Source organism: Nostoc sp. (assembly GCF_036919595.1).
In the GTDB taxonomy this organism is placed as follows: domain Bacteria; phylum Cyanobacteriota; class Cyanobacteriia; order Cyanobacteriales; family Nostocaceae; genus Nostoc.
In genome coordinates, this window is the sequence record NZ_JBALCO010000016.1 from 1 (window position 1) to 57,671 (window position 57,671).

At 42.5% G+C, this 57,671-nt stretch carries 39 protein-coding genes, 3 tRNA genes and 4 pseudogenes (1 of these 46 running past the window's edge); 23 read left to right on the plus strand and 23 right to left on the minus strand.

Going from position 1 to position 57,671, the window contains the following annotated elements:
* Positions 1-103 precede the first annotated feature (103 nt).
* Together V7K21_RS02145 and V7K21_RS02150 are read left to right on the plus strand one after the other, a co-directional pair.
* Positions 104-307 (plus strand): annotated as a pseudogene (locus V7K21_RS02145) (DUF433 domain-containing protein); the annotation flags it as partial.
* A 61-nt stretch (positions 308-368) separates the two neighbouring features.
* Positions 369-647 carry a DUF5615 family PIN-like protein gene (locus tag V7K21_RS02150; RefSeq protein WP_335171254.1) on the plus strand — a complete coding sequence of 93 codons (279 nt, stop codon included), beginning with the start codon at positions 369-371 and terminating at the stop codon, positions 645-647.
* 62 nt (positions 648-709) lie between these two features.
* Here V7K21_RS02150 and V7K21_RS02155 read toward each other — a convergent pair whose 3' ends face one another.
* Positions 710-2,599: a S9 family peptidase gene (locus tag V7K21_RS02155; RefSeq protein WP_335171181.1), complete on the minus strand. Its 1,890-nt coding sequence runs from the start codon at positions 2,597-2,599 to the stop codon at positions 710-712.
* Between the two features lie 264 nt (positions 2,600-2,863).
* Between V7K21_RS02155 and V7K21_RS02160 the strand changes: the two genes are divergently transcribed.
* Positions 2,864-3,043 carry a hypothetical protein gene (locus tag V7K21_RS02160; protein WP_335171182.1) on the plus strand — a complete coding sequence of 60 codons (180 nt, stop codon included), beginning with the start codon at positions 2,864-2,866 and terminating at the stop codon, positions 3,041-3,043.
* Between the two features lie 121 nt (positions 3,044-3,164).
* Here the strand turns inward: V7K21_RS02160 and V7K21_RS02165 are convergent, their stop codons facing one another.
* On the minus strand, positions 3,165-4,610 hold the full coding sequence (locus tag V7K21_RS02165) for a RecQ family ATP-dependent DNA helicase (RefSeq protein ID WP_335171184.1): 1,446 nt from the start codon (positions 4,608-4,610) through the stop codon (positions 3,165-3,167).
* 163 nt (positions 4,611-4,773) lie between these two features.
* Here V7K21_RS02165 and V7K21_RS02170 point away from each other — a divergent pair, with 163 nt between their 5' ends.
* Together V7K21_RS02170 and V7K21_RS02175 are read left to right on the plus strand one after the other, a co-directional pair.
* Positions 4,774-5,037 (plus strand): hypothetical protein, encoded by a 264-nt coding sequence (locus V7K21_RS02170; RefSeq protein WP_335171185.1) that lies wholly within the window; start codon positions 4,774-4,776, stop codon positions 5,035-5,037.
* Between the two features lie 23 nt (positions 5,038-5,060).
* On the plus strand, positions 5,061-5,207 hold the full coding sequence (locus V7K21_RS02175) for a hypothetical protein (protein ID WP_335171186.1): 147 nt from the start codon (positions 5,061-5,063) through the stop codon (positions 5,205-5,207).
* A gap of 108 nt (positions 5,208-5,315) precedes the next feature.
* Here the strand turns inward: V7K21_RS02175 and V7K21_RS02180 are convergent.
* The 3 genes and pseudogenes from V7K21_RS02180 to V7K21_RS02190 all read right to left on the minus strand — a co-directional run bounded on the left by V7K21_RS02180 (position 5,316) and on the right by V7K21_RS02190 (position 8,405).
* Positions 5,316-6,002 (minus strand): annotated as a pseudogene (locus V7K21_RS02180) (SnoaL-like polyketide cyclase).
* Between the two features lie 181 nt (positions 6,003-6,183).
* Complete coding sequence (locus tag V7K21_RS02185) at positions 6,184-7,788, minus strand: 2-isopropylmalate synthase (protein WP_335171187.1); 1,605 nt, start codon at positions 7,786-7,788, stop codon at positions 6,184-6,186.
* A gap of 95 nt (positions 7,789-7,883) precedes the next feature.
* Positions 7,884-8,405: a LabA-like NYN domain-containing protein gene (locus tag V7K21_RS02190; protein ID WP_273766051.1), complete on the minus strand. Its 522-nt coding sequence runs from the start codon at positions 8,403-8,405 to the stop codon at positions 7,884-7,886.
* 735 nt (positions 8,406-9,140) lie between these two features.
* On the opposite strand from V7K21_RS02190, the gene V7K21_RS02195 reads away from it, so the two are divergent.
* Positions 9,141-11,483: a CHASE2 domain-containing protein gene (locus V7K21_RS02195; protein WP_335171188.1), complete on the plus strand. Its 2,343-nt coding sequence runs from the start codon at positions 9,141-9,143 to the stop codon at positions 11,481-11,483.
* A gap of 720 nt (positions 11,484-12,203) precedes the next feature.
* Here V7K21_RS02195 and V7K21_RS02200 read toward each other — a convergent pair.
* Together V7K21_RS02200 and gorA are read right to left on the minus strand one after the other, a co-directional pair.
* Entirely contained in the window at positions 12,204-12,392 is a 189-nt protein-coding gene (locus V7K21_RS02200) for a hypothetical protein (RefSeq protein WP_335171189.1), read from the minus strand.
* 26 nt (positions 12,393-12,418) lie between these two features.
* Positions 12,419-13,765, minus strand: coding sequence for a glutathione-disulfide reductase (gene gorA, locus V7K21_RS02205; protein WP_335171190.1), 1,347 nt, complete (start codon positions 13,763-13,765; stop codon positions 12,419-12,421).
* A gap of 242 nt (positions 13,766-14,007) precedes the next feature.
* Between gorA and V7K21_RS02210 the strand changes: the two genes are divergently transcribed.
* Entirely contained in the window at positions 14,008-14,175 is a 168-nt protein-coding gene (locus V7K21_RS02210; protein WP_335171191.1) for a hypothetical protein, read from the plus strand.
* 195 nt (positions 14,176-14,370) lie between these two features.
* On the opposite strand, the gene V7K21_RS02215 is transcribed toward V7K21_RS02210, so the two are convergent.
* The 4 genes from V7K21_RS02215 to V7K21_RS02230 form a co-directional block, all read right to left on the minus strand.
* The gene (locus V7K21_RS02215) at positions 14,371-15,972 is read right to left on the minus strand and encodes a TROVE domain-containing protein (protein ID WP_335171192.1); all 1,602 of its coding nucleotides are present in this window, start codon (positions 15,970-15,972) and stop codon (positions 14,371-14,373) included.
* 37 nt (positions 15,973-16,009) lie between these two features.
* Positions 16,010-16,135: transfer RNA gene (locus V7K21_RS02220), tRNA-OTHER, on the minus strand.
* Between the two features lie 53 nt (positions 16,136-16,188).
* Positions 16,189-16,315: transfer RNA gene (locus tag V7K21_RS02225), tRNA-OTHER, on the minus strand.
* A gap of 44 nt (positions 16,316-16,359) precedes the next feature.
* Positions 16,360-16,486: transfer RNA gene (locus V7K21_RS02230), tRNA-OTHER, on the minus strand.
* 595 nt (positions 16,487-17,081) lie between these two features.
* On the opposite strand from V7K21_RS02230, the gene V7K21_RS02235 reads away from it, so the two are divergent.
* A complete protein-coding gene (locus tag V7K21_RS02235) occupies positions 17,082-17,834 on the plus strand; it encodes a hypothetical protein (protein WP_335171193.1) in 753 nt (250 codons plus the stop codon).
* A 24-nt stretch (positions 17,835-17,858) separates the two neighbouring features.
* On the opposite strand, the gene V7K21_RS02240 is transcribed toward V7K21_RS02235, so the two are convergent.
* Positions 17,859-19,001, minus strand: a complete 1,143-nt coding sequence (locus tag V7K21_RS02240; RefSeq protein WP_335171194.1) for a quinone-dependent dihydroorotate dehydrogenase — start codon at positions 18,999-19,001, stop codon at positions 17,859-17,861.
* Between the two features lie 414 nt (positions 19,002-19,415).
* Between V7K21_RS02240 and V7K21_RS02245 the strand changes: the two genes are divergently transcribed.
* The 6 genes from V7K21_RS02245 to V7K21_RS02270 all read left to right on the plus strand — a co-directional run bounded on the left by V7K21_RS02245 (position 19,416) and on the right by V7K21_RS02270 (position 30,941).
* Positions 19,416-22,334 (plus strand): sensor histidine kinase, encoded by a 2,919-nt coding sequence (locus V7K21_RS02245; RefSeq protein ID WP_335171195.1) that lies wholly within the window; start codon positions 19,416-19,418, stop codon positions 22,332-22,334.
* 959 nt (positions 22,335-23,293) lie between these two features.
* Positions 23,294-25,087, plus strand: a complete 1,794-nt coding sequence (locus tag V7K21_RS02250; protein ID WP_335171196.1) for a vWA domain-containing protein — start codon at positions 23,294-23,296, stop codon at positions 25,085-25,087.
* A 20-nt stretch (positions 25,088-25,107) separates the two neighbouring features.
* Positions 25,108-27,168 (plus strand): tubulin-like doman-containing protein, encoded by a 2,061-nt coding sequence (locus V7K21_RS02255; RefSeq protein ID WP_335171197.1) that lies wholly within the window; start codon positions 25,108-25,110, stop codon positions 27,166-27,168.
* Positions 27,169-27,270: 102 nt separating this feature from the next.
* The gene (locus V7K21_RS02260) at positions 27,271-27,855 is read left to right on the plus strand and encodes a hypothetical protein (protein WP_335171198.1); all 585 of its coding nucleotides are present in this window, start codon (positions 27,271-27,273) and stop codon (positions 27,853-27,855) included.
* 30 nt (positions 27,856-27,885) lie between these two features.
* Positions 27,886-28,695, plus strand: coding sequence for a hypothetical protein (locus V7K21_RS02265; protein WP_335171199.1), 810 nt, complete (start codon positions 27,886-27,888; stop codon positions 28,693-28,695).
* An 11-nt stretch (positions 28,696-28,706) separates the two neighbouring features.
* Positions 28,707-30,941, plus strand: a complete 2,235-nt coding sequence (locus V7K21_RS02270) for a hypothetical protein (RefSeq protein WP_335171200.1) — start codon at positions 28,707-28,709, stop codon at positions 30,939-30,941.
* A gap of 388 nt (positions 30,942-31,329) precedes the next feature.
* Here the strand turns inward: V7K21_RS02270 and V7K21_RS02275 are convergent, their stop codons facing one another.
* Genes V7K21_RS02275 through V7K21_RS02285 form a run of 3 tightly spaced genes read right to left on the minus strand, consistent with a single transcriptional unit; the run spans position 31,330 to position 35,552 of the window.
* Positions 31,330-32,847 carry a nickel/cobalt transporter gene (locus V7K21_RS02275; RefSeq protein ID WP_335171201.1) on the minus strand — a complete coding sequence of 506 codons (1,518 nt, stop codon included), beginning with the start codon at positions 32,845-32,847 and terminating at the stop codon, positions 31,330-31,332.
* Positions 32,848-32,865: 18 nt separating this feature from the next.
* Positions 32,866-34,266, minus strand: a complete 1,401-nt coding sequence (locus tag V7K21_RS02280) for a tetratricopeptide repeat protein (RefSeq protein WP_335171202.1) — start codon at positions 34,264-34,266, stop codon at positions 32,866-32,868.
* A 5-nt stretch (positions 34,267-34,271) separates the two neighbouring features.
* Positions 34,272-35,552, minus strand: a complete 1,281-nt coding sequence (locus tag V7K21_RS02285; protein ID WP_335171203.1) for a DUF4331 domain-containing protein — start codon at positions 35,550-35,552, stop codon at positions 34,272-34,274.
* An 825-nt stretch (positions 35,553-36,377) separates the two neighbouring features.
* Between V7K21_RS02285 and V7K21_RS02290 the strand changes: the two genes are divergently transcribed.
* Together V7K21_RS02290 and V7K21_RS02295 are read left to right on the plus strand one after the other, a co-directional pair.
* Positions 36,378-36,572 (plus strand): DUF2256 domain-containing protein, encoded by a 195-nt coding sequence (locus tag V7K21_RS02290; protein WP_335171204.1) that lies wholly within the window; start codon positions 36,378-36,380, stop codon positions 36,570-36,572.
* Positions 36,572-37,525, plus strand: a complete 954-nt coding sequence (locus V7K21_RS02295; RefSeq protein WP_335171205.1) for an isoaspartyl peptidase/L-asparaginase — start codon at positions 36,572-36,574, stop codon at positions 37,523-37,525. Before V7K21_RS02290 ends, V7K21_RS02295 begins: the two co-directional genes overlap by 1 nt.
* Here V7K21_RS02295 and V7K21_RS02300 read toward each other — a convergent pair.
* The 5 genes and pseudogenes from V7K21_RS02300 to V7K21_RS02320 form a co-directional block, all read right to left on the minus strand.
* Positions 37,516-37,942: pseudogene (locus V7K21_RS02300) on the minus strand (DUF29 family protein). The gene V7K21_RS02295 and the pseudogene V7K21_RS02300 sit on opposite strands and share 10 nt — an antisense overlap.
* Positions 37,932-38,053 (minus strand): annotated as a pseudogene (locus V7K21_RS02305) (DUF29 family protein); the annotation flags it as partial. The pseudogenes V7K21_RS02305 and V7K21_RS02300, both read right to left, overlap by 11 nt.
* Positions 38,054-38,164: 111 nt before the next feature.
* On the minus strand, positions 38,165-39,544 hold the full coding sequence (glmU, locus tag V7K21_RS02310; RefSeq protein ID WP_335171207.1) for a bifunctional UDP-N-acetylglucosamine diphosphorylase/glucosamine-1-phosphate N-acetyltransferase GlmU: 1,380 nt from the start codon (positions 39,542-39,544) through the stop codon (positions 38,165-38,167).
* A gap of 199 nt (positions 39,545-39,743) precedes the next feature.
* A complete protein-coding gene (locus tag V7K21_RS02315; RefSeq protein ID WP_442948842.1) occupies positions 39,744-40,823 on the minus strand; it encodes a response regulator in 1,080 nt (359 codons plus the stop codon).
* Positions 40,824-41,191: 368 nt separating this feature from the next.
* The gene (locus V7K21_RS02320; protein ID WP_335171208.1) at positions 41,192-42,160 is read right to left on the minus strand and encodes a tRNA (5-methylaminomethyl-2-thiouridine)(34)-methyltransferase MnmD; all 969 of its coding nucleotides are present in this window, start codon (positions 42,158-42,160) and stop codon (positions 41,192-41,194) included.
* A 103-nt stretch (positions 42,161-42,263) separates the two neighbouring features.
* Here V7K21_RS02320 and V7K21_RS02325 point away from each other — a divergent pair, with 103 nt between their 5' ends.
* Positions 42,264-43,085, plus strand: coding sequence for a sulfurtransferase (locus tag V7K21_RS02325; RefSeq protein ID WP_335171209.1), 822 nt, complete (start codon positions 42,264-42,266; stop codon positions 43,083-43,085).
* Between the two features lie 296 nt (positions 43,086-43,381).
* Here V7K21_RS02325 and V7K21_RS02330 read toward each other — a convergent pair whose 3' ends face one another.
* Entirely contained in the window at positions 43,382-44,683 is a 1,302-nt protein-coding gene (locus V7K21_RS02330; RefSeq protein WP_335171210.1) for a hypothetical protein, read from the minus strand.
* A 734-nt stretch (positions 44,684-45,417) separates the two neighbouring features.
* Between V7K21_RS02330 and V7K21_RS02335 the strand changes: the two genes are divergently transcribed.
* The 4 genes from V7K21_RS02335 to V7K21_RS02350 all read left to right on the plus strand — a co-directional run bounded on the left by V7K21_RS02335 (position 45,418) and on the right by V7K21_RS02350 (position 50,509).
* The gene (locus tag V7K21_RS02335; protein ID WP_335171211.1) at positions 45,418-46,746 is read left to right on the plus strand and encodes a FecR family protein; all 1,329 of its coding nucleotides are present in this window, start codon (positions 45,418-45,420) and stop codon (positions 46,744-46,746) included.
* Positions 46,747-47,070: 324 nt separating this feature from the next.
* On the plus strand, positions 47,071-48,447 hold the full coding sequence (gene gor / locus V7K21_RS02340) for a glutathione-disulfide reductase (RefSeq protein WP_335171212.1): 1,377 nt from the start codon (positions 47,071-47,073) through the stop codon (positions 48,445-48,447).
* Positions 48,448-48,551: 104 nt separating this feature from the next.
* Complete coding sequence (locus V7K21_RS02345) at positions 48,552-49,187, plus strand: YqiA/YcfP family alpha/beta fold hydrolase (protein ID WP_335171213.1); 636 nt, start codon at positions 48,552-48,554, stop codon at positions 49,185-49,187.
* A 176-nt stretch (positions 49,188-49,363) separates the two neighbouring features.
* Positions 49,364-50,509, plus strand: a complete 1,146-nt coding sequence (locus V7K21_RS02350) for a histidinol-phosphate transaminase (RefSeq protein ID WP_335171214.1) — start codon at positions 49,364-49,366, stop codon at positions 50,507-50,509.
* 8 nt (positions 50,510-50,517) lie between these two features.
* Here the strand turns inward: V7K21_RS02350 and V7K21_RS02355 are convergent, their stop codons facing one another.
* Complete coding sequence (locus V7K21_RS02355) at positions 50,518-51,072, minus strand: hypothetical protein (protein ID WP_335171215.1); 555 nt, start codon at positions 51,070-51,072, stop codon at positions 50,518-50,520.
* A 620-nt stretch (positions 51,073-51,692) separates the two neighbouring features.
* Positions 51,693-52,325, minus strand: a complete 633-nt coding sequence (locus V7K21_RS02360; RefSeq protein ID WP_335171216.1) for a GNAT family N-acetyltransferase — start codon at positions 52,323-52,325, stop codon at positions 51,693-51,695.
* A gap of 1,033 nt (positions 52,326-53,358) precedes the next feature.
* Here V7K21_RS02360 and V7K21_RS02365 point away from each other — a divergent pair.
* Positions 53,359-56,967, plus strand: a complete 3,609-nt coding sequence (locus tag V7K21_RS02365; protein WP_335171217.1) for a response regulator — start codon at positions 53,359-53,361, stop codon at positions 56,965-56,967.
* A gap of 68 nt (positions 56,968-57,035) precedes the next feature.
* On the plus strand, positions 57,036-57,671 hold the 5' portion of the coding sequence (locus tag V7K21_RS02370) for a hypothetical protein (protein WP_335171218.1). The gene runs 624 nt beyond the window's last position; only the first 636 of its 1,260 coding nucleotides appear in the window; the start codon lies at positions 57,036-57,038; its stop codon lies beyond the right edge, outside the window.

The following is a 57,671-nucleotide window of genomic DNA, read 5'->3' on the forward strand; positions in this document are numbered from 1 at the left end:
AGCACTCGATTGCAATTACTTTACCGTATTTGCTGTGCTGTTTCTTAAATCCTTTACTAGTAAGCCTTTCAAGACTTAACGGGAAAAGTCAGGTACATCTGTTCGTACCATTGTCGGTTTGTGGCGGTTGGGGATTATGCCAGAAGAAATTATGAACCATTTGCCACATCTGACGCTCGCACAAGTGTTTGATGCCTTGAGTTTTTATCTCGATCATCAGGCGGAGATTCATGAATACATCGAGCAAAACCGAGTACCCGATGAATTAATACATCCATCTGTAAAAGCTATATTGGGAACACCGTGACAGTTTTTGCTGCACTTTACAGCGATGAGGATATGTCAGCGTTGGTTGCTAGACTGTTGCGATCGCGTGGTCTGGATATCAAACTGTTTCGGAACAAGCAACACTCGGTAAAACTGACCGTGAACAACTTGAATTTGCAACTTCTGTAGGCAGATGTATTTTGACACATAATCGTGTCGAACTTGAGCGGTTGCATCTCCAGTATATAGATGAGAATAAAGAACATTTTGGAATTATTGTTGTGCCTCAGAAAAACGCTTATGAAGTCGCGCAACGGATTGGCATTCTGGTAAGCACACTAACAGCTGATGAAATTAGGAATCAGTTGTTGTATGCATGAATTGTTTCAAATTATAAATATTAAGGTGGTCGGTGAATGACACTAACCACCGTTTTGAAACTTTATTTAACTATTCCTGAATGACCGGGAATATCTGCCAAAGGTTCAAATCTACCACTTAAGTATTTGGCGAGAAACTCTTCTGCGATCGCAAAAAAGTGCAAGCGATTTTCTGGTCTAGCAAAACCATGTCCTTCATCCGTGTAAAGTGCATATTGCACTGGTAAACCAGCTTGTTGCATTGCGTTGACAATTTGATCGCTTTCTGATTGTTTAACGCGTGGATCGTTTGCACCTTGACCAATGAGTAAAGGTTTTTGAATTCGGTCAGCGAAAAATAAAGGCGATCGCGATTTGAGAAACTCCTCTTCTGTCTCCAAGTTGCCAACGCGATGATAAAGCATTGCCTTAATCGGTTCCCAATAGGGCGGTATAGTTTCTATCAGCGTAATTAGGTTACTCGGCCCCACAATATCCACACCAGCAGCAAAGATTTCGGGTGTAAAAGTCAACCCCACTAGGGTGGCGTAACCTCCATAAGAACCGCCCATAATCGCAATCTTTTGCGGATCAGAAATGCCTTGTTCCACTAGCCAGTTCACGCTGTCAATTAAGTCATCGTGCATTGTACCAGCCCATTCCCGATTACCAGCATTCAAAAACGCTTTGCCGTAACCCGTGGAACCGCGAAAGTTCACTTGCAGAACAGCATAACCCCGGTTAGCTAGCCATTGCGCTGTGGGAGAGAAACCCCAAACATCCCGCGCCCAAGGGCCGCCGTGAACCAGCAGTACTGTTGGTAGATTTTGGGTAGGTATTCCCACAGGAGTTGTCAGGTAACTGTGGATAGTCAAGCCATCCCGCGCTTCATAAGAAATCGGTTGCATTGAAGCTAACTGCAACGTTTCGAGTTTGGGTTGGTTGCTAAAGAGGAAAGTGCTAGTTTTGGACTCTCGGTTGTAGGCATAGTAATAAACTGGCCCATTGTCAGTTCTATAAGCTACTAACCAGGTTTTATCTTCCAAGTCGCGGCTAATTATAGAGAATTCTCCAGGACGCACCTTGGCGATTTCCTCAAAATCAGCGGCGATACTGCGATCAATTACCTGCCATTCCTGTTTATCTTTGTAGAAAGAAACTGCTTGGATAACTCGCGTCAGGGGCTGAATGATTATCCCCACAACATCATACTGCTGGTCTTCAGCAATGACGGTTTCTTGACGGGTGTCTAAATCAACAGATAGCAGCCGTTTGGCGTTAGCATCATGATTCCCTTGAATATAAAGGGTTTTACCATCAGCCGAGAAGCTAACAGAATTCCCTTCCTCTTCTGGCCCCCAGTGGCGGAGAATTTCCCACTGTTTATCTGGCGTTTTCTGCAATAAGAGGTCATAACCACCATCGGGTGTGCTAGCTGTTGCTGCACGGACTTGGAAATCGGCATCAGATGTCCAACTGATAATGTTACCGGGGTTGTCAGTGTCGAACTCCACAGCACCATTTTTTAGGTTGATGCGGTAAACATCAAACTTTTGAGGATTGTTCAAGTTCAACGCTACCAGCACTTCATCTGGAAATTTCGGTTCCAGTTCTACAAGTTCCGCTTTTACACCCTGGAATGGCGTTAAGTCACGCACAATTTTGGAGTGAATATTAACCAAGTGGAGGTGAAAGTTTTCATCACCATTTGAGTCCTGCATATAAATCAACTGGTCGGCGTTATAAGTCCAGAAGAAAATGCGGATACCGCGCTTTTTGTCGGCAGTTAGTATCTGGTCGTCTTCTTGTCCCACAGTTCGCAACCAAACTTGCAAGACATTCTTCTCGTCAGGGGCAATATATGCCAAGTACTTGCCATCAGGCGAGAGTTGTGGGCTGGTTTTTTCGGGATTCCCAAACAGAATTTCGCGTGGAATCAGCGGTGGTAGGGAGGGCGCTTGAGCAGATGACATATTTTCATCCTCTACTTAACCTCTTTATTGTTGCTTGGTTATGAAAATGACAATTCATCCTATTGGATGAACCTAGCTGGAGAATAGATAGGGGAGCAGGGGAAAGAAAAAAGCTTTATATTAGGAACTTCCCGCAATAAAATTACCTATCTTTTCCTTTGCGTCCTTAGCGTCCTTGGCGGTTCGTTAAAAAAATTTAGGTATTCTAGCGGGAACGCACGACAGGGAACCAGCGAGAAGGGAGTAATACTCGCCGACGAGTCTTTGATACTCGCCGATGAGTCTTTGATACTCGTGAATGAGTCTTTGATACTCGTGAACGAGTCTTTGATACTCGCGGACGAGTCTTTGATACTCGCCGATGAGCCTTTTATACTCGCCGACGAGCCTTTGATACTCGTGAACGGAGTTATTGTATGGAATATTCTATTTCCTACACTCTGAGGTGTTCTACTAATTTGTCAAGTTTGATTTGATAGCTTCGTAGTTGGCGCTTTAGCGAAGACAGCGCCAACTACAAACAATCGTTAACCCAAGCGGATTGGGGACTAATCCTTGGCGTGACTTATTGACGGCAATTATCGCAATGTCCGCAACGCAAGTTAGCAGCTTCTTTGTCAAAACCAAAGGCATTTAACAAAAACTGCCAACGACACTGCTTTGTAGTCAAATATTGATGCATTTGTTTGGCGGGGTGTAATTGCGTCAGTGGCTGATTTCCCGCTTTTTGCCCAATGGTGTAATGGAAAGGATCAAGCCAGTTTAACTGACCATTGCTATGGAGTAAAGCTAAGGCGATCGCACCTTCAGGAAATTGTCGTGTTACTGCATTCACTTCTCCCTGTTTTGGTAATTTTTTCACAAGTTGCTGCGCTATTTGCTGTTGCGATCGCATTTGTTCTTGAAAAAATTCCTGTCTTTGCTTATCCTCTGGATCTAACCACCCTGTAGGTTCACTCACTAATGTCAACGCCTCTGCCGGTTTCCCATCCCTTCCAGCCCGGCCAATTTCTTGCACATATTCAGATAGCAGATGTGGCGCGTGAAAATGGGCTACCCAACGAACATCAGATTTATTTATCCCCATACCAAATGCACAGGTACATACAACAAAGGGAATTTTGCCACTTAACCAGCTTGCTTCTACTGCACGGCGTTCTGCTGCACCCAATCCTGCGTGATAACTAGCTGTGACATAACCCATGTCTGCTAACCATTGGGCTAAATCCTCGCTATCTTTCCTAGTGCGAACATAAACTAATCCAGATTGTTGCGGTCTATTTTGAATAAACTTTAATAATTGTTGTTTCCTACCTCGTGGTGTCCAAGCAATGCGGACACTGAGATGCAAATTAGAACGGTAGGGATTCAAGCGAAAAATCTCTGGTTGCTGTAATTGTAAAACTGTTTGAATAATCTTTTGGGCTGAGGGGTCAGCAGTAGCGGTAAAAGCAGCAATGCTAATTTTTGTTCCTGGTGGTTTTGATTTTAGTAATGCAGGACGCACAGCCCCTAATCTGCGATAAGCTGGGCGAAAAGTATCACCCCATTGCACTAAACAATGGGCTTCATCCAAAATTAAGCCATTAATTTGCAATTGTGGTTGACATAATCTTTCCCAGACTGGCGCACTTAACAAAGTTTCCGGCGATAAATAAAGTAATCTTAGCTGTTGACGTTCTAAAGCTTGCAAAGTTGCACGGCGTTGAGATAAAGATAATTCACTATGTAAAAGCGCTGCTTTCTGACGGCTTTGTCGTAGTTCCTGTACTTGATTTTCCATCAACGCCACCAAGGGCGAAACTACCAAGGTTAATCCTGTTTGTAGCAGTGCAGGAAGTTGAAAACAAATCGACTTACCTCCACCTGTAGGCATAATAATCAGTGCATCTTTTTGTGCTAATAAACTGCTGACAATTTCTCCCTGTGGTGGACGAAAATCTTCATAACCCCAAATTTTTTTAAAAGCTGCGCGAACTTCTTGCCAAGATTTTGTTGTCGGCTGATTCATAATCAATAGTAGATGCACCCATATACTTGAACACTGAATATAGCCTTTATTATCTAGCTAAAGGTTCAGTAATTTCATCATCTTAGGTTGCAACGCACTGACTGCAAGAATGAATTATAATTAACTCCTACGCATTAATATATTAAATAAAAGATTCAAGCCAATGAACGAAGAATTAAAACATAAATTTTACATCAACACCGATAAATCTAAATTAGATGTTCAAATGATTCATGATTTTTTAGAAAGTTCCTCTTGGGCTGAAAACATCCTATTAGCGACTGTGGAAAAGGCAATAAATAATTCTTTATGTTTTGGACTTTATGAAGCTGATCAACAAGTTGGCTTTGCGAGAGTCTTCACTGATTCTATAACTTCTACGTTATTAAAAGATGTTTTTTGGAGCCTTTTTGAGGACAGGGTTTAGGAAAATGGTTTGTAGAATATATTTTGGAATATCCAGAACTGCAAGGCGTTCAAAGGTGGATGTTAGGCACAAAAGATGCTCATGGACTTTATCGGCGTTATGGTTTTAAAAATTTGACAGAGCCAGAAAAAATCATGATGCGTCTAAATACTAATGCTGATCAAGCATAAGTAATGTCTAAGGCAAAGCTTATCTATAAACCAGTTTTACTCGATAAGCGCTCCTATTTGTTTACTAAAAGCGCTGATCGAGCGAACTATTTGACTACCAGAAAAACATTAGTGACTGTTTTGATTTTGGGAATGGAAGGGACAACCACCTGCGGTTAATTTCTGAAGAAAGGCACTCCTATCAAAGTAATGCTCTAAAGATTCAATCTTTAAATCTTCAGTGACGCGAGCAATACTAACTCCCACCACTTCTACTATTTCTCCTGTAGGTGCATAGTCTTTATAGGAACCATTAAATGTTCCCCAATGTCGCCACTTAAAAGTAACATTAGGCGGGCCCGAAAGTACTTCTGTTAATTCCCAAAGAAAGCCATTACGAAAAGTGTTATGAAAAACTTGAACTGAAGATTCAAAGGTTTCTGATTTTGAGTTGTACTGCTCACTTTCACCCAAAAATAAGTTATAAGTACCTTGAACTGCAACATCTTCAGCAGTGTATTTTTCTTCACCATTGCTACTCATCCTAAACTTATCAGTAACAATCGAAAGCCACTATTGAGGATTAGATTTATTAGAAGCTTCCATCTCAAAAGTGCTGACTAAATTTTAGGCGATCGCTTCCAAAGAACCTTCTGGATGCAGAAATTTACTCTCTTGGTGAAGAAATTCATTGGTGTAAGAATAATCTGGGCGTTTTCCTTCTCGCCACTGTACTTCTTCATCATGAGCAATGACTATATCTCTATCTTGTACCCAAAGCGGTAATTCTGGAGTTTTTTCGCTACTCCTACAAATTGACTAACTACAAACATCATTTCTCAGAATAAAGTTTTATGGATATAAGGTAAATCAAAAAATCTAAAAAAGTAAACAATATTTATAATGAACTCGATAGACTTGACTTTTTGCAAAAATCCGAATATGAGCAAAAAGAACCACAGATAAACATCAATGTTTATCTGTGTTTCGATTGTTTTTACACTTTCTGTGCAGTTACTTCCTGTTTCTTTTCTTGAGTTTGCAATGCAGAATACAGCCTGTTCAGCGCATTTACATAAGCTTGTGCAGATGCCACGATAATATCTGTGTTCGCTGCATGACCAGAAAACACTCTAGATTCATAACGTAAACGAATTGTCACTTCTCCAATGGCATCAATACCAGCTGTTACTGACTGCACAGAAAACTCAATCAACTCGTTGGGCACATTCACCACCCGGTTAATGGCTTTGTAAACTGCATCCACTGGGCCAGTTCCGATCGCAGCATCGGTTAATTCTTCACCTTCTGGGGTGCGAAGGGTGACTGTAGCAGTGGGTTTGGCATTGCTACCACAGGAAACTTGCACCAACTCTACCCGGAACAAATCAGGTGCTTGTTGGATTTCATCGTTAACGATCGCTTCTAAATCCCAATCAGAAATTTCTTTCTTTTTATCTGCTACCTCTTTGAATCTGACGAATGCTTTATTTAACTCAGTATCCGACAGTTCAAAGCCTAATTCTTTCAACCGAGTGCGGAAAGCATTTCTCCCTGAATGTTTGCCCAAAACTATTTGATTGTCTGTTAAGCCAATCAATTGGGCATCCATAATTTCATAGGTGAGTTTGTTTTTTAATACACCATCTTGGTGAATTCCAGACTCATGAGCAAAGGCATTCGCCCCAACGATCGCTTTATTTGGTTGTACTAACATTCCCGTCAAATTGGAAACTAAGCGTGAGGTTTTGTAAATTTGCTTAGTGTCGATATTTGTCAGGGATTCTTGAGAATCTTCTGCTCTGCCAAGATAGGGATTAAAATATTGCCGCCGCACATGCAGCGCCATTACCAATTCTTCTAGTGATGCATTTCCGGCGCGTTCACCAATCCCATTAATCGTACATTCTAATTGCCGTGCGCCATTTTTAACGGCTTCTAAGAAGTTAGCAACTGCCAAGCCTAAATCATTATGACCGTGAACGGAAATAATCGCTTGATCGATGTTGGGAACATTTTCGATAATGCCCTTAATTATGGCTCCAAATTCGCTAGGTGTGGTGTAACCCACAGTATCGGGAATGTTAACTGTTGTTGCACCAGCTGCGATCGCTCGCTCTAACACTTGGTAAAGAAATTCTGGATCGGTACGAGCCGCATCCATTGGTGAAAATTCTATATCTGTCATGAAGGATTTGGCGTATGCTACCATTTCCTCGGCGATCGCTAGCACTTCTGCCCGTGACTTCCGCAACTGATACTCTAAATGAATATCAGAAGTCGAAATAAATGTGTGAATTCTGGGGTTAACTGCTGGTTTTAACGCTTCTGCGGCTGCTTCAATATCTGCTTTAATCGCTCTTGCCAAACTGCAAATTACTGGGCCATTTTCTGTCCCCACAATTTGGGAAATTTTCTTAACTGCTTCAAAATCTCCAGGACTAGCAAAGGCAAAGCCTGCCTCAATTATATCCACGCCCAGACGCGCTAATTGCTTGGCAATAACTAGTTTTTCGTCTATATTCAGAGTCGCTCCGGGACATTGCTCTCCATCTCGTAGTGTAGTATCAAAAATGATGATTCGATCAATTTTGTTTGTCATTTGCCGTTTGTTGTTTAATTGTTACTTGTAGCTCAAAATATCTTCAACCTTAGTTTTTCTTTTACTCTTACTTTTGTAAATAATTGCTAAGACTACTAACCTTCGGTTTTTTCTATTTGATCTCTGATATCATTTAAATCTATATATCTATCAGTAGCATTGCGTAGCTCTCTAGCTATCATTCCTTCTGTTGATACTACCGTAATATGTGTATTTTTTGAGCGTAATAATTCGATTGCTCTTTCAAAATCTCCATCGCCACTGAATAATACTACTCGGTCATACTGGTCTACTGTATTAAACATATCTACAACAATTTCAATATCTAAATTCGCTTTTTGCGAGTACCGACCAGAAGTATCATCATAGTATTCTTTAAGAATTTTAGTTCGGACTGTATATCCCAAACTAATTAGAGCATCTCTAAAACCTCGCTGATCTTGTGGGTCTTTTAAACCAGTGTACCAGAATGCATTAATTAAGGTTGTTTCTGATTGCTCATGTTTTAAGTATTCTAAGACTCGCCGCGGGTCAAAAAACCAGCCATTTTTTTGTTGAGCATAGAACATATTGTTTCCGTCTACAAAAATAGACAGACGATTCATTGGAGAACCCATACAAATTTACACCTAATAATATAAATGAATTTAGATGGAACAATAGATTATAGCAATTTTCAAATAGCAAGTTTGCTAATATCTATAAAGTAGCTCTTCATCTATAGGTTTTATCCTACCTCTTTCAAGGCATAAAAACGGATGCAACATTGGAGTTGAGATCCTAGGTGCTAAACCTTATTCACCTCCGGCACTGCAAGAGCCACCCTGTGATCAAAATCTACCAATAAAATTGAACCAGTAACAGGATTTATCGCTGTATAACATTAAAGTTTACTCCTAAAGAGGGATAGCATAGGCTTAGGGTAGGATATAAATTAATGCCTATCTATAAGTTTTGCTGTCAGTATCAGGACACGCTTTGTGGGAAGTACCAATATTGCGCCAAAGACAGAAGACCGACTTGGGACAGCTTCTGGTCAAACACCCAGTTAAGAGCGTAGTTGTTGGTTAGGCGAGGGTAAAATCTTGCCGCAATCAAGTGCAGAGGCGAAGTATATCCGGGTCTGATCTGTGAGACAATTACCACTTGTAACTTACTCAACAGGAAAAGAATAACTTAAACTACCTGAGTATGAATCTCTTGGGGGCCAGTGCCAATAAAAGTTTGTTGATGAATAGAAGATACTTTACAAATGTATAAAATTGTCATTTAAGTCTTATTTCAATGTGCTTGTACTAAAACGTGGTCTGAATAAATAAAAGTGTTGGACTTAAATCAATCAGTAACACGATATGGCAGAAGAACCTACATCTACCTTAACTAAAAACCATGTCTCTGCTGCCAATAGACACTTAAGTAAACCGACAAAAGTAACCTCAACAGCATCGGCTCGCCAATCTAGATGGATGGTTCGCTTAGGTCATCTCCTTGCTGGTGCTTGGGCAATCAGTGCAGGAGTGCTGAGTGCTTCTGCTGGTAACTTGGTTCAAGTGATGGAAAATAAGGCGCTTTCTGGCTTTTTTCAACTGCGTGGGTCGATTGTGCCTCCAGAAGACATCGTAATTTTAGCAATAGACGATCAGTCAATATCAGTTCCCGAACAGTACTATAAAACAAATCCGAAACAGTATGCCTACCTAGAAACACTGAAATCTTATCCTTATAAACGTGCTGCATATGCTCAGGTAATCACAAAGTTAATCAAAGCTGGTGTCCGCTCTGTAGCGGTGGATGTCCTTTTTGACACGCAAAGCAGTTATGGAGTTACTGACGATCGCCAACTCCAGGCAGTATTACAAAAATATGGCAGCAAAGTTACCTTAGCAGCCGCCTACGAAAATTCCCAGACGCACCAAGGGTCTTTTATACAACTCATAGACCCACAACAGATGTTTCGTAAAGGGTCAGTATCCATTGGCTCAGTAAATTTCCCCGTAGGGGTAGATGGTAAAGTTGATCGATTGGCGAGTGAGTTTTCTAAGTTGCTAACTGAAGATAATTTGATCGAGAAGCTACCTTCTTTTGATGAAGCAGCGCTTAAGGCAGCACAAGTAAATTATCCTCAACCAAAGGGCGATCGCATTTATTTTTGGGGGCCTGCGGGTACATTTGAGCAAATACCCTTTTGGCATGTACTCGACCCAGAAAACTGGAACACCTATTTACAACAGGGAAAGGTCTTCAAAGACAAAATAGTGCTGATTGGTGCGACAGATAAGTTAAACAATGATTATTATCCAGTCGCTGCTAGCAACAGCACTCAACCCATGTCGGGCGTAGAAATTCATGCCAATGCGATCGCAACTTTGATGCAAGGTAAAGCGATCGCCCCAGGAATTAACAGTGCACCATTGCGAGGTTTGTTTGTGCTAATTCTAGTTGGCAGTACAGCCTTGATGATTAGCAGACGCAAACGTAGTATTAATAGATTTCTATATAGCCTTGCCCTTTCTGGCACTTGGGTAGGAATTAGTTATGGGTTATTTGTCTATAGTGAGTTAATTTTCCCTACTACTTTACCAATGATCGCGATCGCGATGACTGGACTTTCCTATCTCACAACCTCATTGGTCAGGGAAAGCATCAGAAAACGCCAATTATTAGATATATTTCAGAAGTATAAAACTTCTCCCGTTGTCCAAGAGATTATTAGCCAACAAAATGACTTACAAGACCTAATCCAGCAACGAGATTTAGCCTTATCAGGGAAAGTCCTGGCTCAACGCTACAAAATTGTCAAAGTTCTCGGTTCCGGTGGATTCAGCGAAACCTACATTGCCGTAGATACCCAACGTCCTGGTAATCCGCGATGTGTTGTCAAGCAACTAAAACCAGCCAGCACCAAACCAGAAGCCTTGCAACTTGCCAGACGTTTATTTAACTCAGAGGCGCAAACACTAGAAAAATTGGGAACGCACAGTCAAATCCCTCAACTATTAGCGTATTTTGAAGAAGATGAAGAATTTTATTTAGTGCAAGAACAGATAATTGGTCATCCTTTAAATCAGGAATTGCCACTAAGTAGAGCAATTGAAGAAGTTGCAGTTATCAAAATTGTCAGGGACTTATTGCAAACATTAATATTTGTCCATAAAAACAACGTGATTCACCGGGATATTAAACCCAGCAATATCATCCGGCGACATTCAGATGGTAAACTAGTACTGATTGACTTTGGAGCTGTCAAAGAAGTCAGCACAAAACAGCTTGATCATCAAGAGCAAATCCCCTTCACCATTGGCATTGGTACTCAGGGTTACGCACCAAGCGAGCAATGTTTTGGGCGACCACACTACAGTAGTGATATCTATGCAGTCGGCATGGTTGGAATTAAAGCCTTGACTGGTATAGCACCCCGTGAGCTTTCTCGAGATCCTGATGGAGAGATAAAATGGAGCGATCGCACCCAGGTGAGCCACTCCCTAGCTCAGATTCTTAGTAAAATGGTGCTGGATGACTTTAAACAGCGATATCAGTCTGCATCAGAGGCTCTTGAGGATCTTGAAGCTTTTGACGATATTGTAAACTTCCAAACTAGATACCCCATGGTACAGAATGACTCATTAATGAATACTTTAGATGACTTAGCCGCTCCCACAAAATCTTGCTCAGAATCATCCTCAGAAACTACTTGAGAAAGACGCGGGCCGTTTCGGATAAGCTGGGGAGGCAGGGGAGGAAAAAGAAAGAGTTATTCGGCAATAATTCTTTCTCCCCCTCGTCGTGTCTTCTTCATATCATGTCCGGGTAATTCGTTATGATTCCATAGTCATTGCACCCCACCCCTTAATCTCCTTTCCGATGCTTTGCTACGGTGTACATACAACTATGACCAGCATAGGTTTCAACTCTTTTAATAGTTTCGTAGGGTGCGCTATAGCCCTCTTCTGTCACTTTCCCGGAGGGCGATCGCTAGAAGCCTCATGAGGCAACCAATACAAGCTATACTATTAGAAAAAAATTGGTCTTGTATTTGTTATTATAAAAGAATCGCGCGTAGGCGTAGCCCGTCGTAGACATCGCCTGCTATACAAAAGCTCTAGAATTCAGAAATGGCAAAAGTTTCCGGAGAGTGACAGAAGAGGGATAGACACGCCGAAATAACAAATGAGTCCGCCGAAATAATATAGCCGTTCTCGCTTGCGTCAAATACAAGCGTTAGTAGGGGCACAGCATTGCTGTGCCCCTACCGTTTATCATGGTGTACTGCATTAAAACAAGAAGCGCTATAAATGCGTACGCCGAAATAATAAATGCGTACGCCATGATTGCAAGAATTTAGCTTTGTCACGCTAGCGTAACGCACCCTTCTCAAGACAGGAGACGCTACGCGAACGGGTAACGCTCCTGCGTCGCTAATCCTGCGCTAACACCAGTCGCCTGCGGAGGGAAACCCTCCCGTAGCGCTGCTTCACTGCAAATCTTTGGTAGATGAAGTTTTTTCGACTTGTGTGTACACCGTAGCCGACGCTTTGGGAGGGAAGACAAAGCGTAGCTTTGGCGGGGTGGGGTGATTCGGGTTTAATAAGCAATCTAGCTGACATGATATCACTCAGTTCTGCACATGATTTCAATTTAATAACAAAAATTCTTCTCCTGTCGTAGGATGAATGCCTATAGTTTCATCTAAATCTTCCTTAGTAATGCCCTTGCCAATTGCCACACCCAGACTTTGAATGATATCTGCTGCGTGTTCACCCACCATGTGAGCGCCCAAAACTTGCCCAGAATCACCATTTAACACTAACTTCATAGTGGTTGGCTCATCCTGTTCGATTAGCTGATACAACAGTGGTTGGAACTGGGTGCAGTAGCATTGTACAGATTCACCAAATTTTTCCCGTGCTTTCGCTTCTGTCATTCCTACACTAGCCGCTTCTGGTCGGCAAAAAACAGCAGTGGGCATATAATCATAATTCAGTTTTCGTGGCTTGTTCCCAAAAACTGTATCGGCAAAGGCAATACCTTCTGCCTTGGCCACTGGAGACAATTGCAGGCGGCTGGTGCAGTCACCTACAGCAAAAATGTTTTCTTGGCTGGTGCGGCTGTATTCATCTACTTTAATTGCACCATCTTCACCAAGTTCAACATGGGCATTTTCCAAACCAAGATTCTTGGTATTTGGAGCGTAACCTGTGGCTACTAAGATGGTATCTGCTATAATTATCTCTCGGTTCTCACCAGTAATAGTTAACAACAAACCTTCTTCTGAGAATTTGATTTCCTGACTGGTGCTGTTGGTGAACAACTTAATTCCCCGTTTGCTCAAACCTTGTTGTACCGCAGAGCGAATGTCATTATCAAACCCTGATAAAATTATTTCGTGTTTTTCAATTAGCGTCACCTCGCAGCCAAAAGCGTGCATCATGCTGGAAAATTCTACGCCAATGTAGCCGCCGCCAATGACTGCTAAACGTTTCGGCAGATAAGGCAACTGAAACATCTCGCGGGATGTGATGCCGTATTCTATACCTGGGATTTGGGGCTTGAGGGGTTGTCCTCCCACAGCAATTAAAATTTTGTCTGCTGTAACTTTGTGTCCATCGATATTGATAGTATGGGTATCGATGAAAGTGGCATACTCAGAAATTAGTTCAATTCCAGCTTTGTGCAATTGCTGAAAATAGGATTGGTTAATCTTGTCAATATGCTGGTGTACTGACTTAATAAATAATGTCCAGTCAAAGTATCTTTGACAGTCACTCCACCCATAACTCTGCGCTATTTGATTTTGCAGGGCGAAGTCAGCAGCGTAAACAATCAGTTTTTTGGGAACGCAACCGCGATTTACACAGGTTCCACCGATGGCTTCTTGTTCAGCAACAGCTACACGGACTCCGTAACTAGCTGCTTTTTTAGCTGCTGCCAATCCTCCAGGCCCAGCACCAATGACAAACAGGTCGTAATCAAATGTCATAAAAATCTGTTCCTTTTTCACTTTTTGGAAAGCAGAGCTATTTCATCCCTTATAGTTACTCAGACAAAACTTCATCTACTGTCTTTAGGTGGAGAAATTGGGATGAAACTAGGCTGATATCTAGCAGATTGCCGCCTTAATAGCAATTACATCCAAAAGGAACAGCGATCGCTCGATTATTGCTAAGTTATATTAAATTATGTTGCAAAAGAAGCATTTTGTCTATTATGTAAAAGGTAGAAATGCGATCACTTAATTTTGGTAGGTATGCGATCGCACTTTTGGGCAGCAACTGCACTGAAGAAAAAATTCAGCCGATTAAGCCATTGATGCCAGACATGAATTCGCACATCGAAGACACCCTACTTTTACCCATCGCTGAAATAGAAAAACGACCATTCAAAAATTAAATCGCCTTCTTCTTTGCGTCAGGTAAAAATCAAAAACAAAGGCGGGTGCGGGGATTGAACCCGCTAATCCCCACAATGGTGGAGACGTAACCGATAACCCTAAATTCTTCGGCCCCGAAAGGCAAGTTGCGAATAAGGGTAACCCGCCATGAAGTCTGAAGGATAAAGTGTTCATCCATTACCCTTCAGCAATATCTACAACTCATCCGTAGCCAGCATCTGGATGATCCGAGGCGTACCCGGATCGAACCCTGCCAAATCCCAAGACAGCGAATCTTCAGGATCTACCAAGGTAATCTGGTAAGGTGTCAAGGTGACATACACTGCCTTGACGTTGGGATTTACCTTTTTCCGGTATTCCTTCAACGCTTGACTTGGATGCTTATTTCCCGCCCAGCTTTCTGAGTCAGTCCAAAAGCAGACAACATCTGCCTTGAATTTATTCTTAATCATCCAGTCGTAAGCTACAGATGCATCAGTTCCACCGAAGTTTTGGTTGCTAGCTTTGCGAACCGCAGAACTAAAACTATCTTTGGCGGTGACACCTAATTCACGGAATTCCGTAGCAAAGCCGCGAATCATGTAGTTTTTCTCTGCTTTTGCTGTTACCAATGCCATTGTAGTGGCAATTTCACAACAACTTAGTCCTATATCTGCAATCAAGCTACCCATAGAACCAGAAACGTCTACGGCGTGCATGAACACTTTACCTGTGGGTTGCACAACATCAAAAGACAGTTCAACCGCCTTTTCTAAAATGTCCACAATCCGAGGAACTGGGTTCCAAGTTTTCTTACTGCGTCCTAATGTTCCACCAGATTGATAAGTTTTGAGTGCTTTCAAAACATCAATCGGATGGATGCGACCTTTACGCAGATGTTCTCTGCGATTAAGAACTGTTTCCACTTGCAGTAAATTGGCGCTTTCATCAGCTCGCAATACACCCAGTTCAGTTAAAGAACCCAAGTTACGCAGCATTGCACCTATTGGCATTTCTTGAAATAGCAGCTGCCAAGCAAGCTTGTCCATTTTGCCCACAGGTGCAGCCATTTCGTGGGTTAAGCGTCCTTGGGAAATAGCTTCATGGGTTTGGGTAGGATTCCGCTTCAGCCACTCATACCACCAAATCTGCGCCAACGCCTCCGAGGGGATGTCTGCTGGCAATTCTTCCCAGCCTCTAACTACCCACTCAAATAGTTGACGGTGATTTTCTGTAGGCGGTTTGACATGAAACAACCGTAACGCATCTCGGTGGGAGAAGCCTTGACGCTGTTGATATTTCAACAGTTGATAAGCCAAACCCTTAACATCTTCCCGTGAGAGCCAAGTTTTACCAGCTTCCCGCACCACCTTGCCAAATCCCCGCAGAGATTTGGTGTAGTTCAACCATTCGTAGAAGTGGCTACCAGTGCGGACAACTTGCGGGAAGATTTCACCAAAAGCCTGTTTTGCTTGTGGTGCTTCACCCATTGACAGCAGTACCAAAGCTAAGATAGGCGCACTGTTATTGATGGCGCGTCCATCGCTAGCATACAGAATTTCTTCTGCCGCACGGCTGGGATTTTCAGCAACAGCTTGTCTGACAACTGTCACAAAATCCTCAGTTAATTCCTGTTTACCAGCGTAGTAAGTGCTTTTTGCTGTGCCAACCAACAGACAACGGCGCAGCATCTTCCAAATACCAGCATCAAACATCCAACCCCCGGAACGTCCCTGAACCATTTCTGCTTCTCGTCCGGGGATAGGTTGATTTTGGGGTGTAGTTGTCTTCTTTTTAGTGAAAAAATTGTAATTCATCGCTTCATCTCCCGGCCCTTGCGGGCAAAAATGAAAGGTGGCAGAGCAGGATTTGAACCCGCGACATCCGGCTTAAGGGGCGATAACCCTAATTCGTCGGCCTTTTCAGGCAAGGTGTGAACAAGGATGTTTTTCGGCGCTCTACCAACTGAGCTACCTGCCACATGAAAATTTTGGATTTTGGATTTTGGATTTTAAATTTAATCCAAAATTATTTGGTGTAGCGGAGCGGGATTTGAACCCGCGACCTCTCGAACCCGATTCGATAACCCTAATTCGTCGGCCTTTGCAGGCAAGGGGTGAACAAGGATGTTTAGCGCTCTACCTCTGAGCTACCCGCCACATGAAAATTTTGAATTTAAATTCAATCCAATATCTAAAATTAATTGGTGTAGTGGAGCGGGAATCGAACCCGCGACCTCCCGCTTGGCAGGCGATAACCCTCAATTCGTCGGCCTTTTCAGGCAAGGGGTGAATAAGGTTTAGGCGCTCTAACCACTGAGCTACCCACCACATGAAAAATTTTAGATTTTAAATTTTAGATTTTAGATTCAATTCCATTATCTAAAATTAGTTTGGTGTAGCGGAACAGGATTTTTTCCTGCACCTCTAGAAGTTTGATCAAGGGTGTTTTAGTTATATACGATAACCCTCGATATGTCGGCCTTTGCGGGCAAGGTGGGCGCTCTGTCATTTGAGCTATCCGCTACTAGTGAAAGCTAACTTCCTAATGAAAGTTGACTTGTATTATTAATGTAGTATATATGTTATTTGTTGTCAAGGGGCTGGCAAGCTAATTTAGAATTATTGTGGAAACAAAAGTTTGAGTGGTACAAGCAAGCGAGCTGCTACTCAAAATTTCGGGGGAATATTATCCACACTGGATTGCGATCGCTCTCCTCAAAACTTTCTTATTTTCTCTGGAAAAAACTTTTGCCTGATCGCAAACCAATATTAAATAAATTGTAGGATTAGAAGGTTATAACACCCACTAAATAAAGGTTTAGCTGGCATATTTGCCACAACTTGGCCAAAATATACAAAAAAGTGTCCCAATTTTTGCCAAGATAATAATATTATTTCCCAAAATTCACTTGGCAAAAATCGGCATGAGTGAAAAACCCATAGAAGATAACGGCAAGGCTTTTCTCGTTCTACTTTTGCCCATCTCGTTTTTGATTGTTTTCCTGGTTGCTACTTGGAGAATTTTACTGGCGGTAATTTTCCTGGTAATTGGCTTCAAGCTTTGGCAGGAATATCAATGGCAACAGTGGACTGTACGAGTTAACCCAATTTTTCATCAATTGGTTCGTGAAAATCAGGGCAGACTTACGCCAATGGACTTGGCAATCAGGGGCAATTTTCCTGGAGCAACGGCAAAACGCTACTTGGATGATAAAGCCTCGGAATTTGGTGCCAGTATACTCAACTCTGACGAAGCGGGGCAGTCTTATTACTTTATAACTGCCAGCATTCTCGGCAATATTCTTGATAGTAGTGAGCCTGTCAAAGAACTTCCTACTCAACCAGTTACTAAAACTGCGCGTTCGTCGCAGACGTTGGCGCAGCCATCGCTCCTAGCACCACCACTACCAACCCCACAGGAGGAAGAACTAGAAACCGAATCACTCCCTCAGCCAAACCCTGAGTCAGCTAAACGATCGCTGGAGAAACAGTTAATTTTTGGTTCTCTGATCCAATCTGAACTCGCCAAACGGCTAAATGTCTATTCCAGCACGGTTTATAAACGGCGAAATGATCCAGAGTTTCCAGAGTGGAGTCGCAGCAAAGACCCTGATGGTATTGCCTGGTCATACTCGGAAAAAACTAAGGAGTTTTTCCCAGTGGAGGAAGAAGGATAACAATTCAAAAATCAAAAATATTAATTACTTTTGATTTTTGAATTCTAAACCCACAGCTTCGTTGATGGAATTTAATCCGCTCTGTTCTAGTAGGACAAGCAAACCTAAAAGAATCCGACGTATCATCAGTGGGCCTTCGTAAATCCAGCCTGTATAAACCTGGATCAAGCTAGCACCAGCAGTAATTTTTTCCCAAGCATCTTCCGGGGAAAAAATGCCACCAACGCCAATAATTGGGATTTGTCCTTGGGTTTGCTGCCAAATAAAACGAATTACCTCAGTGGAGCGATCGCGCAATGGTTCACCGCTAATTCCGCCAGCTTCTGACTGGGGTGATTTGCCAGTTTGGTCAATTATCTGAGTTTTCAGTCCATCACGGCGAATGGTGGTGTTAGTGGCAATAATTCCCGCCAGTTGGTAGGTTTTAGCCAAAGAAATAATGTCAGCGATCGCAACCCAATCCAAATCTGGCGCTATCTTGACAAAAATTGGTTTTTGTGAATTATTTTCTTGTTGTAATAATTCCAAGATGGTACTGAGCATAGAAGCATCTTGGAGCGATCGCAACCCTGGTGTATTCGGGGAAGAGACATTAACAACAAAATAGTCTCCCAAATCCTTGAGTAAGCGAAAACTATCGAGATAATCCTGTGCGGCGGCTTCCAAGGGAGTTACCTTAGATTTACCCAAATTGATCCCTATGGGTATTAACTCGACGTTATCCCGCTTTTCTTGTCCCAAACGTGCCGCCATTGCTGCTGCACCGCGATTATTAAAGCCCATGCGATTGAGAGCAGCTTTGTCCAACGGCAAGCGAAACAAACGGGGACGCGGATTTCCTAACTGTGCGTGAAAAGTTACAGTTCCTAGTTCTGCAAAGCCAAAACCCAGGTTAGACCAAATGCCAGCAGCTACTCCATCCTTGTCAAAGCCAGCTGCTAACCCTAGAGGATTTGGAAAGTTTAGCCCAAACAAATTTTGTTCTAGGCGTGAATCGTACAGACATAAGGAGTGCTTTAAGCGTTGGTTTACCCAACTAGCTCTTTGGTGAACGCCTGTTTGGGATAGCCAATTAAAACTGCGAATCGTCTGCTGGTGTAACCACTCTGAATCGGTTTTTAGCAGATTGAACAAAAGCGGACGAATGGCAAGTTGATAAATATCCATTTCAATTCTTAATACTACTCGAATTCGGTAGACTGCCGCGCTTCCTCTCTAGCTTGTCGGAGTTCTTCTTTAGCTTGCCGCACTTGTTCAGCATGCCGGCTTTGTTCGGCAGAATTTCTCATTTCTTGAGCAAGCTGTCGCTGCTCCTCTTATGAAAACCTGAAATTTTCAGCAGAATCGCGCTGCTTTTCTTGTGATAGTCTGCTGAAGAAAGCAGACTCTCGCTTTTCCTCTAAAATTTGTCTCTGCTCCTCTCGATCATTAGACGAAGTTACGCCCATTTCCCTAGCACTTCCTGATCTAACTTCAACGAACCTGTTACTTAGAACTTTCAGCAAACACCTGTGGCAATATTACTCAGGGTGCTTTTGTGGGCATCTTATATATTACAAGTTATGTAAACCAATAAATCAGATGGGGCAGCCGCAAAAACCTATAGCCGCCGAACAGCAGATCCTCTCCTTGGGACGCGTCCTCCAGAGCCTTAGGGAAGAAGAAGATGTTGACGTTCTGATTGAAACTACTATTTCTTATCTTAAGGAACAGTTTGACTACAGACTGATTTGGATTGCTCTTTATGATCGCCTGAATCACATTTTATTCGGCAAAGGGGGCATCACACCTGATCGTGACACGAGCTTTTTACGACAAAGGGTTGTTCTCAGTTCCGGGGATTTATTAGAGCAAGTGGTGATTGAACAGCATCCCTTGGGCATAGCCGATTTGCAAACTGAAATCCGCGCCGCCGATTGGCGAAAAGTTGCAGAAAAATTCCACATCCAGGGAACCATTATTCTACCTATTCGCCATAAAGACCGCTGCTTGGGTTTGCTGTTACTGGGTTCAGAACGCTGGGGCTACCTACTTACAGGGGAAGCAAAAGCACGTTTGATGATGGTTTTAGGTGAATTGGGGGCAGTGCTTTATCAAAATGAGATGGATTTGCAGTACAAGCAAACCAAGAGAACCGACGAGCCATTATTAGAATTGCTAGAAAATTTACGCACCCTGACTAACCTTAATCAAAAACTTGAAGCAGCGGTGCAAGCAACTCATAAATTTGTCTCCCCCAGTCGGACAAATGTTTACTGGTTTGAGCGGGAAGGGCGCTACTTTTGGTGTCGGATGAGCAATCAGCTGGTCAAAATAGATCGCAATTCCAGCAATCAGCAAGCAGCAGGAATTACTGTACAGGAGTTGAGCGATTTTTATTATGCTTTGGCAGTTAACCAAATTGTCTCGATTGGTGATGCCCGTAGTTCCTTGAAAAGCCATTTTACGGCAAAATTGCTGCAACGCTTGAAGGTGCGATCGCTCTTGGCAGCTCCGATAATTTGGCAAAAGAACTTGCTCGGTTTTCTGGCGGTGGAAAGCAATGAACCTCGAATCTGGACGGAGACAGACAAAAATTTCGTCCAAGGTGTTGCTGGTTTAATTTCCTTGGTTGCACCCGCTGAAAGCATGGAAAGCACCGTTAAACAGATTCAAGAGGATGCTCAACTGACTAGTCAAGTTGCCCAAGGTATTTATAGTCAACATGACCTTCAGGAAACTTTACACAGCTGTGCTAAGAGAGTTTTAGCTCGATTAGCAGCCACCCGCTTTTTATTGTTGCAGTATGACACTGAGCAGAATAATTATCAATTTATTTACCAAAGTCAGCCCTATAATCGCCGACCATTGACATTTACGCTTCATCCTCTCAAAGAATTAGATGGGCAGCTTTTGCAACGTTCAACTCAAGCGGTGGAAATTGAGAACTTAGATGAAGATTTACGCTTTTTTAACTGGCGTCCCCCTTTACTAGAAAATGGTGTGCGATCGCTACTTGTTTGTAAATGCACTCACGAGCATATACCAGCAGCACTTTTGGTCATTACTCACGAAACCCATCGTTATTGGACAACTCTGGAAAAGGAATTACTGTGGGCCGTCAGTCAACAGATTGGTGTCATTCTTCGTCAGTGGCAATTACACAACCGCACCACTCAGCAGCAAAAAACTTCCCAGGCATTTGAGGAATGCTTACGCATCCTGACACAATCCCAGAACAGCAAAATCGAGGTCAAAAAAAAGCATTTAGAACGGATAGCACTCGAACAAATAGCATCAATTTTGGGCTGTCCCTTAGCGGTACTGCTATCCTGGTCACCTGGTGAAAGTTGGGCAAAAATTATCCCTGGAGTGATTGAGAATAGTAAATTTGGGATTTTTTCTGAAGCATCTATTCCTATCCAGGCTGAAGCCTTAATTCAGTGGGCCCTTGGTACGGAGAGTTACCTGATTTTGAAGGTAGATGATTTACCCCCAGAAACTCGAAAATGGTTGAATGCTCCAGAGAAAGGTCAAATTTTGGTGATGGCATTACGTACCAATGCTGATTATGAAACCACAGCTGTAGTCTTGTTGGCAGACTATCAGGAGTGTCGCTGGTCAGAACAAAACCTCAGTGCGACAATAACTCTGATTTCTCAATTAGCCTGGTGGCGTCGTGAAAAGCAAATTACCCAACTTCTAGAATCCACAACAGAGGAATTACGACAACTCAACTGGTACAAACATCGTCGTTCAGAGGAAATCCAAAGAATAACAGCGCACTCCCTTAGACAAATACATGATTTGGGCATTCCTGCTAATGAACTTACTCAGATGCGCTACCAGCTATTGCTGCGGCAGTTAGACCACACAGCCACCTCCATGAGTGGAATGCTAAAACTTGAACACTGGCAATTAAACATAAGTTGGGAAACTATACCCATAGCCAGTTTAATGAAGCGATCGCTCGAACGCATCGAAAATTTAGTCAAACAACAAAAGCTGTGGATTGGTGTACATGGTTTGGGACAACAGATTGAGGAACAATCGCCAAAGAACTCTTCATTAGCCAAAGACGTTCCTACTTCAAATACTCAATCTGCAATGGCGATCGCTGGTGATATTGTCAAAATTGAATTAGTTATCCATGAATTATTGGTTACTGCCTGTAACCGTTCTCAAATCGGCGGCAGAATTGACATTTGGTGTCGCCGTTTAGATGCATCTAAAACCGTAGATCCAAATTATTCTTCTGCAAGTACAGAGGCTGAACATCAGACATCTCTAGAACTGTCGATTACATATAACGGTGCGATCGAACCAGAGCTACTAATAGAGCTACATAATACACCCAAAGATGTGCTTGCTGCCTCTAACCTTGACCAACCACCAGGTTTACATCTGCTAATCTGTCAAAACCTCATGCAGAGGTTGGGAGGACAATTGAATTTTTATCAATTACCAGATAATCGAGTAGTTAGCCGCTTGCTATTGCCGTTAGTCGGTCATGATTCTTAGTAGCATTTTTCAAAACAAGTGTCTGAAAATGAGCTTGAGTTAAGCATTTCTTCCTTCTCTTCCTTTGCATCCTTCTCTACGAGACGCTGCGCGTACCCCTACGGGGGAGCAAGCTACACATAGTGTCTCGTAGAGAAGGCGGTAGCCTGTGGCAAGCCCTCCAAGTGACGCTCGTACCTCACTCTAAGCGAACGCAAGAGCGTCTCTAAGAGTTGCCATGCCGCAGGCTTTACGCTTTGGCGTCTCCCTTTGGGAGAAGACTGCGCTGCTTCACCGCTTTGCATCTACGTTAAAAAAATTGACTTTGACAAAGAGTTAAGCCTTAACTTAAGCGGATTAACTTGTTAACTACAACCATTAACAATTTAGCTTTGTCACTGTCAAGGCTAATTAAACGGAAATATAAAATTATCTGGGCAATTATCTCAATTAATTTGTATATATTCACTGACTTCAGCAAGAGGTCAGCTTTGAGTTTTTAATAACTTGAATATCCCCAAAAAACGTGACATTTTTTTTGAAAATAGGTAACATATAACTTGATAAAACACTGATCAGGATTATTACTTTTGAATGTAATATAAATTCACACTTTAAATCAAAAAAAATAATTACCCAGCCCAAAATCAGCAAAATTGTCTACAAAATCGGGCTATTAATGGGATTTACACAAGAAGAATTAGTAATTTATCTTTAGCGTTGCTTTCCCAACAGCGAACCGTTGGGAAAATAAGGACAGTAATCTCTTAAGGATTGTTGTGCGGGAGATTTAAATTTTAGGATAAAAACTTGGTAAAAAGGTCAAAATATATTGAAAATTAGAAACTTAAATCTAAACCATTCATATATTGCTGTGAGAAAGACCAATATAAAATTTATCTGCCTGGAGAAATCTATCAATGAGTTTTAGATACTTCAAGTATTGGTTAAGATTTAGTTCAATCCAAAGCATTATTGTTTTGGCTATAATATCAATTTATAACTTGTGTGGTGCATCTGCTCAGACTATTTATAAAGGGGGAATTGACTGGATTTTAGTAGTAGATACTTCTGCTTCCATGCGTGGTGTAGGTGGAACCAAAAATATTTTTGAACCAGTAAAGAATTCTATTACTGAATTTGTTAACACTGCCAGATTAGGTGATACCGTTACTATCTATACTTTTGACAAAGATGTAACTTTAAATGCAGATGATATCAAGATTACCAGTAATCCAGACAGAGGTAAACTCAAGCAAATAATTAGCTCACTTCAGGCTGAGGGTGTGCGGACTCATACAGGTAAGGCTGTGCAAAAAGCGCTGCAACATTCCGCCCTGTTAAACAAACGTGCTGATGCTCTTGGTCGGACTGTCAGCATAGTATTTCTGACGGATGGATTAGAAGATGTGCGTGGTATTCCTAATCCTGTTCTCATTCCTAGTAATACCCAATTTTTACGGGAGCAACAATGCAAACCCTATATATTTTTCGTGTCTTTAGGATTAAAAGAACACGAAAAGCAACTAAATGACTTTGCTAGTAATCCAGCGCTTTGCGGAAAGGGACAGGTATTACGAGATCCGGGAGGAGTTCAACTCAACAAGCTGGCTCAAAATATCCGACCAGTGCTGATTACACCCAAACTTGATGTCAATTTACCCACTGCCAATTTGCAACCAGTATTACCTGGAACAACTACTGAACCGATCAATATTAATAGCATCAGTAATGTCAATGGTAAAGTAAGTTTGCAATTGGAAGACCCTCAGCAAAGTGGTATTCGCTTAATTTCACCCGATCGCACCATCGACTTAGTTGCTAATCAAGCAACAGTTATTCCCGTGCGTTTACAGATACCAGCACAGGCAAAGGGGGGCGCTAATAACTTGCGCTTGGTGTTGATCAGCGCAGACCAAGCGATCGCACCAATTAGAATTGATCTGCCTTTAACCATTCAGTCGAAACTACAAATACAACCTACACGGATAGATTTTGGCTCAACAGAGGTAGGCAAAACCACTGAAACCCAAAATTTGGTAGTTCGCACCAATATATCTGGAACAGCTAGCTTACAATTGCAAGGGAATTCCAAAGACGTTTCTATAGCAGAACCTTCAGCAGCTATAACCTTACAACCAGGAGAAACTAAAATTCCTGTGCAGTTGCAGGTTACTGATAGCAGTTTTGCAGGCGATGTCTACGACGGGCTACGCCAACGCACTTTCACCTTAGTCCTGACTCCAGATAACTCAACTGCTAGTCCTGTCACTACGGAAGCTCATCTGCATATTTTGATGCCATTGGGACGAAAAATAGTCATTTGGTTGCTGTTAGGGCTACTGGTGTTGTTAATTACCCTGATAGTAGTTTGTTTGATTCAACGCAAAACCCCCTTGGAATTAGCCGAAGATTTTCGCACCCGCAAACGCTTAGAAGGAGCATTGGTAGTGCTAGAACCACTGCCACAATCATCCCAAGACGAAGAGATTAGTCTCACTAACCTCCAGAAGGGGAGAGTATGCTTGAGTGATTTGATACCAGCTGTTGCGGCGACAAATTCTGATGCCGAATTAGTCACAGTTTGGCGGGCAGGCAAAAAAAATATAGATTTGCAGTGTTTGAAAGGTGTAATTTTTGTCAATACTAAAAAGATAAATACAGATGAACTTTACAACGAGGACATCATCGAAATTGACAACGTTAAGCTGCAATTTAACTGGATTGAACACCAAAGACCCTCTGAGTCAAGCAGTGGGCAGACAAACTTTTGAATAATCTCACAGGAAAGTGAATGTTAAGTCCCACGGTTGTGCGTCCCACGGTTGTATTTCGTCCTACCGTTGTTATCGGGTTAGGAGGAACGGGTTATGAAGTCGTACTCAAACTTAAAAAGCGATTCATAGATGTTTACGGCTCAGTACCAGAAGTTATTCGTTTTATTTCGATTGATACTACCGAAAACATCCAAGAACGAGAAAAATCACCTGATGGCACTAAGGTTTTCTTGGAACCTAATGAACTTTATGCAATCTCTGTTGCAAATCCCCTACCGCTAACACGTAACGACCACATCGCTGAATGGTGGCCTAGGGACATTCCAGCAGCTAGCCTGATTAGTGGTGCTGGACAGATTCGGGCCCGGGGACGGCTCGCCTTATTTGCGAAAGTAGGCGATATTGACGCTTTAATTGCTCAAGCAATCAATGCTGTCCGCGAAATTCGCACTAGTAAACAAACATTTACAGACAACTTTCAAGTTTCCAGTCGGGATGGTGTCGAAGTTTTTATTGTTGGCAGTTTGGCTGGTGGGACAGGCAGTGGCACATTCTTAGATGCGGCTTTTTTAACACGGCAACATCTGAATAATTTTTCTAACATTACGGGGGTATTTGTTTTACCCAGAGTGTTTGCCAATATTCCCCAAACTCACTTGGTAAAGTCTAATGCTTATGGCGCTCTCAAGGAAATCGAACACTTTTGGGGATTGTCACCATCTAATAGTATTGAGATTGATTATGGGATCAGAAAAATCAAAGCCGATCGCCCTCCCTTTGATGCTGTATTTTTAATTGATGGGGTTAACAAAAATGGTACTGTAGTCGGTCGTCCAGACGATTTGCAAAATTTAGTTGCAGATGGCTTGTACATCCAGATTGGTTCTCAAATCGGTCTAGACGCTGCTAACGTTGCTGATAACATTCGCGCTTATCTGGCAACTGGTGAAAAAGTTCGAGGACGCAATATAAATTACTGTAGTTTTGGCTTTGCTACCATGACTCTGCCAGTACAGCAATACGAGCGGATGAAATTAGAGGATGCTCAAAGCTTGCTGAAGAATGAGTTAATCGCATCTACCCCAACAATCGATTTAGAAAGCGACATCGCCCGGTTTTTAGAAGATTGCAAGTTAGCAGACGCTACTACTGTCCTAAATGCGTTGACTGAAAGCGATCGCGGTGGACAAATCAAACCCGAATTCCGAATTGGTGAAATGCGTCATGATCGCACAGCTTTAGCGACGATCAAAGAACTCTACAAACGCCAATTGGATCAATTTGAACAACGGACGGCTCAAGAACTGGGATTGAGTTTTCATCGCTTAGAACAGACTGCAACTACTGCGATCGCAACTTGGTGGGAGCGGAGTCTCAACCGTCCCAATGGACTAGCTTATGCCTTGCAATTTTTAACCAAACCCTCCCAAAAACTGGATGAATTACAGCAGAGCGTGCAGCACAAGTCGCAAGAAGCGAAAACCAGTTTCAATACTTTGAAATTAGAATCACAAGAAGAAAAGATTAAAGAAGCCGCAGAAACTTGGTTTTCAAATAAAAATACTATCCAAACAGCTTGCCAAAGATACAAAGAACGGGCTGACCAAAAATGGAAGACTTATTTACATTGGAAGCGGTGTGATAAAGCGGCTGAACTCTATGGTGTGCTGCGGGCTAGGCTGGAAGAAATTCAGGAAAAGTGCCAGCGTCTACACAGCAACTTAGATAAAGTTTATCGAGATTTTGAACAGAGTTATCACGAGGTCAGCCGTCAAGGAAATAACGATAATCCCTTTATTCACACCATTCAGCGCATCAATCTGCAATCGAAACGCCCCAAAGTTACTGGCGAAGATTTTATCCGTTGGTATCGAGAACAGTCTCAAACTTTAACGAATTGGTCTGAGAAAAAAGCTGAAGATGTCAAAAACGAAATTCTTAAATTTATAGATGAAGCTTACTATCCTCTCACCAGTATGACTGTTGAGCAGGTTTTGGCAGATAGCAATCCAGAAGATGCGGGGCAAGATTTGCAACAACTTGGCAAACTTGCAGTTCCTCTTTGGCAGTATGAATAAACGGAAATTCCCATTCAACAGCAGCATCTAATCACAGAATTTTATTACTACGGAGTAGAAAGTAACAACACAGTTTTTAGCAATCCGCCTCTTTCCAGTCGCTTGCCTAAAGGAAATAATAATCCTTCTTTCGTACCGACAGGCGAACCTCATAAGGTGATGCTGTTTCGAGTGGAAGTCGGTGTCCCCTTATTCGCCTTCAACGGAATGAAGGATATGGAGCTAGCTTACCTAGATCCGAATAAAGTCTTCAAGCACCTGCATCGTAATTGGACAAACTTAGCCAATTTAATTCCTCCAGAAGACGACGGTGGGGCGTTGCGTTGGTTTGCTTTAGCGCTGGCACCCGAACGATATAAATTGATTGTCAATCAGGGTAGGAAATATTTCGTTTCTACAGAACAAGCGAAAAGATTAGAGGGTGGAGTTTTGCCTTTGGGAAGCGATCGCAAGTCAGCATTTCAAGCTTTCAAGCGTAACTTGCCTCTAGTCAAGGAAATTGCTCACAAAGTTGAGCTTATTACCCATGAAGACCAAGACAAAGCCAAACTTACTTTGCAAAACTACATCAATCACCTCAATCAGGTTTTAAAGGGAGGCAGGGTTGATTCCCAGATTCAAGAACAGGTAGAAATGGAAATCCAGGAAATTGAAGCCTACCTGGAAGATTTAGATGTAATTATTTAGCCCCATAGTTTGCACTCAGAGAGTGTCCCCATGCCAAAACCAACTATTTTACTTGCACTCGATCCTCACAGTGCCGCTTTTTGTGCAGCCATGAAACGGCAACTGCAAGAATTTCCAGCTACCCAAAGCTGTTTAATTCAAACTTATACCTTAACTTGGGACGGTCAAACTTTTAGCTTTAGTAACGAGTTAGATCAGTTTGCTGACATGAGTTTTGATCTGGCTCAAACTCATAGTAAGCAAGCTTATGTCTCCAAAATCCGTACCCAGTTCAGCGAAGCGACTGGCGAACTGCAAACTGCACTGATTGAATTATTGAAAACGGCTAGTCAATCAAAAGAAGCGATCGCTGCGAAACGCCAAGGAGTGGAAATCAGCAATAACCATCGAATATATGTCATGTTGTCAGTCAGCAATCAATTTGCTAGGGCAGTAGTTTTTGACATAGTACGCTTGATTCGTTGGCTATTTTCTAAGTACTTTACAGATATTCCTTACAGCTTAGAAGCGTTATTGCTACTGCCAGGGTTATTTACCCAAGCCACAACTGCTGATTACGGCGCTGCTTACACCCTCCTGAAAGAGTTAGATTACAAAATGACCACTGGAGTTGTGATTGCAGGCGCTCAAAAAGTACCGCCTTTTGATAACTGCTGGCTGATGGACGAGCAAATTGGGGGACTGAGGGATAATTTGCCCAGCTATGCTGATGCTTTGGCAGGTTTTCTCACCGTGGAACCGGAAACCAGCGGCTTATTAATTGGCGCACAAAAAGTACGGGAGAAAATACCTGCATATAGTGCATTTGGTTATGGAGAACTATTTTTCCAGGAGAAATAACTATCAACCGTTTGAGTGCTGCTTTAGCTGCCGATATTGTGATGGAGCAGTTTTTACCGAAGGCAGAATTCACTCCAGAGGCAATTCGCAAATGCCTGTTAGATGCCAAAGGATTTGTCCTCAGCGAAGATTTCAGTAATGCTTTTCTCGGATTAGAACGAGACAACGGCAAACCAGTTTGGCAAGATTTTAATCCGCGCCTTGAGATGCGTGCTGGACAGGCTCTGGAATATGGGATGGAATTGCAGCGTGCTTATCGGCAATTTGAAAATAAAGAGCTACTTTCCTATAAACGCACACTGGAAAATTGTTGTAAACAATTACAGGCAACACTAACCGCCTTCTTAGACCGCACCATTAATCGCTATGCTGATGCTACACCTAGAGGCTTGCATGAAGCAGCTAGGCTATTAAACATATTGACCTTTTTGTATTTGGAATTGCAAACGGATGCCATTGGCGATCAATCCCAGAATCTGGTTACAGAATTGCGTGCGGCTGAAGCATTTCTTGACTCAAGATTGCAGGTAACAATTGATCAAGAAGCCACTCAAAAGCTACTCAACCAAGTTGTGTCCTTCAAATTGCGGCAGCAACAATTACAAGATATTTTAGCTGAAAGAAAGTCTGAAGAACAACTGCAAGAGCTACAAACGACTCAGAAACAGCTAGAAACCGCAATTGCTGAGTATCGTCAAGCGTTAAATGCAGAAATCGAACAAGCTCGACAAATTCGTTTTATGGCGATCGCTTACGCTCGTGAACAAGCCGCAGCTGCGATCGTTTCATCTCAAAATCACCTAACTCTCACTGAAAATCAACTTGAAACAGCCACAGATCAACTAAGTGAACTGCTAGCAGAAGAAAACAAATTTCGCTCTCAGTATCTAGTCATTTATCCTATTTTTCTTGCTACTGCTTTATTAGGCTTGCTGATTCTGACGGGAATTTTCAGTCAATCAGCACTATGGCTGTTATTGCAAAATTTTTGGGCTAACTTAGTTACTTATCTACTTTGGACTGCGGTAACAATTTTGACTTACTTAGGGATAGTTTGGCTCAAATACAGCACTAATATTCGCGATCGCATTCAGAAGGCTCAGAAACAAATTCAACGACTAGAAAGCACTGTTAAAGCAACCATCGTAGAATTACGTCGCAACTATAATGAACAATTAAAGTTGGAGTATGATTTATACGCCCAAAATCTCCGCGTCGAGGCATTGAATTCTCTGATTAAAACAGCTAAACAAAGGGCTGAGACTTTACGGCAAACTCTTACTGACTTATCTGAGATATACAATGATTTGGTTACTCAACGCGATCAAGCTACGACGAAGTTCTCGGAAATTAGACTCACAGTTCTTACCGATGCGGATATTGATGCTTATTACCAAAGTTTCCTTACTACACTAACAATTGAGACATTTACTCAAGAACAAATTAGCCGCTCTCAGTCGTGGAAAATTCCTGCTGAAGCATTTAAAAACCAACTTATCCCCTTTACTCGCCAGCAGTTCGAGCAATTGAGCAATTTGTCTATTGGGGAAGTATTAAAACAATCAGATTTAATTGCTGTAAACACTGCCAATTTGCGTTTGAATCAACTTTATAATAACGCTAACTTGTTGCTGCGAATTCAGGATATTGATACTAACTTAAACCCAACTTCTCAACGAGAGATTACCCTTTGGGTGGGAGAAAAAGATAAAGAACAAATGTTTGCGTTTTACAGTCGATTTAGTCGCACTTTAACCGCGTTGGTAGCTGAAGATGAGCAGCGGTTGTCTATTTTGACCCGTTCGTTGGGCTTTCCGGCTTATTTTCTCAGTCAAATTGAATTTTATCGAGACTGCTATGAACGGACTCAGAGCGAACAAATCGTGCCAGACGAGAATATTCCTGATTTAATCCCAGAGGAAATTGGTTCTGGTAGGGAATTAAAACTAGCTTATCAAACCTTGCTTTTAGCGATCGCTCTTGGGCTACTATCCCAGCATTCTCAAGGTGATTATCAATTCAACGGTCGGTCACTTGGTAAAGACCGAGAACAAATTACCTTAGCTTTAGCAACTGAGTTCACCTTTCAGGAACTTTATGGTGACTTAGAAGAACGTATCGAAACATTTGAACGTGATTTTGTTTACCATAAATTACAGGAATTAGGAACATCAGCTTCATATTTAAATCATTACGAAGGTAAGCTTTTAGATCATCTACTCTCAGAGTATAACCCTCTGAATTAGGTATCAAATTGCCCTCTTTATGGTATGGCGAGAAACGCAAACCATCCATTTTGCAGAACTTAAATTTAAAAAATATCCCATCCCTGCGGGACGCTCCGCGAACGTCAGGGCGTATTGCAATACGTCCCGACAAATGTACTAATCAGCGAAAATTTGCAGTGCGAAGTGCAAAATGATTTCGTGATCAGGATTTCAAAGACTCAAATTGAGCCAAAAAAGTTTTTCAGCCTGTGACAAGCTAATTTCAAAGTAGCCGATTATGCACAAAGCAGTTATTAAAGAGATGAAGATAAATCGTTTCATATTTTCCTCGAAATAAGATTTTCTGACATCTAGTTGTTCAGGGTTATTTGACAAAACTGAGTGCAAATGTATTCTGCACTTTCATCTAGTTCCAGGGATGAGCTAGCAAAGCCTGGGAAGTAATGCCTAAGCCAATTAGGGTGATACATAAGGCGCTTGCGACTGGTAACATTTTTATTTTTGGAATCTGGAATGGGAAATCCTCAAACCGATCCTTGGCGTAGACCAGCATTAACCCGATTCCAGTTAATACTGCTGCTAGACCTAAGCTAAAGGCAGATACCAGCGCTAATCCAAAGCCAATTCGTCCCAGCGCGATCGCACTCAGCAACACTACTAAGGCTGAAGGACAAGGTAACAAGCCGCCCGATATTCCCAGCGCTAGGAGGCTAGACCAGTTCATAGAAGTTAGATCACCGTCAGGCGGTAGATGCGAATGCTGATCGTGTACATGGTGATAGCGAAGCGGTAGCGAGTCATCGAGCGTCTGGTGATGATGCAAGTCGTGGCTGTGTTGATGACTATGTACATGGTCATGTGAATGAGATACCTGAGTCCTTTGCAATCGACTTATAAACAAATTCAGACCAATTACAGTTACCAGTACCCCGGAGAAGACGCTTAACCAAGGGTACAATTGCTCTGTCAAAATAAACTGGGATGTGCCAAGAGTAACCAGTCCTAGAGCAAATATGCCAGCAGTATGGGTAATCGTTATAATTAGCCCCAGAAATAGGGCATGTTGGGCATTACTACGGGAACCCACCAAATAAGCACCGACTATCGTTTTCCCATGACCAGGGGACAGAGCGTGTAAACCACCCCATAAAAAGGCGATCGCTAAAGCTATTAGAATAGTCAAGAAATTATGATTTTCCTGAGTAATCAGGCTAGTAAAGACATCGTTGCTTCTTCCTGTCAAAGCATTATCTAAGCGGCTGGATGATTTAACTTCCGGTGGAGGCGCTTGTTGACTAGATGTCACAGACGGATCGAGTTTAAACTCAATGCGACGCTGGTCGAGAGGACTGCTTAGTAAATTCGTGGGGTAATCTCTCAAGCGGTTGGTAATACTCAAAGAGGTGAAATCACCTTGAATAGGAACGCCATCTGCAACCACAGTAATCTCACGCCAGCCCAAGCGCTGTGGATAAAACTGATCTTCAAATATTAACTGATTCGCACCTACTAACTCCGTTGTCCCATGAAAGTTACAACTCAGCCGCAGTGTAGATAATCCTCCTACACCTGGAGGAAATTCGACTGTTGATTTGATCAAAGAAAGTGCTAGAGCCTGTTTATTGATCAACAGTTCCAGATGTGAGTTGACTTCCTGGCATTTTTGGTCAGGGTATTGAACCGTCTCTAGAGGTTCAGCTTTGCGGTTGTGATTGGTATCTAACTGATTAATTTCTTGAAAAGTAGGAATTTCTGCCATGTCTAGAACATAATCAATCCCTACACCATCGGTTGCTACCTGCACTCCTGCGTAGTGATTGATGGTGAAATTGCCTAAAGGATGGGCATTTGCCCTCGGCATCCAAAAAAAACATATTGCGATAATTGCAGTACTCCAAGCCAAGCAATACAGCAGCTTTTTCATAAAGAACTCCCTATAGCGTTAGGAGTGGGAGAGGTTATTTTGAGAGACAGAACGCGTTAAGTTTGCCAAGACTTGACGAGCTTGATCAGCATACTTGTGATGAAATTGAGGATTGAGGCTAACAGCTTGAGTTAGTCGCTTTATTGCTGACTCACGGTTATTTAAGTGAAGCGCAATCATGCCAGCATGGAATTGCAGCAAGGCATCCTCTGTCCCCAAGCGAGTTGCCCGTTGGGCTGCCCGTTGGGCTTCTTGCCATTGCCCATTAGCCGCAGCTGCCCAAGCCAAAGTATCCTCTGCATATACATCGTCTCGCACTGCTACTTCACTACGGGCAATCTCTAGTGCCTCTGTTAAATGAATTCCGTGTTCGGTGTAGTAGACAGCCAGAGCGCGATCATAGATTCCTTTAACCTTGCTCAGGTAAGCCACTACCCCGATCAAATCTTCAGTTTCAGTTGCACCTTTTTGGTCGAGAAGAGCTAGTTGAGCATCAGCCTTATACGAGAGCGTTTCCACCTGTGGCATCAGTTCTATACCCTGGTTTGCTGCATTCAGAGCATCTTGCCAGCGATGCTGGGCCGCATAGAGGCGGGCTAATCCTGTAAACGCAGCTATATGCCGTGGGAAGAGGTCAAGAGCTTCCCGATATCGCTGCTCAGACAGGGCTAAATCCCCGGCTGCAAAAGCAAGATCCCCAGTCCGCACATGAAACCAAGCACGAGTTTCTGCGCTCATCGTGTAGAAAGAATCCATTTCCTGCATAGCTTCATTTAACAGTTGCCGTGCCGATGCTTGATTGCCAGTTAACTCTAAGTAACGGGCGACAACTGCGTTCTGACCAAAGTTTGATTCTTTCTCAGGAAGGTTCTGCAATAATTGATGAGCTGCTTCATAGTCGCCCAACTCCATCTGAATCGATGCCCTCAGTGAGACAATATTGGGATTATCAATAGATGAATTATTTAATACTTCTAAAGCTGACCGAAACTGGTGTTGAGATAGTAAAGCTGATGCTAGGAGCATGGAGGAAACCTGATTATGGCGCGGCTGTAGTGCCAGGGATCTACGTGCCGCTTGTTCTGCTCGTAACACATCGTCTATATCTGCCATTTCTCGAAAGCGCCTCAAATATTGATCAGCCAATAGACGTAAAAATATTGAGGAATTGGGAGATTGAGCAACTTTCTCCTCATAGACGCTGATAATATGCGATCGCTGTAAATAATCGGGGAAGACTAAATCTGACTGCTGAACTGGTAATATCTGCCTGGAATTAACAGTCAGCAGTTGCACAAGAGAGGAGTATGTGCCTAACTTACCATTGGTGTAGCCTAAACTTAGCGCTTGTGTATCAGAGGGTCTTAGTAAAACCAGTAGGCTAGTTAGCGCTAACACCCATAGTATTCGTAGATGCATAAACCTTACAAAGGATTACCTAAATAAGGGAAGGTAGGAAGAAAGTTGGCATCATTAGGCCCAACATTATCGCTAGTCAGCCCCGGAATTTCGCCTGTAGTAATCCCTGTAACTGCATTACCAAAGACAACAGATGCTGTGACATCGATTACGTCATCTTTTGGTCTTCTACCACCAAAATTGTTGCCTAACTGAGTACCAAAATAACTACCGTTAGGTTTGGAAAGGTCAGCTTGGATAACATCAGGAATCGCCACTGAGATCACTGCATCAGCTATGCCTTGAGGTCTACCAATCGCATTCACAAAGGCTCGAATGAATTGGGATTGATTGCTAGCGTCTTGGGTTGGTGTCTGAATATTACTATTATTATGAGCTTGAAAGTCCATAAAAAGTTCATTCAGGGCTGGAACTGCTAACCGCTCAATCTGAGCAAAATTCTGATTTCTGAATCTAGGAGTTTCAACACTAGTTGTTATCCAAACACCAATCTTGCCATTACCAAGCTCTTGCCTGGGTAGCTCGACAATAATTGAGTGGACATTGAATGGGGCTAGGGTGTCTTGTGCTTGTCCAGATGGTCTAAAGGAAAGAACTTGGAAGGGAGGACTGGGATTAGGCTGAAGGCTATAGTTCCGATCCGGGATGATTTTGAAGAACTGTTCCAAATCAAAAAAGAACGGGTCTTTCCGTGTGCCAACAAAGAACTTTGTGGGGTTAATGCCGTTGAAGGAGAATGTTTGGTTGAGTGGCACTGTCCTACTTACTGGAAGTAAAGCTGACGTTGTTCCTACATTGATTGGAGAAGTTGGGCGGCTGACTGTGACAGTTTGGTTTGAGCCTGTGCCATTTATTTTGAATTGAAGTACGATATCTTCAATACTGTCACCAGTGTTATCAATATTGAACTGATAAAGAACATTTGGATCGAATGGTCTCATTTCACCAGAAACAATCAGAGGGTCGAAATCCATTACAAGGACAACATTGTTGGGGTCTGCGGGACTTTCAAACACAAACAAATCTGTGAGATCCGCAGCAGTGAGCTTAGTGGCAAGAAAGGTTGTGTCCTGGTGGTCTGAAGCCAAAGCTTTAGGGGTTGCATAGATTAGAACTACGAGCAAAATAGCAACAGTTGCCATTAAGGCACGAAAAAAACGAGTAGCTCTAGTCCAATATAGCGATCGCTTGATCGGAAAAAATGCCATATTTTGCACTAGTTTCTCTATGCGTACCCAGCCTTTAATTGGTATAAAAGAGGTGATACTCCGAGCATTTATTTTCATAATTGCCCTCCTTGAGGTGTTTTGTATCTTCTATTGTATGTATATATTTACGTGAAAATAGCAAGTTGATAGCAACTTGATTCATATTTCAAAAAAGACTGCGGTTATTACCGAAGTGCCTCACAGCTTATTGGCTCCTAATAGTACAGCGTTGCGGAAATAAACAACCCATTTCAAATCACCGAAACGTTTACGCCGTCTTTTTTTGACTTTTGGCTTCTGCTTTGCGGTACTAGTCACTTAACAGACCAAAAGTTGCTCACTTTTCTAGTTTAAAGTTTTAAGACTTATACAATGTATGTACTACGTAAATTTAGGTATTTCAGTTAGATTATTCCACCAGTCGCTATTTAGTAAGTCCGCATAGTACTTTTCTATTACATATAAGTATGTGATTGCGAATGAGACGTACTCCTACCGAGAAGCAAGCTACACCTTGGTCTCTAAGAGTTGCGATCGCAATGATTTCAGATAATTTATATTTAGTTGCATAGTTAGGTTTATTCGTGCCTATCTACTTCCAGTCTCACTTCTTGATATTTTCTTATATGTTTTGAAGCAGGAGCCATTGACAGAGCGCTTCAGTGTTTCTCTTTTTGTTTGACAATGCTACCAAAGCCCCTCTCTGGAAAAATTTACAGACTTATTTAAGAGTTGAACCATCTGCCCATAGTTTTGTATTCCCAGACAATTAGCTAAAAAATAAATCCAAAGATAGATTGACAACACATTTGTTCGCCGGAAGTATCCTGCCTTCGTAGCAAACTAGTTATAATTATTTTCCATCTCACTCAGAAATTAAATTATCATCTACACAGTATTTATATGGGACATGTTCGTTCTAAATCTGACCTACCGACAAAAATCTGTCCGGTATGTCAACGTCCTTTCACATGGCGTAAAAAGTGGCAAGATTGCTGGGACGATGTGAAATACTGCTCAGAACGTTGTCGTCGTCGCCGTTCTCAAGCTCAAAATGAAACTAACCGCAACACAGACGCAAATAGCGCAAAGGATTAATGGAGTTACAGGTGCAACCTAAATTAATTATTCATGGCGGGGCTGGTAGTTCTCTCCACGGTAAAGAAGGATTGGAGGCGGTGCGCCGATCGCTCCATACAGTAATAGAATTCGTCTATTCTCTGCTATTGTCAGGAGCAACTGCCTCTGAGGCGGTGGTGCAGGGTTGCCAAATGCTCGAAGACAACCCCCGCTTTAATGCTGGTACTGGTTCAGTACTGCAATCTGATGGGCAAATCCGCATGAGTGCTTCGCTGATGGATGGGGCATCAGGGCGGTTTAGTGGTGTGATTAATATCTCGCGAGTGAAAAATCCGATTGAGTTGGCACAATTTTTACAAAACTCTCCAGACCGAGTGCTATCAGATTTCGGATCGGCTGAGTTGGCCCGGGAAATGCAACTTCCCAGCTATAACGCTTTAACTGATTTGCGGTTACAAGAGTGGATACAAGAGCGCCAAAATAATTTTAAAAGCACAATGGCTAACGTGGTAGCAGAACCGGAAATTTTAGAAACCAGCAATGCTGGACGCGGTACCATCGGCGTGGTAGCTTTAGATGCCTATGGTAGGCTAGCTGCTGGCACTTCTACAGGTGGTAAAGGTTTTGAGCGGATTGGAAGGGTAAGTGATTCTGCGATGCCAGCAGGAAATTATGCTACTAAGAATGCTGGTGTTAGCTGTACTGGGATTGGCGAAGATATTATCGATGAGTGTTTAGCCCCACGGATTGTAGTGCGTGTTACTGATGGTATGTCCCTGAAGGAGGCCATGCAGCGATCCTTTGGGGAAGCCCACCAGAACAAGCGGGATTTGGGAGCGATCGCCTTAGATGTCAGTGGAGCGATCGCTTGGGGGAAAACCTGCGAAATCTTACTCGCCGCCTACCACGACGGCGAAAAAATTGGCGATACTTTGGAATGGACTGACAACGAACTGATCGGCTATTGTTGAATCAGTTTTAGCGCTTTGGCTAAAGTTTGCCAGTCAACCATTGCGGCTAATTCTTGAGCTTTATAACGCCCTTTGCTGCGGAACGCTACGCGAACAAAAGCTTCTATCGCCGCTCTTTTCAGTGCCACTTGATATCCTTGTTGCAGAATATCGATTAATTTTGCTTGATTCAAGTAAAAACCACCGGATTTGCGGCGTTTGTTTATTTTGTTGATTTCACGCAACGTATTTTCTATCGAAACATCCCAAGAGCAAGTAGAACGTTTTTCAGCCTTTTGTTTAATTAAATAGATCAGAAAAATCACATCATAACCAGGACTTACGCAAAATCATCATAAAACGAACCGCAAAGGACGCAAAGGACACAAAGGAATAAGAGTTTCAGAGAGTTCTTGCGTAAGTCCTGATAACTATCAATTTTTTTGTTTTGTCACTCAGGCTCATTTCTTCTAACTCATTCACCAACAGCAGCGCCTCATGGATTTTGCCTTGTTCTAGAAATTGCCTAAGTTCTAACAGTTCTTCCATCTTATGTGTTGAGATTTTGGCTTAACTACTAATCTAGCTAGATTAGACATCTTGCAAAAATCCTGGTTTATTGTCTAAAACCACAGATAAACTGCGATTAACACCGATGAATTATTTATGCTGATCTGTGGTTTCATTTTCAACACTTTTCCTTCGCCAAGCTGGTTTCACAACCTGACGACTACGGGCAATCACTAGAGAATCATCAGGCACATCTTCTGTAACTGTAGAACCAGCTGCGACGTAGACATCATCTCCCAAGGTGAGTGGAGCCACTAAAACGCTATTAGAACCCGTTTTCGTGCGATCGCCTATTTTGGTACGGTGTTTCTTTACGCCATCATAATTGGCAGTAATTGTACCAGCACCAATATTCACTTGATTACCGACAACGCTATCACCTATATACGACAAATGTGCTGCATTCGTGCGATCGCCTAATTGCGTATTTTTCAATTCCACAAAATTCCCCACCCGGCAACCAGCACCCACTTGTACCTGACCGCGCAAATGAGCATAGGGGCCAATTCGGCTTCCTGCCTGTACGGTGCTATCTGTTACTACTGAATATTGCACCGTGACATTTTCACTCAACTGACTATTTTTAATTAAACTTCCCGGTCCAATGTGACTTCCTGTTTTAATCACCGTATTTCCCCGTAGGTGAGTTTGTGGTTCAATAATTACATCTGTCTGTAATTCTACTGTTTCATCAATGGTGATGCTTGTGGGGTCGATGAGGGTGACACCCGCCAGCATCCATTTTTCCTTGACTCGTTTTTGCAAAATTTCAGATGCTGTTGCCAGCTGCAGGCGATCATTAATGCCAAGAATTTCTTGGTAATCTTCCACGTCCACTGCCATCACTTGTCCGACCTGAGTCACAGCATCAGTGAGATAGTATTCTTTTTGGGCATTGTTTGTCTGTAGATGGGGCAGCACCTTTGCCAAATCTTGCCAGCCGAAGCAGTAAACTCCAGCGTTAATCCGCTGATTTTGTCTTTGAGCAGCAGTACAATCCTTGTGTTCGACCATTTGCTGGACAATATTTTCATCGTTACAAAAAACTCGCCCGTAGCCCGTGGGGTCGAGTAGGTGCGATGTGAGAATAGTCGCGGCGTTTTGATTTCGGGTGTGAGTTTGTAACATCTGCTTGAGGGTTTCGCTGCGTATCAACGGTAAATCGCCGTTAAGTATCAGCAAATCCCCAGTGTAGTCTTCCAAGTGAGGAAGTAATTGCTGGATGGCATGACCTGTTCCCAGTTGCACACTCTGTTCGACAAACTCCAAGCTCTTAATTGAATGCATGGCGGCTTGCACTTCCTCGGACTGATACCCCACAATCACGATTCGCCGTGAGGGCGAAAGTGGTTCTACACTTTCGAGAACTCTCTCAACTAGCGATCGCCCACCCAAAGAATGTAAAACCTTAGGTAAGCGTGATTTCATCCGTGTGCCGCGTCCCGCCGCTAGAACTGCTACAACTACCATAATTAGCTATCAGCTATCAGTGAAATTATGATTAATCCTGTTGGTACTTTAAGATTTAGCCTCAAATCATACCAGCAAATCATAGAAGAGTAAAATATAAAAGGAGTCAAAAGAACTACTTTCGTAGAAGGCGGAGATTATAAGACCAATTCGCGCTCATTACAGCAGCTACAAATCATTATCCCTTACTCCCTACTCTCTACTCTTTTTCATGACCAGAGCTAATAAATTCGGCAAACTGCTGCATTAGTTTGGGATTACGCCAACCGGAATCAGCTTCTTCTTGCATCACTGAAAGTGCTTCTGCTGAAGTAAAAGCTCTTTTGTAAGGTCGTTTGCTGGTCAAAGCATCGTAAATATCAATTAACTGAAATACTTGCGCCAAGTAGGGAATATCATTTCCCTTGAGTCCATCACAGTAGCCTGAGCCATTCCAGCGTTCGTGGTGATGACGAATAATCGGAATTACACCCCGCATACTGCGTAGTGGCTGGCAGATTTTTTCCCCAATCAAAACGTGCTGCTGCATGATCTGCCAATCTTCAAGGGTGAGTTTGTCTTTTTTCAGCAGCACTGCATCGGGAATACCCACCTTGCCGATATCGTGGAGATAACCAGCCCACATCAAATCTCGAATTTGGTAGCGTGAGAGATTGAGGTATTCACCAAAAACTTGTCCCAATTTCACCAAGCGTTCACAATGGTCGCCTGTATTGGGATCGCGACTTTCAATCGACATGGCAATGGAAAATAGTACTTGTTCAGCATGGTCCAAATCTTCGTTCAGACGCTTTTGCCGCACCAAAGACTTTACACGCGCCGCTAGTTCCACACGATCAAAGGGTTTGGTGAGAAAATCATCTGCCCCAACTTCAATTCCCCGAATGCGCGATCGCCTGTCATTTAACGCTGTAATAAAAATCACTGGAATTAGCCTGGTCTGCTCATCCTGTTTAAGCAATTGGCACACTTCAAATCCATCCATTCCTGGCATCATCACATCCAGCAAAATTAAATCTGGTTGTTTTTGAGTTACCAATCCTACAACAATGTAACCACTGTCTGCCTCAATTACTTCGTATCCTTCCATCCCCAAAAGGGCAACAGCAGTCATCCGACTGGCGGCATGATCGTCAACGACTAAAACCTTTGGCGGATCTAAATCAAACCCATTCACTTTAGAACCTTTGGCTTGTAGGCTTCTAGAGACCGATAAATCATCACCACAATTAACATCAGCTTTTATCCAAGAATACACCGCTTCGCTATCTTCAAGCATAAGGTCTTTTTTAGATAAGCTTATCAGGTTTTTTACGGGGATTTTTCAACATGGTAACGCCAGAAAGCATTGTAATTGCTTGCTTTATATCAAGATATCGGGTTTTGAGTTGGAAGCCTTGATAGTAACATTAAGCATATATGTTTATAGTTACTCAGTTCTAACAACACTCAAATACTCTTAAATCAGTATGTAAAATTAGATACTATCACAACTTTAATTTATTTGGCTCGGAAAAACTCGTTGCGTGAGTATCTGGAAAGGAAATCAGAATTATTGGAAAATATAGATAATTTGTCTGGAATTAAGGACTGAGGATGAGGTCTGGAGTTGCCGCAGCTACGCCCGTCGTAGATATCGCTCCCTAACTAGAAACTAGGCCCCATAAAATCCCTGCTTTGTGTTCCCAATAGCCACCTTTTTCGCCAGCGGGAGGTAGGTTCGAGTGAAGAGGCTTGTTGCTCTTGTTGTCGCCGTTTCACTATGACTTCGGTTGGATCACTCAATTGAGGATCGCGATAAGCAATGGCAGCACGGGTTAGCAAGTGTTCTTTTTCAGCTTGTGACAGGGTAGTAAGTGCTGTTAGCGGATAGCTATAGTTTAGCCCGTATCGAGTGTTAAATATTGAATTATTTTTAGAATCAATACTTAGAGAGTGAGCTGCCACAGTACCAGGCGATCGCCTTCCCACGGGTGGAGTAGAACCTACCACCAAACCAGCAGATAAAAGTGCTGTGCGTACAGCAGCAGAACAAGAATAGGTGGCTAATAAACCATCTGGATGTAAACACAACGACAGCTGTTTTATAAATTCAACAGTCCATAATTGAGGACACTGTGGTGGTGAAAAGGGATCAAGGAAAATTGCATCTGCCCAGAAACCCGACTGACGTACTAGCGTTATCGTAGTTCTAGCATCGCCAATTAGGAGCTTCGCTTTCAGGCAAGGTGTTTGCACTTGATGCTCAAAAGCTAGCTCTTTCAAAATTTCAATATAGTTACAGTTCCAATTGTCGAACAAGTGATGAACGATCGCAGCTTGTGGCACTGCTGGATTGAGTTCTAAGCCGATTACTTCAACACAACAACTGGGATTCACTGCCCAAATTGTCTGCAAAGCAGCAGCTGTGTTATATCCTAGACCATAACAAACATCCAACAGTCGCAAGACTGGTTTTTGAGCGGCTGTAGCCAGTTGAGTCGGTTCTACAAACTTGAAAAAACTCTCCTGCCTAGCTCCATTATGGCTGTGAAAGGATTCACCAAACTCTTGAGAGACAAAGGTGAAAGAACCATCTGCTGTTAACTTAGGTGTAAAATTATCTAAGTTTGACATCTTACAAAAAAATTGAATAATGACCAATACAACTCTTGGAGAGGCTGCGCCCTAAGCGTAGCTATGCCGCAGGCTTTACGACGCCGCTCAATACAAGTGCCCTATGCCCAATCCTCAATTTATTGTTTCACCTATTTGGCTGTTTGAACATCTAGAAGATCCGCAAGTCGTTATTGTGGATTGTCGCTTTTCTCTAGCTGATCCACAACTAGGACAACAACAGTACCAGACAAGTCATATACAAGGGTCATATTACCTAGATTTGAATCAGGATCTTTCCAGTCCAGTAGGTAAGCATGGCGGGAGACATCCTTTACCTAACCCCAATGATATAGCTAACAAATTTGCTGCAATTGGGATAAATTACCAAAAAAGTTTAGTTGTAGCTTATGATGATTCGCGCTTTGCCTTTGCGGCTCGTCTATGGTGGCTATTGCGCTATCTCGGACATGAGCAAGTCGCGGTGCTGGATGGAGGCTTTGCTGGATGGCAAAAAGCTGGATATCCTGTTACAAATGTCGTTCCTCACACCCAGATGGGTACGTTTGTAGCTCAAGTACAAACAGAAAAGGTGGTAGATATTACAGCGGTGAGAAACCGCAAAGACAGCCACGAGGTAGTATTGGTAGATTCAAGAGAAAGCGATCGCTACCGAGGAGAACAAGAGTCAATTGATAAAATTGCTGGACATATCCCTGGTGCAGTTAACTATCCCTGGCACGAAGTTACAGACTCTTCCAATTACATAATTCCTCAACCAGAACAACGCCGTCGGTGGGAAAAGCTGGCAACAGCCGAAGAAATCTTGGTATATTGCGGTTCTGGTGTTACTGCTTGTGTGAATTTACTTTCTTTAGAATTAGCTGGCATTAGCAAGGGTAAACTTTATGCTGGTAGCTGGAGTGATTGGATTTCTTATTTATAGTTAGGTGTTACGAGTGAGAAGTTTAAAAAGCGACTTATAGTCGCTACTACACTACATTGTCCACCTCCGTGGACTAAGAAAAAATCAAGGGTTTCTATACTTTTGCAAGTGGGTTTTGTATGTATATCCAAGCCAGCGCACTGGCTCCCCATGAGCAACTGGCGTGCGATTATAAGTTGCCAGGGTTAGTATTAATTGAGACTTGACAAACATCCTCTTAGACTGAATAAAAAATCTAAACTCCTAACTCCTACCTCCTGTACAGACGCGATTAACCGCGTCTCTCCTAACTCTGATCAAAATCGACCTAATTGCAAATCGTAATTAATACTGAAGAACCAGCCATCAAAATCAATGTTTTCGGCGGTTGAACTACCTAAACTAACTCCAGCTTCCACATTCATATTAGTGGTATCAGATATTCGATAATTTAAGTGCCCAAATAACCGATGAAATTGGTCTTCTCGATCGCGCTGTGTAAAGTCCGAAAAGCTCGCTTGGTAGTCAATACCAACCCGGAGAGGCTTTTGCAAGTAGTAGTTCAGAGAAATCCAAAAGGAATTGATTATCCGATCACGACTTAGGGGATCAGCAAAATTTACACTCAACTCGTAAAAGCTATCTAGCGTTAATTTTGGAGTTAAGGGATCTCGCCGTCCCAAAGATAGTTCCAGGGAATTCTCATTTAAAAAGCGATCGCCTGCTTTGAAGCTATCAAGGCTATGGCTGTTATTGGCATAAAATAACTGTTGATTGCTGTAACTGACTTCTCCGTACATTCGCCGTGAGAACTGCTGGTAAATACTGAGATTAAATCTCACCTGGTTGTAATTATATTGTGACTGATTGATATAACGAATGAGATTGCCATCAATTGAGCCGTTTAAATAAGTCTTAGAACCCAAAGGGAAATATGCAGAGGCTAGCGTCAGTCCAGAAATAATTAAACCATCTTCTATGGGACTATCATTTGAGGAAAAAATATTGCTCGTCTGGAAATAACCTACACCGCCTTGTAGATAGCCTATGGGTTTAAACTTAGGTACGGATTGTTTTGTCGGTGGGAGTGGCTGTTGTTCTAGGGGTCGTAACCGCACCCACAACCCCAATTCGCGATCGCTTTCAGACTCAGGTGGCTGTTTTGGCGATCGCAGCAGTTGTATTAGCCTCTGTAGCCTTTGGGACTGATTTATTTGAGGTGCATTTAACAGTTGCTCTTTTGAGTCTGGAGGAGATGTAGGCAAATTACTTGGCTGCGATTCTAACTGTGGCGGGTAATTTTGCTTTTGAGTATCTCCAGGTTCTTCGGTTACAGTTGGTGGGGCTTGAGTAGTAGCTGGTGTTTGCTGTGCCACATTTAACGGCATCTGCGAGTCTGAACTTTGCGACTCACTGGACTGCTTGCACAAAAAGTTAGTTACCTCTTGCTCTAACTTCTGACATAGCTGATAAGTTACCTGTGTCTTTGCTAAATTTTTAGAACGCCAAATATCTGTATTTGCAGATTCTGCCGCATCTACTCTAATGCAACACCAGCTTCCACCACTGGAAGCTAACAAAATACAAAAAAACAAATTCTTCCAGTTATTGAGTTGCATCTGGTTAGATCGCGTTGATCGCGTTTGGCGAATGTAGACCTATAAGCTGTATCTGAAGTTCCGACTTAGAAGATACAGCTATTGAGCGCATCTCTTTTCGTATCGTAGGTATATACTGAAACTACAAACTGAAATTGCTGCTTTTCGGATTTTCTCCCAGATTTTTTTGCAAAACTGAGATGTTTTAATTTAATTTCTGCTCAACTTTAGTGAAATACAGTCAGTGAATCATTTCACAACATATCCCTAACAACTCGTTTTCCCACATAACTGATGATCCTGTGGCTGATCTGATTAAAAAGGATTATCTGTAAGGTATTCCTGATTTAATTGTTGATATCAAATACTAACTTTGAAATCTGCTACAGATTTTATTGCATAAGATGTCAGTTTTAAAAAAAAACTTAAATAAACTAAACACCTAATTTACTTGCTATCGATTTGATGTATGTATTAAATGTAGGCTAAAATGCAAAAGAATTTAAATAGGAAAATTTATAACAATTAGCAGCAGCTTAGAGGATGTTTTAAAAGTATTTTTGGTAACATCAAACCCTCCCAAACCTAACCCCCTAGCCCTCATTTCTTCATCGGTAAGGGGGTTTAAAAGCCTCTCCCCCGTAAGGAGAGAGGGGAATGGTAGTTGGGTTTATAGTATACTTTGTAACTTTTCAAACATCCTTTTAAACTTTTAACTTTTTTGTTATTAGTTGAAGTTCATAAATTATCAAATTATGTTTCATAAATCGTTTCTATTGTTAGTAATTGGTTTATGGGGAGTTATAGTACTGCCTTTGCCAAATCGGGTAAGTGCCATAACTCCTCTAACGCGAGCGGAGATTCAAAACCTCCGTAACTTGGTACTACTGATACCCAAAGATCGACTGAAGAAGCGTCCTGCACGCAAATTAGATGCAATGACTCCTGGGGATGGGTTGTCAACTGGTCGAGCTTCCCTAGCAGACTTGCGCTTTAACGACGGTTCTTTGGCACGAGTTGGCGAACAGGCTATATTTCAATTTTTACCAAAGACTCGTAGCTTTAGACTGTCAAACGGGACTGCGTTGCTGCTTATCCCACCTGGTAGGGGGCAAACACGTATACAAACGCCAAGTGCAGCAGCAGCAATTCGTGGTTCAGCATTATTTGTACGCTACGACAAACAAACAGATACCACGATTGTGGGTGCGCTGACAAATAGCGGCATTGAAGTTTCTAATCAGGAAGCTTCTCAAACTCAGGTGCTGCAAGCAGGACAGATGATGGTTATAGTTAAAGGCGAATTTCAAGGCTTATACGATTTTGATCTGAGAAATTTTTATCAAACGAGCGATCTGGTTCGGGGACTTAATTTAACTAGGCAAAATCCTACGCCTACGGCTGATCAGGCGATCGCTAGCGTTCAAGCTGAAACTGCTGCGGCTTTGAAAGCACAGTCGCCTATTACAGGTAAGGGAGTAGTTGAAAACCCATCTTTTATAGAGCTAACTACTAGTCCTTCAACTGCTTCTACCAACGATTCCCCAATAAAGTCCATTGGAGATGATTCCCCATCAAATTCCTTCGAGGACATAAGACAAGTTCTGTCAAATACTGAGCAGCGTACTGAAAAAAATCACACTATCAGGCAAGTAAATACACCAATCCAACCTCCAGTAAATCCGCCAGTTCAACCTCCAGTTCAACCTCCAGTAAATCCGCCAGTTCAACCTCCAGTTCAACCTCCAGTAAATCCGCCAGTAAATCCGCCAGTTCAACCTCCAGTAAATCCGCCAGTTCAACCTCCAGTAAATCCTCCAGTTCAACCTCCAGTAAATCCTCCAGTCGAGCCCCCAGTAAATCCTCCAGTCGAGCCCCCAGTAAATCCTCCAGTAAATCCACCAGTCCAACCTCCAGTCCAACCTCCAGTAAATCCTCCAGTCGAGCCTCCAGTAAATCCTCCAGTCGAGCCTCCAGTAAATCCTCCAGTCGAGCCTCCAGTAAATCCGCCAGTCCAACCTCCAGTAAATCCTCCAGTCCAACCTCCAGTAAATCCGCCAGTGAAACCTCCAGAAACTACGTGAAACTACACGCATAGCGGTTTGCCGTAGGCTACCGCTCCAAGCGTAGAAGATACAGAGAGAAAAAAGAGACAAAATAAATACTGAAGTTTTTAATATTTATTTATACCTAAAACTACTGAAAAACCTATAACAACTGTTAACTACTACCTCTACAGCAACCAAAGCAAAAAGTGATATTCCCTACGACTAGAGAGCATCTGCTAACGCTAGATTAAATCAAGGACAGGACTTATACAGGGTTCACCGGATATCCTTATATAGTTCAATCACATTCTGTGTGTTAGTTCCCAGGAACTAACTTGTTGCTAAAGAGAACATAAATTTATGACTTTTGATTACGACCTGTTTGTAATTGGTGCGGGTTCTGGAGGTTTGGCGGCTTCCAAACGGGCGGCTAGCTACGGGGCAAAAGTGGCGATCGCTGAAGATGATTTAGTTGGTGGGACTTGTGTAATTCGTGGTTGCGTTCCCAAAAAACTCATGGTCTATGGCTCTCATTTTCCTGCACTGTTCAGTGACGCCGCAGGCTATGGCTGGAAAGTCGGTAATGCTGAGTTGGACTGGGAATATTTCATTACATCTATAGATAAGGAAGTTCGACGACTGTCGCAACTACATATAAGCTTTTTAGAAAAAGCGGGAGTGCAACTAATTCCTAGTCGCGCCACGTTGGTAGACCCTCACACTGTAGAAGTTGACGGACGCAAAGTTACAGCAGACAAAATTTTAATTGCTGTTGGTGGGCGTCCTGTCAAGCCAGATTTAGCAGGGATGGAATATGGGATTACCTCTAACGAAATCTTTCATCTCAAAGAACAACCAAAACACATCGTTATTATTGGTGCTGGTTATATCGGCACGGAATTTGCCTGTATTATGCGAGGTTTGGGTTCTGAGGTGACACAAATTACCAGAGGTGAAAAGATTTTGAACGGGTTTGATGAGGATGTCCGCATAGAAATCGAAGAGGGGATGACAAACCACGGAATTCGGCTGATTAAGAATAATGTGGTAAAAACAGTTGAAGGTGTACCAGAAGGGTTAAAACTGACTTTATCAGGGAATGATCAACAACCAGTAATTGCCGATGTCTTTTTAGTAGCGACCGGTCGGATTCCTAATGTAGATGGACTAGGTTTAAAAAACGCTGGGGTTGATGTTGTCGCTAGTTCTATCGAAGGGCCTGGATACCCTACCACAAGTGCGATCGCAGTCAATGAATATAGTCAAACTAGTCAAGCGAATATATTTGCCGTTGGCGATGTCACCGATCGAATTAATTTAACTCCAGTGGCCATTGGCGAAGGTCGCGCCTTTGCAGATAGCGAATTTGGCAGCAATCGGCGAGAATTCAGTCATGAAACTGTACCCACAGCAATATTTTCTAACCCAGAAGCCGCTACAGTCGGCTGGACAGAAGCCGAAGCACGGGAAAAACTCGGTGATGCTGTAACAATTTACCGCACTCGCTTCCGCCCTATGTACCATAGTTTAACTGGTAAACAAGAGAAGATAATGATGAAGTTGGTGGTTGATAGCAACACTGACAAAGTGCTAGGCGCTCACATGGTAGGTGAAAATGCCGCTGAAATCATTCAAGGTGTGGCGATCGCTGTGAAGATGGGCGCAACTAAAAAAGACTTTGACGCCACTGTTGGTATCCATCCCTCCGCAGCGGAAGAATTTGTCACAATGCGGTAATAAGAGTTAGGAGTTATGAGTTATGAGTTATGAGTTGAAGAAAGAAACTCATAACTTAAAACTTAAAATTCCTAACTTCTTCTCACTTCTAATTATCTACAGTCTTGCAATACATATATCTTCACGGCTTTGCTTCGAGTCCTAATTCTGCCAAAGCGCGGGATATCAGCGATCGCTTTGCCCAAATTCACACGAAGCTAAAAATTCCTGATTTGAATGCTGGCCATTTTTCGCAGTTGACAATCACTCGTCAGATCACTCAAGTTGCCGCAGAATTCAGCAATGATTCTACGCCAGTAACGCTGATTAGCTCAAGTTTAGGTGGTTTGACCGCTGCCCACTTGGGACAGCAATATTTACAAGTAGAACGTCTTGTGCTGCTAGCACCAGCTTTTGGATTTTTATCTCATTGGTTGCCCAAGCTAGGTGATGAAGAAGTACAGCGTTGGCAGCAAGAAAAATATATCATGGTCTACCACTATGGGGAGGAGCGAAAGCTTCCCTTAAATTACGATTTTGTTACAGATGCTGCCCAATACCAAGAGGAGCTTTTACAACGTCCTATCCCCACTCTAATTTTGCATGGAAAAAAGGATGAAGTCGTTCCCATCGAAGCTAGTCGTGACTTTGCGCGTTTGCGTCTTTGGGTGGAGTTAGTCGAACTCGCCAGTGACCACGCCTTGACTGATGTTATGCAAGAAATTTGGCAGGCAATTCGCCTCTTTTGCCAGTTACCTTGAAGTTGTAAAATATTAAACTCAGACCTAACCGAATATTTTTCAGTAAGTACAACTTAACTCGTAGATCCAAGGAGGCTATATTTACTCACTATCAAGGATGGTTAGGGGAAAATAAGTCTTTTGTGAACAGTATTGATTTAAAATCCAAAATCTAAAATCTAAAATCCAAAATTGATATGCTTCCCTTCATCCGGTCAGATTTAGCCCAATTTACCGCGTACAAAGCCCACCCCAGCAGCGATACAGCCGATTCTGTCCCCATACAGTTTGATCGACTGGATACAAATGAAAGCCCCTATGATTTACCACCGGAGTTAAAAGAGAAGCTGGCCTGGACGTATCAGCAAGTAATTGAAACAAATCGTTATCCTGATGGTGGACATGAAACACTTAAGGATGCGATCGCCGAATACGTCAATGAATCAGCCGGTCTGTCGCTATCCAATACTGCTGCCAATATTTCTGTGGGCAATGGTTCAGATGAACTAATCCGCTCTTTATTAATCGCCACCTGTCTAGGAGGAGAAGGTTCAATTCTAATTGCCAATCCCACTTTCTCTATGTACGGAATTTTGGCACAAACTTTGGGCATTCCTGTAGTGGCGGTGGGTAGAAATGAAACAAATTTTGAAATTGACATAAGCGCCGCCCAGTCTGCGATCAAACAAACTCAAAATCCTCCCATTCGTGTATTTTTTGTAGTACACCCCAATTCACCGACTGCCAATAGTTTAACTACGGTAGAGTTGACATGGTTAAAAAGTCTGAGTGAGCATATTTTGGTAGTAATTGATGAAGCTTACTTTGAGTTCAGCCAAACTACCCTAGTAGGTGAATTAGCACAGCATCCCAATTGGGTAATATTACGTACTTTTTCTAAAGCCTTCCGATTGGCTGCTCTCCGTGTTGGTTATTGCGTCGGTCATCCGGAAGCGATCGCTATTTTAGAAAAAGTTCGCTTACCTTACAATCTGCCCAGCTTTTCCCTAGCAGCAGCATTAGTTACTTTACAAAACCGTACACTTTTGTTGGAGTCAATTCGCCAAACCCTGAGTGAACGAGCCAAACTCATCGAAATTTTATCCCAGCAACCAGAACTACAAATTACCACAAGCGCTGCTAACTTTATTTACCTACGTCTTAAAGCAAATGGCTTTAATTCACAAGAGGCTGCATTAAAAACCTTCCACCAGAAACTTAGAACACTCGGAACTCTTGTGCGACACATTAGCGGAGGATTGCGAATTACTGTAGGAACGATAGAGGAAAACGCGCGCACTGTTAATCGAGTCCAAGCTGCTTTGGCAAATTTGGAATTTTAGCAATTTACTCAGTAATTAAATTGGCTGTCCATCTCACTGCCCAAACGGCGTACTATTCCCACTGTTTGTGGTAAGACACCTACTAAAAGAGCAAAAGCAACATCTGGCAAAAGAGCCACTATTTCTGGTGGGAAGTATTGTTCAAATTGATCGAGAATTTTCTGAACTCGCTGCCCAGGCACTGGGTTTTCTGTAATTTGTTTGATTAATCGAATCCACTGTCGCCTAATCTTGTAAGCATTCTGGCGTTCTTCATTAGATTCAGGAGTTAATAAAGAAAAATTACCTATGGGCAGTGCCCTTTGGCAATCACAATCGTAATCCCCACCTACAGCAGCCCCAGGCCCAGCAAACTCTGCATGGTAGCGTTTAAAGAGGATTAATCCATTTTGTCTACGACTATTGACAATGAAAACTTCTCCACTGTGTAAACGTGTGAGGATATCCGAGCCTTGCGATTGCTCAGTTCCATCTGGCATGACAACAGAGTCAAGGAAATTAGTTTCAGGGTAATAAGTTGATACCATAGAGGTTTGATAGCGTCGATGCTGTTCGCTATCCATGTTTTTTAGACTTTCAACGAATTTGGTAGTACTATGCACTTCAAAAGGGAACTAACTGTTATGTCAAATCAGATTTTTGAATTCTTTTATTATCAAGAATCTTTCGGTCAACTTAATTAAAATACTAATAAATAGGCATTATTTAGTAATTGAGTGATTATATTTTATGAGATATAACTATATTTGTCTGTAAACTCTACAAGTGTTTTATTAAAGTTTTTATAAAGATGAATATCTGAATTACAAAGTTATTATGAGTTATTGCTGATTTCCTAAGGGTAATTTTACCGCTATTTCCATTATAATTTATCTATATATATAAAATAGTCGAAAATACTTTCTTTTTTGTTTAATGACGAATTAAAAAGGTCAAAACTTAACATTTAATCATTTAAGTGGAGTTTTTAAAAGTTCCACTTTTATTAAAATGACGAATGGGAATATCTGTAAAAAGTCTAAAGAAAATATCCTGATAAAAATTCACCAAAGCTATACACATCTAACTATTTAGCTAATATGGCTGAGTTTTAAATTAGGTTATTTTGTACTTTGAGCGTCTATATTGGTGATATATTTTATCCCAAGTAATTACAACATCAAAATTTATAGCAAAATAAAATTCAAATAGTGGAATCATCACTCAGATGCTTGTGCAATAACATCTGGCTTGAACGTCTTAGGAAAAATGTATTCCAATTCGATTCGACTTTATGCACCCGATATCCCAGCTTGAAATAAAGTTGCCTTGCTTGATGGTTATTTTCCAAAACGTGGAGATATAAGTCTTCAAATCCCCACTCGCGAGAGACTTTTTCACAGCTAGTCAGTAAGCCCGAAGCTACACCATGTCTACGGAATTTTGGGTGAACCGCTAAATTAGATAAGTAAGGAAAACCCATGCCGACCTGGCTCCACGAATCACTGTAACGTACACCCAGTTCCACACTTCCCACTAAGTTATTAGCCGCACCAGTAGTAGCTTCAAAGGCAACTAAACAAATATGACGCGGCAAAGGTGATGCCATGCGATGCCTTAAGTCTTCGTAAATACCCAGACGTAGCAATGGGAAAGCCCATCCCCACATACCCTGTTGGGAGTGAAAGCTTTCAGCAATAATTTGGGCAACACCGATCAAATCAGCAGGTATAGCTGTACGAATTTGAAATTGGCAGCAAGCTGGATTGATTGGCTGTTGCTGGTATGGATGAAAAAACCGATATTTCAAGGCTAGTTTAGGATTGATTTTATTCAACGAAAGTTTTCTCAAATATCCTCAAACACCATTTAAACTGAATAAAAACTTTATATCTGCCCAGGAGATTGAACTGACTTAAGATTGCTAATTCGCTTTTGCTTTTGGAGCCGACAAAGTTTTACACTTTAGTTTAAGGCTTTATAGCCTGTATTTTTGAAAGAGTCTTAGAAGTTACAGCTTCATAAATCTACAATTTTAAGTTCAGTTGGTTCAAGTGCATCCCTCGCTTTAGCTAGAGAGGATATCAGCCTGTTTACCACAAAAACATCTGTAAAGTGGTAGAGGTTGAGGTGAATGGGCAGAGAAATAGCATAACCTGTCGGTAGGCAGGATCTACAAAATTGTTAGGTAAGTACACCAACGGCAAACTCTGGTTTCAAACCACCCTTGGTTGCAGTACCGAACTCATTTTTACAATTGCCGCTACACTAACACGACTTTGCTACTGAATCATAGGAACAGGCTGTACAGTAATTGGGGTAAGAATCTGCAAGGTTCCCTAATTCCTAATATCCAACTTTTCAACCACTATCACTTGTCTTAATGATAGTTCTGATTGCTAAATTGGAAAGAGATATTTGTCTAATAGTATACTTTAGCTTTAAATCTTATTATTTTAATTTTGCTGACTTTACCATGACTACCATAAATAAAATTTACCTGCAAGTGTTAGTACAACTCCTGGGAAGGGAAAACTTAATATGCAGCTTCATCTGGATTTTTCAGCTAGCTATGAGTGCTGTATGTAGTATCAGAGATTGCTCACAGGAGGTAAAGGAAGATTTGGCAAGCAAGCATCGACTCTGTAACCCTAAAACTGACCATGAAAGCAATTACATTGCACCAAAGCAAACGGTAATCGGCATAAGCCATTGAGACAAATTACTGTGAGTAAACGCTCCTACACTCAGCAGTCATGTAGCCAAAGAGCCTTATCGGTCGAAATGCTCTGCTCTTACCTGACTCAGAAAAATCCTTACCTGATCAGATTATTCTTTATCCGACTGCCGTTGCAGCAGGAAAGCGGTGCATGAAATCCCAAGCAAACAGTAAGCCTAAAATTTTGGTTGTCGATGATGAACCAGACAACCTTGACTTGCTTTACCGCACTTTCTATCGCGACTATAAGGTGCTGAGGGCAGCCTCTGGCCCTGCGGCACTCGATCTGCTGGCTCAAGAGGGAGAAGTCGCAGTGATCATCTCCGATCAGCGGATGCCGATGATGAGCGGTACAGAATTTTTGAGCCTAACAGCAACTCAATATCCAGATATTATCAGGATTATTTTAACTGGCTACACCGATGTCGAAGACCTGGTGGAAGCAATCAACGCTGGTAAGGTATTTAAATATGTCACTAAACCGTGGGAAGCCGAGGAACTCAAAGCAGTGGTACGCCAAGCTTTGGATACCCACAATGTCCTAAAAGCCCGCACCCGCGAACTTACCCGCACACTCCGGCAAGAATCACTGCTAAATACCGTCACAAATACGATTCGCAGTGCTTTAGACTATCGCCAAATTTTACAGGCAATTGTAGATACAGTAGGCCATATGTTGGAGGTGGATGTCTGCCTGTTGCGTCCCTTCCAAGATGAGCAGTTGGCGGATAAAGGATTTATTTATCAGAAGGCTCTGGAAGAAAAAGAACACGGGGACACGGGGATATGGGGACACGGAGATCAGCAAATCAATTTTCCTCTTGTCCCCCCATCTCCCTCTCCTCCTATCCCTCCGTCCTCCCTCCTGGCTCAAACGGTGTGGGAAACCCGCGAAGTCCAGGTAATTCACGATGTGATCGATGATGAGCGCATTCACGGTAAAACTCCCGAACTGCGCCAACGTGGGGCAGCTTTTGCTGCTGCTAACATTTGTTCTAGTTTAGTTGTGCCATTGATCTGCCAACAAGAACTGATGGCAGTACTGGCACTGCACCAGTGTTCTCTGCCTCGCTTTTGGGGGGATGATGAGGTGCAGCTAGTGTTGATGGTAGCGGATCAGGCAGCTTTAGCTTTGTCTCAAGCTTATGCTTACGAACAAGTACGTGCTCTTGCCAAGCGAGAAGCCCTAATTAATACGATTACTAGCGCGATTCGCTCTAGCTTAGACCCTCAAGATATTTTTGCGGCTATTACCCAGCAATTGGGGCAAGCCTTACAAGTCGATGGCTGTGTCCTGTCTTTGTGGACAGAGGAAGATGAATTTGTCCAGTGTGTGGGCTTGTATGACAGTTTTCAACAGCCGGAAAATTTGCGTAGGCACAGCTCGCCGCATGCATTGCTAGCCCCAGAGAAAAATTTAAATAATAATAACCTATTAACTCAGAGATTACCCTACTCTCATGCATCTATACAGGAGAATCCAATCCTCCAACAAATGCTACAGACACATGAACCAGTGGTAATTGGTAATGTGGGTCATTCTCCCTCACAAGTGAACGGTTTTGATTTACCTTTAAAAATGCCAGCGCGATCGCTAATGTTTGTGCCATTATTGGCTGATGGTAAATGTATCGGTAGTATTACTTTGCATGAAGGTAACAAAGTCCGTAGATGGCTGTCATCTGATATCAATTTGGCGAAAGCAGTAGCAGCTCAAGCAGCGATCGCTGTGCAGCAGTCACACTTATATCAAAAAACTCGTCAACAAGCTGAACGCTTACTGGAACTAGATAAACAAAAAACCGAATTTTTCCAAAATATTTCCCACGAGTTTCGCACTCCTATTACCTTGATTCAAGGGCCTTTAGAGTCGGCGGTGGCGGCTGGTGAAGGATTATCTCACTCCCAAAGTGCGATCGCCCTGCGTAACTCCCGTCGCCTGCTGCGACTGGTAAATCAATTGCTAGATTTACAACGCCTGGATGCGGGGAGAATGCAGCCTAGTTTCCGCCCTTGCGATATAGTCGAATTTGTCAGTCAAATTGTTGAATCTTTTCGTCCCTACTGTGAGAAAAAGGGACTGCATTTAGTCACTCAGTTAGATGAATGTTCTACGGTGTACTTAGATATGGAAAAATTTGACAAGGTGGTTTACAACCTCCTGTCAAATGCCATGAAGTTCACTCCTGAAGGTGGCACGATCAGCATTAGACTAAAATCTGAAAATGACCGTTGCATACTGCAAGTACAAGACACTGGTATTGGCATTGTTAAAGAACAAATTCCTCACCTATTTGAGCGCTTCCGCCAAGCTGAAGGTTCAGCAAACCGATCCTATGAAGGCAGTGGTTTGGGTTTAGCTTTAGTTAAAGAATTGGTAGAATTACATGGTGGTGAAGTCACTGTAGAATCAGTTTATGGCGAAGGCACTACCTTTAGTTTATGGCTTGTTACTGGAAATGCTCATTTACCCGCACCGCAAGTACTAGAAACGCCTACCGAACTGAACACGAGCCGCGCTAGCGTAGAATTGGCTGATTTAGAACTGGTAGACTCAACAACAGACAATATTGAAGATATTACAAGAAACTTCTCGCCCAGTATTGATACTCAAGACTCAGCACTTAAGACTCAGCAACGCCAGACCGCTCAACAGGGGGAACCCCTGCATACGGCTGGGTCCTCAATTCTAGTTGTAGATGATAACCCGGATTTGCGAACCTATGTATCTGAAATTTTCCGCCGCAATGGCTATCATGTACAGACAGCTCGTAATGGTTATGAAGGGTATGGGATAGCTAGGGAAATTATACCCAGCTTGATTGTGACTGACTTAATGATGCCCTTGGTGAGCGGACTTGAGATGATTCAGATGATCCGCCATGAGGAGAAGTTGAAAGGAACACCAATCATTCTGCTGACAGCGAAAGTTGACGAGGAAACCCGCATCGAAGGTACAGAACATGGGGCGGATGCTTATTTAGCAAAACCATTCAATGATCGGGAACTTTTAGCGGAAGTTCGGAATCTTTTAGCATTGAAAGAAAATGAACGACGAATCGTGGAGTTAAATACTTATCTAACAGAATCGGTGCTAAAGCGCTTTTTGCCGACTGTATTGGTGCAAAAAGCCGCAACCGGAGATTTAACGTTAGATTTGCGCCCAGAACCACGCTTAATTACAGTTTTGTTTAGTGACATTGTGGGTTTTACACAGCTAGCAAATACCCTCAGATCCCGGCGAGTAGCAGAGTTGCTAAATGAATATTTAGAAGCCATGACTAAGGTTGTGTTTGGCAATGGCGGTACTGTAGATAAATTTATGGGAGATGCTATCTTAGCTTTATACGGAGCGCCGGAAGAACTAACTCCTAATGAACAGGTGCGTCGTGCCATCAATACAGCAAGAGCAATGCACCGCTCACTGGCTGACTTGAACCAGCGCTGGCGAGACCAAGGTGTATTTGATGGCGATAAACTTACTAACGTCCAGTTCCGGTGCGGTATCCATCAAGGTACAGCTGTTGTGGGAATGTTTGGTAGTGCTGAACGTGCTGATTATACAGCCATTGGTCCAAGTGTGAATATTGCTGCAAGGTTACAAGCTGCTGCCCTTCCCGGTACGATCCTGGTTTCTGCTGCCGTGGCAGATTATTTGCAGGAAGAAGAAATTACTAAAGGTAGTCCGCTAGAACTTAAAGGAGTAGATGAAACAGTTTTGACTTTCGCTGTTACACCAGAGATAATGGTTAATCGCTAAAATTTAGACTGGTATTTTAAAGCATTACCAATGAGTAAGAGTGCCTAATCATATCCAGTTTATATAATATGATACCATCGGTTGCAGACACAACTCCAATTTCAGCCAAGGTCTGGAGGCGACACACTGACCCACCAGGTTTATGGATTTCTGTCGTTATAGGTTCAGTCTCTCTGCACTTGCTGGCGTTCTGGCTAATGCGCTCATCTAATGCATTTAGTTTGTGGTTTCCCCAGCAAAGTCAATCTGTTGTTCCTATTGAATTGATAGACATTGCTCCCAAAACAAAATCAATAACCAAATCAAAATCAACAGCAAAAACTGTTTCGCCAAAGCTACTATCCTCAACTCAAAAGTCTGTACCAGCACGTTCACTACAAACAGCACGAACTACGCCCAGAAATCAAGATTTTGGCGCAATAAATTCTGCTGAGAATCTCCAGCAAAAGAGCCGAACTTACACCTTTCAATCTAATAGCCGACCCTTTAGGCAGCAGAGAGTTCTTACAGCCACACCAAAACCTACATCTGCACCGAAACCTACACCTATAGCCACACCGAAACCTACAGTTCTAGTCGGTAGTCTACCTTGGAACCGCCGTCAAGAAATCAAACTGGGAAAGGGAACACCACTATCAACAGGTATTCCATCAAATTCACCAGTTTCGGAAGCTGAAAACAGAGAAACTCCGCCACGCACCCCC

Coding starts and splice junctions, on each gene's coding strand:
- V7K21_RS02155 (WP_335171181.1), bottom strand. CDS start 2,599: ATGTCATCTGCTCAAGCGCCCTCCCTACCACCGCTGATTCCACGCGAA.
- gor (WP_335171212.1), top strand. CDS start 47,071: ATGACTTTTGATTACGACCTGTTTGTAATTGGTGCGGGTTCTGGAGGT.
- V7K21_RS02315 (WP_442948842.1), bottom strand. CDS start 40,823: ATGCTTGAAGATAGCGAAGCGGTGTATTCTTGGATAAAAGCTGATGTT.
- V7K21_RS02275 (WP_335171201.1), bottom strand. CDS start 32,847: ATGAAAAAGCTGCTGTATTGCTTGGCTTGGAGTACTGCAATTATCGCA.
- V7K21_RS02185 (WP_335171187.1), bottom strand. CDS start 7,788: ATGACAAACAAAATTGATCGAATCATCATTTTTGATACTACACTACGA.
- gorA (WP_335171190.1), bottom strand. CDS start 13,765: ATGACATTTGATTACGACCTGTTTGTCATTGGTGCTGGGCCTGGAGGA.
- V7K21_RS02325 (WP_335171209.1), top strand. CDS start 42,264: ATGCCCAATCCTCAATTTATTGTTTCACCTATTTGGCTGTTTGAACAT.
- V7K21_RS02330 (WP_335171210.1), bottom strand. CDS start 44,683: ATGCAACTCAATAACTGGAAGAATTTGTTTTTTTGTATTTTGTTAGCT.
- V7K21_RS02240 (WP_335171194.1), bottom strand. CDS start 19,001: ATGGATATTTATCAACTTGCCATTCGTCCGCTTTTGTTCAATCTGCTA.
- V7K21_RS02320 (WP_335171208.1), bottom strand. CDS start 42,160: ATGTCAAACTTAGATAATTTTACACCTAAGTTAACAGCAGATGGTTCT.
- V7K21_RS02195 (WP_335171188.1), top strand. CDS start 9,141: ATGGCAGAAGAACCTACATCTACCTTAACTAAAAACCATGTCTCTGCT.
- V7K21_RS02170 (WP_335171185.1), top strand. CDS start 4,774: ATGAACGAAGAATTAAAACATAAATTTTACATCAACACCGATAAATCT.
- V7K21_RS02285 (WP_335171203.1), bottom strand. CDS start 35,552: ATGAAAATAAATGCTCGGAGTATCACCTCTTTTATACCAATTAAAGGC.
- glmU (WP_335171207.1), bottom strand. CDS start 39,544: ATGGTAGTTGTAGCAGTTCTAGCGGCGGGACGCGGCACACGGATGAAA.
- V7K21_RS02245 (WP_335171195.1), top strand. CDS start 19,416: ATGGGGCAGCCGCAAAAACCTATAGCCGCCGAACAGCAGATCCTCTCC.
- V7K21_RS02210 (WP_335171191.1), top strand. CDS start 14,008: ATGCGATCACTTAATTTTGGTAGGTATGCGATCGCACTTTTGGGCAGC.
- V7K21_RS02200 (WP_335171189.1), bottom strand. CDS start 12,392: ATGTCAGCTAGATTGCTTATTAAACCCGAATCACCCCACCCCGCCAAA.
- V7K21_RS02215 (WP_335171192.1), bottom strand. CDS start 15,972: ATGAATTACAATTTTTTCACTAAAAAGAAGACAACTACACCCCAAAAT.
- V7K21_RS02335 (WP_335171211.1), top strand. CDS start 45,418: ATGTTTCATAAATCGTTTCTATTGTTAGTAATTGGTTTATGGGGAGTT.
- V7K21_RS02355 (WP_335171215.1), bottom strand. CDS start 51,072: ATGGATAGCGAACAGCATCGACGCTATCAAACCTCTATGGTATCAACT.
- V7K21_RS02290 (WP_335171204.1), top strand. CDS start 36,378: ATGGGACATGTTCGTTCTAAATCTGACCTACCGACAAAAATCTGTCCG.
- V7K21_RS02280 (WP_335171202.1), bottom strand. CDS start 34,266: ATGCATCTACGAATACTATGGGTGTTAGCGCTAACTAGCCTACTGGTT.
- V7K21_RS02190 (WP_273766051.1), bottom strand. CDS start 8,405: ATGGGTTCTCCAATGAATCGTCTGTCTATTTTTGTAGACGGAAACAAT.
- V7K21_RS02350 (WP_335171214.1), top strand. CDS start 49,364: ATGCTTCCCTTCATCCGGTCAGATTTAGCCCAATTTACCGCGTACAAA.
- V7K21_RS02235 (WP_335171193.1), top strand. CDS start 17,082: ATGAGTGAAAAACCCATAGAAGATAACGGCAAGGCTTTTCTCGTTCTA.
- V7K21_RS02255 (WP_335171197.1), top strand. CDS start 25,108: ATGTTAAGTCCCACGGTTGTGCGTCCCACGGTTGTATTTCGTCCTACC.
- V7K21_RS02165 (WP_335171184.1), bottom strand. CDS start 4,610: ATGAATCAGCCGACAACAAAATCTTGGCAAGAAGTTCGCGCAGCTTTT.
- V7K21_RS02295 (WP_335171205.1), top strand. CDS start 36,572: ATGGAGTTACAGGTGCAACCTAAATTAATTATTCATGGCGGGGCTGGT.
- V7K21_RS02265 (WP_335171199.1), top strand. CDS start 27,886: ATGCCAAAACCAACTATTTTACTTGCACTCGATCCTCACAGTGCCGCT.
- V7K21_RS02365 (WP_335171217.1), top strand. CDS start 53,359: ATGAAATCCCAAGCAAACAGTAAGCCTAAAATTTTGGTTGTCGATGAT.